The sequence below is a fragment of the Herpetosiphon giganteus genome, from assembly GCF_016907925.1.
GTDB classification, from domain to species: domain Bacteria; phylum Chloroflexota; class Chloroflexia; order Chloroflexales; family Herpetosiphonaceae; genus Herpetosiphon; species Herpetosiphon giganteus.
Genome location: NZ_JAFBCZ010000001.1, coordinates 1 through 57,671, shown reverse-complemented (window position 1 = coordinate 57,671; position 57,671 = coordinate 1). Strand labels below are relative to the sequence as shown.

The 57,671-nt window shown below is 51.2% G+C and carries 46 protein-coding genes (1 of these 46 running past the window's edge); 21 read left to right on the top strand and 25 right to left on the bottom strand.

Annotated elements, in window-relative coordinates; genetic code table 11:
• Window positions 1-462, bottom strand: the start of a protein-coding gene (gene abc-f / locus JOD20_RS00230) for a ribosomal protection-like ABC-F family protein (protein ID WP_204753379.1). Its footprint begins 1,224 nt before the window's first position; 462 of the gene's 1,686 nt are visible here — the first part of the coding sequence; the start codon lies at window positions 460-462; its stop codon lies beyond the left edge, outside the window.
• A gap of 327 nt (window positions 463-789) precedes the next feature.
• Here abc-f and JOD20_RS00225 point away from each other — a divergent pair, with 327 nt between their 5' ends.
• From JOD20_RS00225 to JOD20_RS00210, 4 genes are all read left to right on the top strand, one after another.
• Window positions 790-1,608, top strand: coding sequence for a sugar phosphate isomerase/epimerase family protein (locus tag JOD20_RS00225; protein ID WP_204753378.1), 819 nt, complete (start codon window positions 790-792; stop codon window positions 1,606-1,608).
• A 592-nt stretch (window positions 1,609-2,200) separates the two neighbouring features.
• On the top strand, window positions 2,201-3,733 hold the full coding sequence (locus JOD20_RS00220; RefSeq protein ID WP_204753377.1) for an aldehyde dehydrogenase family protein: 1,533 nt from the start codon (window positions 2,201-2,203) through the stop codon (window positions 3,731-3,733).
• A gap of 425 nt (window positions 3,734-4,158) precedes the next feature.
• A complete protein-coding gene (locus JOD20_RS00215; protein WP_204753376.1) occupies window positions 4,159-5,160 on the top strand; it encodes a hypothetical protein in 1,002 nt (333 codons plus the stop codon).
• Between the two features lie 9 nt (window positions 5,161-5,169).
• Window positions 5,170-5,733 (top strand): cob(I)yrinic acid a,c-diamide adenosyltransferase, encoded by a 564-nt coding sequence (locus JOD20_RS00210; protein ID WP_054535880.1) that lies wholly within the window; start codon window positions 5,170-5,172, stop codon window positions 5,731-5,733.
• A 35-nt stretch (window positions 5,734-5,768) separates the two neighbouring features.
• On the opposite strand, the gene JOD20_RS00205 is transcribed toward JOD20_RS00210, so the two are convergent.
• The 4 genes from JOD20_RS00205 to JOD20_RS00190 form a co-directional block, all read right to left on the bottom strand.
• Window positions 5,769-6,380 carry a hypothetical protein gene (locus JOD20_RS00205; RefSeq protein ID WP_204753375.1) on the bottom strand — a complete coding sequence of 204 codons (612 nt, stop codon included), beginning with the start codon at window positions 6,378-6,380 and terminating at the stop codon, window positions 5,769-5,771.
• A gap of 297 nt (window positions 6,381-6,677) precedes the next feature.
• Window positions 6,678-7,820, bottom strand: a complete 1,143-nt coding sequence (locus tag JOD20_RS00200; protein ID WP_239583663.1) for a cytochrome P450 — start codon at window positions 7,818-7,820, stop codon at window positions 6,678-6,680.
• Window positions 7,821-7,882: 62 nt separating this feature from the next.
• The gene (locus tag JOD20_RS00195) at window positions 7,883-9,004 is read right to left on the bottom strand and encodes a hypothetical protein (RefSeq protein ID WP_204753373.1); all 1,122 of its coding nucleotides are present in this window, start codon (window positions 9,002-9,004) and stop codon (window positions 7,883-7,885) included.
• A gap of 432 nt (window positions 9,005-9,436) precedes the next feature.
• Entirely contained in the window at window positions 9,437-10,996 is a 1,560-nt protein-coding gene (locus JOD20_RS00190) for a Gmad2 immunoglobulin-like domain-containing protein (RefSeq protein ID WP_204753372.1), read from the bottom strand.
• Between the two features lie 498 nt (window positions 10,997-11,494).
• Between JOD20_RS00190 and JOD20_RS00185 the strand changes: the two genes are divergently transcribed.
• Entirely contained in the window at window positions 11,495-11,989 is a 495-nt protein-coding gene (locus tag JOD20_RS00185; RefSeq protein WP_204753371.1) for a ferritin, read from the top strand.
• A gap of 54 nt (window positions 11,990-12,043) precedes the next feature.
• On the opposite strand, the gene JOD20_RS00180 is transcribed toward JOD20_RS00185, so the two are convergent.
• The 11 genes from JOD20_RS00180 to JOD20_RS00130 all read right to left on the bottom strand — a co-directional run bounded on the left by JOD20_RS00180 (window position 12,044) and on the right by JOD20_RS00130 (window position 24,071).
• Window positions 12,044-12,595: a hypothetical protein gene (locus JOD20_RS00180; protein WP_204753370.1), complete on the bottom strand. Its 552-nt coding sequence runs from the start codon at window positions 12,593-12,595 to the stop codon at window positions 12,044-12,046.
• A 123-nt stretch (window positions 12,596-12,718) separates the two neighbouring features.
• A complete protein-coding gene (locus JOD20_RS00175; RefSeq protein WP_204753369.1) occupies window positions 12,719-13,117 on the bottom strand; it encodes a MaoC family dehydratase in 399 nt (132 codons plus the stop codon).
• A 232-nt stretch (window positions 13,118-13,349) separates the two neighbouring features.
• Complete coding sequence (locus JOD20_RS00170; RefSeq protein ID WP_204753368.1) at window positions 13,350-14,849, bottom strand: acyl-CoA synthetase; 1,500 nt, start codon at window positions 14,847-14,849, stop codon at window positions 13,350-13,352.
• A gap of 194 nt (window positions 14,850-15,043) precedes the next feature.
• Window positions 15,044-16,063 (bottom strand): 3-oxoacyl-ACP synthase, encoded by a 1,020-nt coding sequence (locus JOD20_RS00165; RefSeq protein WP_204753367.1) that lies wholly within the window; start codon window positions 16,061-16,063, stop codon window positions 15,044-15,046.
• The gene (locus JOD20_RS00160; protein WP_204753366.1) at window positions 16,060-17,091 is read right to left on the bottom strand and encodes a branched-chain amino acid ABC transporter permease; all 1,032 of its coding nucleotides are present in this window, start codon (window positions 17,089-17,091) and stop codon (window positions 16,060-16,062) included. Before JOD20_RS00160 ends, JOD20_RS00165 begins: the two co-directional genes overlap by 4 nt.
• Before the next feature lie 12 nt (window positions 17,092-17,103).
• Window positions 17,104-18,159 (bottom strand): alpha/beta fold hydrolase, encoded by a 1,056-nt coding sequence (locus JOD20_RS00155; RefSeq protein ID WP_204753365.1) that lies wholly within the window; start codon window positions 18,157-18,159, stop codon window positions 17,104-17,106.
• Window positions 18,160-18,550: 391 nt separating this feature from the next.
• Entirely contained in the window at window positions 18,551-19,603 is a 1,053-nt protein-coding gene (locus JOD20_RS00150) for a branched-chain amino acid ABC transporter permease (RefSeq protein ID WP_204753364.1), read from the bottom strand.
• 11 nt (window positions 19,604-19,614) lie between these two features.
• Window positions 19,615-20,319: an ABC transporter ATP-binding protein gene (locus tag JOD20_RS00145; RefSeq protein WP_204753363.1), complete on the bottom strand. Its 705-nt coding sequence runs from the start codon at window positions 20,317-20,319 to the stop codon at window positions 19,615-19,617.
• Window positions 20,303-21,106, bottom strand: coding sequence for an ABC transporter ATP-binding protein (locus tag JOD20_RS00140; RefSeq protein ID WP_204753362.1), 804 nt, complete (start codon window positions 21,104-21,106; stop codon window positions 20,303-20,305). The genes JOD20_RS00145 and JOD20_RS00140 overlap by 17 nt, the downstream gene beginning before the upstream one ends.
• Before the next feature lie 268 nt (window positions 21,107-21,374).
• The gene (locus JOD20_RS00135; RefSeq protein WP_204753361.1) at window positions 21,375-22,724 is read right to left on the bottom strand and encodes a substrate-binding domain-containing protein; all 1,350 of its coding nucleotides are present in this window, start codon (window positions 22,722-22,724) and stop codon (window positions 21,375-21,377) included.
• 75 nt (window positions 22,725-22,799) lie between these two features.
• Window positions 22,800-24,071 carry an AfsR/SARP family transcriptional regulator gene (locus tag JOD20_RS00130; protein ID WP_204753360.1) on the bottom strand — a complete coding sequence of 424 codons (1,272 nt, stop codon included), beginning with the start codon at window positions 24,069-24,071 and terminating at the stop codon, window positions 22,800-22,802.
• 500 nt (window positions 24,072-24,571) lie between these two features.
• On the opposite strand from JOD20_RS00130, the gene JOD20_RS00125 reads away from it, so the two are divergent.
• Both JOD20_RS00125 and msrA read left to right on the top strand, forming a co-directional pair.
• The gene (locus JOD20_RS00125; protein WP_204753359.1) at window positions 24,572-25,117 is read left to right on the top strand and encodes a DUF1697 domain-containing protein; all 546 of its coding nucleotides are present in this window, start codon (window positions 24,572-24,574) and stop codon (window positions 25,115-25,117) included.
• Between the two features lie 22 nt (window positions 25,118-25,139).
• Window positions 25,140-25,595 carry a peptide-methionine (S)-S-oxide reductase MsrA gene (gene msrA / locus JOD20_RS00120; protein ID WP_204753358.1) on the top strand — a complete coding sequence of 152 codons (456 nt, stop codon included), beginning with the start codon at window positions 25,140-25,142 and terminating at the stop codon, window positions 25,593-25,595.
• On the opposite strand, the gene JOD20_RS00115 is transcribed toward msrA, so the two are convergent.
• Together JOD20_RS00115 and JOD20_RS00110 are read right to left on the bottom strand one after the other, a co-directional pair.
• Window positions 25,582-26,499: an NAD(P)/FAD-dependent oxidoreductase gene (locus tag JOD20_RS00115; RefSeq protein WP_204753357.1), complete on the bottom strand. Its 918-nt coding sequence runs from the start codon at window positions 26,497-26,499 to the stop codon at window positions 25,582-25,584. The two genes, msrA and JOD20_RS00115, sit on opposite strands and share 14 nt — an antisense overlap.
• Before the next feature lie 149 nt (window positions 26,500-26,648).
• Window positions 26,649-27,224: a 2'-5' RNA ligase family protein gene (locus tag JOD20_RS00110; protein WP_204753356.1), complete on the bottom strand. Its 576-nt coding sequence runs from the start codon at window positions 27,222-27,224 to the stop codon at window positions 26,649-26,651.
• Between the two features lie 164 nt (window positions 27,225-27,388).
• Between JOD20_RS00110 and JOD20_RS00105 the strand changes: the two genes are divergently transcribed.
• Complete coding sequence (locus JOD20_RS00105; RefSeq protein WP_204753355.1) at window positions 27,389-27,814, top strand: hypothetical protein; 426 nt, start codon at window positions 27,389-27,391, stop codon at window positions 27,812-27,814.
• A 56-nt stretch (window positions 27,815-27,870) separates the two neighbouring features.
• Here JOD20_RS00105 and JOD20_RS00100 read toward each other — a convergent pair whose 3' ends face one another.
• The 5 genes from JOD20_RS00100 to JOD20_RS00080 all read right to left on the bottom strand — a co-directional run bounded on the left by JOD20_RS00100 (window position 27,871) and on the right by JOD20_RS00080 (window position 34,925).
• Window positions 27,871-30,252, bottom strand: a complete 2,382-nt coding sequence (locus JOD20_RS00100; RefSeq protein WP_239583657.1) for an aldehyde dehydrogenase family protein — start codon at window positions 30,250-30,252, stop codon at window positions 27,871-27,873.
• Window positions 30,253-30,672: 420 nt separating this feature from the next.
• Window positions 30,673-31,623, bottom strand: a complete 951-nt coding sequence (gene trxB / locus JOD20_RS00095) for a thioredoxin-disulfide reductase (protein WP_204753354.1) — start codon at window positions 31,621-31,623, stop codon at window positions 30,673-30,675.
• 115 nt (window positions 31,624-31,738) lie between these two features.
• The gene (locus tag JOD20_RS00090; RefSeq protein ID WP_204753353.1) at window positions 31,739-32,647 is read right to left on the bottom strand and encodes a DMT family transporter; all 909 of its coding nucleotides are present in this window, start codon (window positions 32,645-32,647) and stop codon (window positions 31,739-31,741) included.
• Between the two features lie 743 nt (window positions 32,648-33,390).
• On the bottom strand, window positions 33,391-33,813 hold the full coding sequence (locus JOD20_RS00085; RefSeq protein WP_204753352.1) for a hypothetical protein: 423 nt from the start codon (window positions 33,811-33,813) through the stop codon (window positions 33,391-33,393).
• A gap of 59 nt (window positions 33,814-33,872) precedes the next feature.
• Window positions 33,873-34,925 carry a WXG100 family type VII secretion target gene (locus tag JOD20_RS00080; protein ID WP_204753351.1) on the bottom strand — a complete coding sequence of 351 codons (1,053 nt, stop codon included), beginning with the start codon at window positions 34,923-34,925 and terminating at the stop codon, window positions 33,873-33,875.
• A gap of 546 nt (window positions 34,926-35,471) precedes the next feature.
• On the opposite strand from JOD20_RS00080, the gene JOD20_RS00075 reads away from it, so the two are divergent.
• The 3 genes from JOD20_RS00075 (at window position 35,472) to JOD20_RS00065 (ending at window position 39,653) form a co-directional block, all read left to right on the top strand.
• Complete coding sequence (locus JOD20_RS00075) at window positions 35,472-36,863, top strand: cystathionine beta-synthase (protein WP_204753596.1); 1,392 nt, start codon at window positions 35,472-35,474, stop codon at window positions 36,861-36,863.
• Window positions 36,864-37,056: 193 nt separating this feature from the next.
• Window positions 37,057-38,187 (top strand): galactokinase, encoded by a 1,131-nt coding sequence (gene galK / locus JOD20_RS00070; RefSeq protein ID WP_204753350.1) that lies wholly within the window; start codon window positions 37,057-37,059, stop codon window positions 38,185-38,187.
• Between the two features lie 338 nt (window positions 38,188-38,525).
• A complete protein-coding gene (locus tag JOD20_RS00065; protein WP_204753349.1) occupies window positions 38,526-39,653 on the top strand; it encodes a hypothetical protein in 1,128 nt (375 codons plus the stop codon).
• Window positions 39,654-39,758: 105 nt separating this feature from the next.
• Here the strand turns inward: JOD20_RS00065 and JOD20_RS00060 are convergent, their stop codons facing one another.
• Window positions 39,759-41,300: an FG-GAP repeat domain-containing protein gene (locus tag JOD20_RS00060; RefSeq protein WP_338034161.1), complete on the bottom strand. Its 1,542-nt coding sequence runs from the start codon at window positions 41,298-41,300 to the stop codon at window positions 39,759-39,761.
• Between the two features lie 212 nt (window positions 41,301-41,512).
• Between JOD20_RS00060 and JOD20_RS00055 the strand changes: the two genes are divergently transcribed.
• The 7 genes from JOD20_RS00055 to JOD20_RS00025 all read left to right on the top strand — a co-directional run bounded on the left by JOD20_RS00055 (window position 41,513) and on the right by JOD20_RS00025 (window position 51,144).
• The gene (locus JOD20_RS00055) at window positions 41,513-41,758 is read left to right on the top strand and encodes a hypothetical protein (protein ID WP_152976684.1); all 246 of its coding nucleotides are present in this window, start codon (window positions 41,513-41,515) and stop codon (window positions 41,756-41,758) included.
• A gap of 496 nt (window positions 41,759-42,254) precedes the next feature.
• Window positions 42,255-43,466 (top strand): 30S ribosomal protein S1, encoded by a 1,212-nt coding sequence (locus tag JOD20_RS00050; RefSeq protein ID WP_204753348.1) that lies wholly within the window; start codon window positions 42,255-42,257, stop codon window positions 43,464-43,466.
• A gap of 259 nt (window positions 43,467-43,725) precedes the next feature.
• Window positions 43,726-44,940 (top strand): glycosyltransferase, encoded by a 1,215-nt coding sequence (locus JOD20_RS00045; protein WP_204753347.1) that lies wholly within the window; start codon window positions 43,726-43,728, stop codon window positions 44,938-44,940.
• 5 nt (window positions 44,941-44,945) lie between these two features.
• Entirely contained in the window at window positions 44,946-46,052 is a 1,107-nt protein-coding gene (locus JOD20_RS26810) for a glycosyltransferase (RefSeq protein ID WP_204753346.1), read from the top strand.
• The gene (asnB, locus tag JOD20_RS00035) at window positions 46,016-47,905 is read left to right on the top strand and encodes an asparagine synthase (glutamine-hydrolyzing) (protein WP_204753345.1); all 1,890 of its coding nucleotides are present in this window, start codon (window positions 46,016-46,018) and stop codon (window positions 47,903-47,905) included. Before JOD20_RS26810 ends, asnB begins: the two co-directional genes overlap by 37 nt.
• Window positions 47,883-49,256, top strand: coding sequence for a glycosyltransferase family 39 protein (locus JOD20_RS00030; protein ID WP_204753344.1), 1,374 nt, complete (start codon window positions 47,883-47,885; stop codon window positions 49,254-49,256). The genes asnB and JOD20_RS00030 overlap by 23 nt, the downstream gene beginning before the upstream one ends.
• Window positions 49,257-49,812: 556 nt before the next feature.
• Window positions 49,813-51,144 carry a heme o synthase gene (locus JOD20_RS00025; protein ID WP_204753343.1) on the top strand — a complete coding sequence of 444 codons (1,332 nt, stop codon included), beginning with the start codon at window positions 49,813-49,815 and terminating at the stop codon, window positions 51,142-51,144.
• Between the two features lie 54 nt (window positions 51,145-51,198).
• On the opposite strand, the gene JOD20_RS00020 is transcribed toward JOD20_RS00025, so the two are convergent.
• Complete coding sequence (locus JOD20_RS00020; protein WP_204753342.1) at window positions 51,199-52,755, bottom strand: choice-of-anchor Q domain-containing protein; 1,557 nt, start codon at window positions 52,753-52,755, stop codon at window positions 51,199-51,201.
• A gap of 126 nt (window positions 52,756-52,881) precedes the next feature.
• On the opposite strand from JOD20_RS00020, the gene JOD20_RS00015 reads away from it, so the two are divergent.
• The 3 genes from JOD20_RS00015 (at window position 52,882) to JOD20_RS00005 (ending at window position 57,528) form a co-directional block, all read left to right on the top strand.
• Window positions 52,882-53,490, top strand: coding sequence for an MBL fold metallo-hydrolase (locus tag JOD20_RS00015; RefSeq protein WP_239583655.1), 609 nt, complete (start codon window positions 52,882-52,884; stop codon window positions 53,488-53,490).
• Window positions 53,491-53,653: 163 nt separating this feature from the next.
• On the top strand, window positions 53,654-55,507 hold the full coding sequence (gene malZ, locus JOD20_RS00010; protein WP_204753341.1) for a maltodextrin glucosidase: 1,854 nt from the start codon (window positions 53,654-53,656) through the stop codon (window positions 55,505-55,507).
• A 635-nt stretch (window positions 55,508-56,142) separates the two neighbouring features.
• A complete protein-coding gene (locus JOD20_RS00005) occupies window positions 56,143-57,528 on the top strand; it encodes an MATE family efflux transporter (protein WP_204753340.1) in 1,386 nt (461 codons plus the stop codon).
• Window positions 57,529-57,671: the final 143 nt, after the last annotated feature.

Below are 57,671 nucleotides of genomic sequence, written 5' to 3'. Positions count from 1 at the left end.
AAAGCCAAATTGCTGTAAATAGCCACGCGCATCGTTGGCCAGCATCGAGCCGCCAAGCTCCTCGAATTGGTTCAATAAGCGGCTGTGTTGCTCTAAAACCTGATTCATACGTTTGAGATCGTTGGCGATGGCTGGCTCGCCAAGCTGGGTTTCGCAGGCTGCAATCTGGGCTTCTAGCTCAGCAAGATCAGGCCGCGCGGCCATGACAGTTTGCATTGGAGTGCGTTGATCGCCAACAATATGTTGCGAAAGATAGGCGATGCGCAAGCCTCGGCGGGTGGTAATTAAACCTGCGGTTGGCGTTTCGAAGCCCGCCAATAAGCGCAGTAAGGTCGATTTGCCAGCGCCATTCGCGCCGACCAAGCCAATTCGCGCGCGTTCGTGAATTTCCCAATTCAAGCCGTTCAAGATGCTGCGACCGCCAACGCTGTAGTGTAGATTTTGGGCACTTGCAATAATCATTTGGGCAACCTCCACAGTAGGGGGCAGCACTATGCACAGCGATCAAAAAAAGACTAGGGGCGCATAATGCTGCCCCTAGTCTTGATTAGTTGGTTTCAATTACCAATTGGTTCAGATTTTAGGCGCAGCTATCCTGTCTGCGCCTTTGTTGAACCCTTTCCGTGCGTGAATCACGCCCATAAATGAATTGAAAACCATGATCTGTTTTCCAATCTATAATCCAATATGTTGGTTAGGATAGCATACGCAACCAAATGGCGAAATCGGTCTTTAGGCCGAGTCGATCATTAAACCCAATCTATGTGATTAAACGTAGCGAGGAAGCATATGAGTTTATTAATTGGCCTGAATGGCCGTTTTTTCGAGCAGAATTGGCGACCAGCGCTTGCTGAAATCGAGTTTGCTGCTGCCAATGGCTTTACCAGTATGCAGTTTCAGGGTAAGCCAGCAGGCTTGCACGCAACCGCCTTGGGAGCCGATTTTGCCAGCATTCGCCAGCAACTGCAAGCCAAGCAGATTATGGCGGTGATGGAAATTAATTTGCAAATTGATGCGGCTGGGCGTGCTGCGACTGGGCAAACGCCGCTGGAAGTGCTCGAAGCCAATTTGCCTGCGATCAACGGATTGGGCTGTGAGTATGTGCATTGGCATCTCAACAATCAGCCTGTGCTGGAATTTGCCCAGGTTGCCGAGCTAGAAATTGCGCTACAACCACAGTTTGCAGCTGGCGTGGCCTTGGCTCAGCAGCATGGCTTTCAATTTGGCTTTGAGCATAACGACCCAATTTTGCGTTTATTTACCACGCCGCAGGCATGCAACCAACTTTTAGCAGCAGTGTCAGGTTTGGGCTTTGTGTGGGATTTTAATCATACACTGACTGAGGATTTGGCTGGATTTTTGCAATTAATTCCGCGTATGAGCATGTTGCACATTTCTGATACGCCCTTGCCTGAGGTGAATTATCATCTGCCTTTGGGGATGGGCACAATAGATTTTGCTGCTTATTGCCAAGCCTTGGCTGCGGCGAATTTCCATGGCCCAGCGATTTTAGAAATTGGTGGCTTGCCTAAATCTGGCGGCTATGGGCGGGATACAGATGCTGCATTAATTGATTCGTTACAACGATTGCAGGCAGCTTTGGCATAGGCTGTTGTTGGTAGTTTATCGAATTAATTCTTAACGCATAGGGGAGACACGGGGCGAGGGTTCAGGGAAGTTTAGCTCTCGGCGATGGTTATTTTCGATCAATCATAGCCAATAGCCCAAAGCCTATAGCCATTTCATTCTTCGCGTTCTTGGCGGTTTCGTGCCCTAACCCCTGAACCCCGATTCCCAATCGTTTCGCCACCCTTCCGTCCCTCCGCCGGAGGGAGACGCAGGGGTTTTCAGCCCCTGCACCCCAAATATTTGTGTGGTGGAATGTTGTGCTTTTTCTATCTCCCCAATGGTTGTTCTTCAAAAGATTTTATCCACGAAGGACACGGAGAATAAAACCGCGAAGAACGCGAAGATCACGAAGGTTAAGTTTTCTTGCCACAGATTCACCCAGATTTTTAGGATTAGGCTTTATGTTCTATGTTCTATGCTCTTTGTTCTATATTCTGCTTTTGGCTTCATCCCTCATAATTCATCCTTCATCCTTTACTCCCCCAATCGCCACGTGACACCTTGCGTCATAAACCTGCTTAGGGTATGATCAAGGCATAACGACTGTGCGCCTTCAACGGAGAACGCCAAGATGACTCAATCAGATAGCCTGCGCGCTTTTGGCCTGTATATTGACGGAGCTTGGGTCGCAGCCAGCGATGCTGCTAGTGAAACCCTGTATAACCCTGCGACGGGCGAGCCAATCGCTCAGGTGGCGCGGGCAACCATCCACGATATTGATCGAGCGGTTGATGCTGCGCGAAAGAGTTTTGATATTGGCTCGTGGTCGCAAATGCGGCCTGTCGAACGCGCCAAAGTTCTCGAAGCGATCGCCGATGTGCTCGAAGAAAACACCGACGAACTGGCCGAACTTGAAACCCTCAACGGTGGCGCGACGCTACGCAAAAGTTCATGGCTCGATATTCCGGTTGGCATCGAGCATTTGCGCTATTTTGCCGATTTGGCGCGCCAACACCCAATGCAAACCTTGCCCTACATCGATTTTCCTTCGCCAAGTGCCAACGCTGTTTGGCGCGAACCAATCGGGGTTTGTGGCCAAATTATCCCGTGGAATTATCCATTTTTGATGGCGATTTGGAAGATTGGTCCAGCCTTGGCTGCTGGCAATAGCCTCATCCTCAAGCCTGCTTCGTTAACCCCAGTGAGCGCCTTGCGCATGGCCGAATTGATCCACGAGGCCGATTTGTTGCCGCATGGGGTTTTTAATGTGGTGACTGGGCCGGGCAGCTTGGTTGGCGAACGCCTAACCAGCCATCCAAAGGTCGATAAAATTGCTTTTACCGGCTCGACCGAGGTTGGCCGCCAGATCGCCGAAGTTGCAGGCCGCAATCTCAAACGAGTAACCTTGGAGCTTGGCGGTAAATCGCCAGTAGTTGTGTTGCCCAATGCCGACCTTGATTTGGCAGTTGATGGGGCGATTTGGGCCGCGTTTATGCACTCTGGCCAAAGCTGCGAAGCTGGCACGCGCTTGCTCTTGCCCGATTCGCTACACGATGAGTTTGTTGAGCGCTTGGTTGCGCGGGTTGAACAATTGGTGCTTGGCGATCCGCTTGATCTGACGACTGATTTAGGCCCGTTAGTTTCTGCGGCCCAAAAACGCGCCGTCGAAGCCTACATTGAGCTGGGGATTCAAGAGGGTGCGACCTTGCGCTGTGGCGGCGTTGGCAGCGACGATCCTGCGTTGGCCAATGGTCATTTTGTGCGGCCAACGATTTTTACCGATGTGAACAATCGCATGCGCATCGCCCAAGAAGAAATTTTCGGGCCTGTGCTCTCAGTTATTCGTTATCAAACGGTTGGCGAGGCGATTACAATTGCCAACGATACCAATTATGGCTTGGCCGCCAGCGTTTGGAGCCGCGATTTGCAAGATGCCCAAGAAGTAGCACGCGCAATTCGGGCTGGCACCGTTTGGATCAACGATCATCATTTGATCAATGCCAAAGCGCCATTTGGCGGCTACAAAGATAGTGGGATTGGCCGCGAGTTAGGGCCGAATGCACTTGATGCCTATAGCGAAGTTAAGCATATTCATACCGATTTGACCCAAGAACGCACCCGCCGCATTTGGGTCGATATTGTCACGCCTCGCCTCGACGACTAAGTTAAGAAGGATGAAATATGAGGGATGAAGGATGAAGGAGCAACGTTTTTACCCACGAAGAACACGAAGCGCACGAAGGCCAATTCAGTGCTATCCTCGGGTTCTTCGTGGCGAGAATGATGTATGCCATAGCTTCTCGGCTACGAACCATGACATGTGAGTTTCATCGATCAAAGATTGCTTTCCAAATCATGTCCTTTAGGGGGTGCAGGGGGATGAAAACCCCCTGCGTCTCCCGCCTTGAGGCGGGACGGAAGGGTGGTAATAAGCACTCGATGAAGCGCTTCCATATTTAGTTAGTAATTGGCCTTTGGTGGGGAATGGGGAAATACCCAATGGCATAGAGTTCTAAGATTCTATAGCCATACAACATGCTTAACCAAGCCTAAACTTGCAGATTGGTTGGCCATGATATGATGGCAGCCATGATGATACAGTCGTTGAGCGAGCTTTACCCCGATTTGCGGCGCTTGCGCTTTGGCAGCATTGTGTATGCCTTGCTAACTGATAGCACGCCCGAAAATCAACAACATCGATTGATTCTTGATGCAGCGTTGCAGGAAGCAGGCAGCCGTGGTTGGCTTACGCCTGATGTTTTTGGCCGCCTGCGAGCTGGCGATGATGCAGTGGTGCTGTCGATTCTCGATGAATTGTTGATTGCTCAAGCCTTGGATCGGGCTAACTATAGTTTGCAGTTTAACCCGCCTGGCGAAGGTCGGCACGTCGGCGAGTTGCTGATCGAACGGGGCGATCTGCGCTCGTTTGTTGAAGTTAAGTCGTTGTTGCCAGCAGAAGCGGTGGTTTTGGCCCAAACAACCTTGGCTCGTTTGCGCGATTTGGCCAGCACCATTCCGTTGGCGGCCCGCTTAACGCTAGAAATTACCCACCATCCAAGTAGCGGCATTAGCCATCGCGAGGTGCGCCGCTATTTGCATGTCTCAGCTGAGCAAATGTTGAGCGGCTGGACGCATCCTGCTGCCTATACTCATAGCTCGGGCATTTATCTGCGGCCTGTTGCTTGCCAGCCCTTGCCAGAAGCCGAGCATTTACAAATTGTGCTGCATCAAGATGATTACCCTGGTTTGGCGCGGCGCGCACATCGCGCTTGGTGCGACCGTTTGTGGCGCGCGATTCGCGGTGGCTATACCCAATTGCCTGCTGGCGAGCCTGCGGTGATTATTGTGGTTGATCATGCGCAGCCTGCGCCACCGCTTGAGGCTTGGCTTACGCCGTTAAGCGATATGCTGCGTATGGGCGCACATCATCGCTTGAGTGCGGTAATTCGAATCGAGCTAGCAAGTTTGCGCAGCGGCCATCCAGCGCTTACAATTTTTCACAATCCTCGGGCCAGTAGCCCGTTGCTGAGCCAACCTATTCTTGGCCAACCAGAAATACATCTTTCAATCTTGAATCCTGAAACATGGTGAGGACGAATCATGCCCCGAATAACCAAAGTTTATACACGAACTGGCGATAGTGGCACGACGGCGCTTGGCGGCGGCCAACGTGTACCCAAGGAATCGTTGCGGGTAACTGCTTTTGGCACGGTCGATGAGCTTAATTCGCATCTCGGCGTAGCCTTGGCGGTTGGCGTGAGCGAACGGCTCCAAGCACCGTTGCAAGCCATCCAGAATGAATTGTTTCACCTTGGCTCCGACCTGTGTATGCTCGAAGAAGACAAACAGAAATGGCCGATTCCGCAAATTGAGGCGCGGCATATCGATGCGCTTGAGCATTTGATGGATGAATTGATGGACAAAGTTGGCCCATTGGAGAATTTTATTTTGCCTGGTGGCTCGCAAACCTCGGCCCATTTGCATGTTGCGCGCACAGTATGCCGCCGCGCCGAACGCGATGTGGTGGCGCTAAGCCGCGAGGAAACCATCGGCAGCTTTGTGATTAAATATCTCAATCGACTTTCCGATGCGTTGTTTGTAATGGCTCGCTATGAGAATTTTGCCCGCAATATTCCCGATGTGATTTGGGATAGCCGCGCCTGAGGCATAAGCCGATCATGGCTAAAACCATGATCGGCTTAGTTATAGCCAATCTGTTGGCGAATCGCGGCGTTGAGCCAGGCGCTAAATTGGCACATACGCCAATCGTTACATGGCTCGCAGATCAGATTAAATGCGTTAGCCCCAGTTTTGGCCTCGTAAATGTGAAGTTTGTTGACGGCGTAGCGCACTAAATCGGGGGTTGCGGTTAGCGCTGCGACCATGCGCCGGACTGCATGCTGTTCAATCAGGCGTGGTTCCAATTCGTGCAGCGAATGATCAAGCAGCTCTAAAACGGCGGTTAGGGCCACCGCCAGCAAACAATGGCGCTCACGATCATACAAAAGGGCATGGGTTGGTTGCTCACCAAAGACATTGCCAAAAGCCAATTGTGGGTTCAACAAACAAGCATCGCGTAAATCTTGGATGAAGTTCATGTGCCATAACCCAGCCTCAGCCACCAGCCAGCCATCGTTGGCAATCGCAATCAGATGATTGTAGGCTGTATGCCACCACCAACATAAAAACCGCGCATCGCCATGATAATCAAGCAGCGCCGTAAAGCTCCAAGCAGCCTGCGGTGATGGCAATGGCACTTCAAGCACAATTCCACCATCGACCAACAAGGCGAGTTCTAAGTTGATAATCATAGATCACCTGCGATCGTTTGCAGGTCAGCGAGCCAGCAGTAGTCCATTAACTGAGCACGCAAAACGAGAATGTTTCGACTACACACAGCCATAGCCTCATCCTTGCAAAAGAACGAATCCCAAATCGTCTATTCACTGATCTAGAGCTTTAGGATATTGCTAATTATAGGATGAGCCAGCAAAAAAACATAGGTGAATTTTGGTATGAATCCCAATCCGTTTAAATCATTTGGGCTATGATTTAAACGGATTGGTTAATATTTTTAATTATCTGCCATGAATTGGTATATTATGGCTTTATTCGTTGGTGGTGATTACCACTGGCAGATTTTTGACTCCAAAGGTAATAGGGGTTGGAATTGGCTCTAATTGGGCATCTGGTTTAATCGCAATCGTTTCGACCCGTTTGATCAAGGCTTCCAAGGCCAATTTGCCTTCGAGCCGAGCCAGCGGCGCGCCTAAACAATAGTGAATGCCATGGCCAAAGGCAATATGTTGGTTGCCTTTGCGATGCAAATCGAAGTTGTCGGCGTTGGGGAATTGGCTTTCGTCGCGGTTGGCCGAACCAATTACCGCCATAATCCGTTGGCCCGCCGGAATCGTTACATCGCCAATTTGTTGATCGGCATGGGTGTGGCGGGGCATAGCTTTAACTGGCGAATAATAGCGCAGCGTTTCATCCAAAACATTTGGAATCAGGCTTGGGTTGGCACGTAATTCGGCATAAATTGCTGGCTGCTCGCTAAATACCCGCACTGCATTGCCTAACAAGTTGGTGGTCGTTTCATTGCCTGCAACCAACAACAAGGCGCAAAAACCAATCAAATCCATATCTGAGAGCGATTCGCCATCGATTTGAGCTTTGAGCAAATCGCTAATCAAATCTGCTTGTGGTTCGGCGCGGCGCTGCTCGATCATGCTGTACAAATAGGCCCCAAATTCTTGGTAGATTGGCACAATTTCGGCCATGTTGGGGTTGTTCGACGAGGTGATGATTTGTTCAGTCCAATATTTGAACTTATCTTGATCTTCGGTGGGTACGCCTAGCATTTCGGCGATCACGGTCATGGGCAAGGGCGTGGCAAAATCGCGAATAAAATCTGGCTCGCTTTGGGCCAACATGTCGTCGAGCAAGCCATTGACCAAGCCATCGATCCGCTCGTGGAGTTGCTCGATCATGCGGGGGGTAAAGGCCAAGTTGACCAACGAACGCAACTGGCGATGGCGTGGTGGGTCGGTCATCAACATACTATTAGCAAACATATTCATTCCATCGCCACGATCTGGTGGAGCCGAGGAGAAATGTTCGTAATCGGTCATCACCTGCTTGACATCGGCATAGCGAAAGACCACCCACGAGCCAAGCGTTTGATCAAAATAGACCGGATTTTGCTCGCGCATGGTTTTGAACCATGGATACGGATTTAACAGTGATTGCATGAAACTCACGAGAGTTCTCCTTCCGACTGAAACAACACAATCTTTAGTATTCTACTGCTAGATTATGAATCTGGCTTGTTTGCTGGTTTGCCAAGCCGCAAGAGGGTTGTGGTTTGCCATGCATTGCTTGGGCCTAAGCGAGTAATCAGCTTTTGGCCTAGCAAATCGTTACATGCTTTTTGGAATTGGGTTTCGGTGATTTTGCCGAGCCAGCCTTGGCGCAACAGCGTATCGAACAAATCGCCATAGCTCCAGAGCCGTGGTTGTTGCAGCGCCAAATTGCGCAAAGCAGCGACGATCTGCTCGTGTTGCTGGCGGCGTAGTTGGCTTTTGCTGGGTAGGGCTGGGTCGAATAAGCCAATTTGCTGCGGATTGCCAGCATTATTGAGTAAGGCTTGGGCTTCGGGGTTTTCAAACAATGCGCCTTCAAATTGATACAAGGTTTGGTTGAGCGGTAAAACCAACGCACGATCGCTGGTTGCAATCAGCAGATCGTACAATTTTTGGCCCCATGTGGTATGGATTGCGCAAGCAGCAGCCCAACGCCAGCGCGAGCCTTTGAGTTCGCTAAGCTGCTGAAGATAGAAGCTTTGCAAGGCTGCGAGCACAGTTTCGCTTGGCGATTCGTTCACAATTGTTCGCCAATTACGGCTGGCAAACAGCTGATCAAGCTGACGCTCAGTTTGAGTTGGTTGCTGTTCACGCTGGGCAAGTAGGTCGGCAAGGGCTGCTTGATCAAAACGCAGCAGCAGATCAGTGCGGGCCAAGCGCCGTGCTAATTGATCGAGGCCATTGCTGATGGGTATCAGGCCAACATCGCCATCGAGCAGAATCAGGGCTGGGTTGGCGGCCAAATGGCTGGTTAGTTGGTTGAGATTAAGCTGAGCGTGGGGCCAACATGTAAACTGTTGCTCGCTGGCTTGCTGCCATTCCACCTGTTGTTGGGGGCTGGTGGTGCGCACGATGATTTGGACTGCGGCGTTGAGTTTGCTAGCAAGCTGTTGATAGTGAATAGCTGCGCCAGCAGTTGCCAAACGTCCGTTGCCATATTGCACCGCTCCCGCTTCGCCATCGAAAATCACCAATTGTTGGTGCGGCGAGAGGCTCGGCACAACGTGCGGCAAATAGCTTTGGACAAGGCTGGCTTTGCGTTCAGACCAACGTTGGGCTTGCGATTGCAACATAGGGTTACTCGTAGCAACAAAACCACTTCTCTGTATGCTACCACGAGCAACCCTACTTTGCCTATCGATTTTTTATGGATTTATGGATTCCCTCACCCCAACCCCTTTCCCGTAGCGCGGGCGAGGGGCTTAACACGGTGGTTTTGCGTAATACGTCGGTGTACTATGGCTCCCCTCACCCCCCAGCCCCCTCTCCCACTGGACGCGGGCGAGGGGGAGCAGTCATTCCATAGAATCAACAGGAAATTATCGACCTGCCCTCGAAAACTCGGGCGAGGGAGAGCACCCGTTTTCACCGCAGAATGCTGAAAGAACCGTCGTGTTAAAGCCCCTCGCCCATCGAATGGGAAAGGGGTTGGGGTGAGTGGGTCTTCACAACCTACCCCTGTAAGGCTGGGGGGAGAGGGGACGACCATTGTAAGGTGTGGATTTTTATGGTTGCAAGACGTTTTCATCGCCTTCGACGGTCATTACCACATTTTTAACTTGGGGAAATTGCTTTAAGGTAAAGTCGACTTGGGCTTGCAATCCTTCAAGCTGCATCGCGCCACTGCCCCAAGCGCGCATTTCGCGGCTCCAATCGACATAGGCGGTATCGCCTTCGATGCGCACCGAGCGCAGATAGACGCGTCCGGTCCAGCCAGTTTTATCGCCAGTATAATCGGCAACTGCTTTGGGGCTAGGAATGGCGGTGCTGTAGGCTGCATCTTCGCCGACTGGACCCCAAACCAATTCGCGCAGGGCGGCGCTGGCAACGCTTGCGGTTTTGGGCAGCGTCCGAACACCGTTGATTGAGCCTTCGCCTGCTAACCACGAAACTTCGACCTCAGTGGTTGCTTGACTGGTCAGATCAAGCATGCGCAAATTTTGGGTTAATTCAACCGAACCATCAGCTTTGACCAATTCGAGGATTGCGCCTTGGGTTGGCAAAACTGGCGCATTTGCATCGTTCCACATCAAGCTAAGGGCCAAATAGCCGTTATAGGCTTGGGTATTTTGCTCCAACAAGGTGCCATCGGCATAACGCAAGCGCACAGTGTAATTATCGCTGCTCAAGCCAACGGCCTCAACGTGCAATGGCAAGAAGGCGCTGGTTTCGGGCGCTGGCTGCGCCATATACGCGCCAGTGCCTTCCCATTGTGGCAAGGTAACGGTCGATTCGGCCTGGCCAACGACCGCACCATCTTTGGGCGAGGTTGTATAGGCAATTACGCGACCGATGCGTTTGGTTAATGGGGCTTGGAAATTAATGCTGCCGCTAAATGTTCCTGCTGAGCCATATTCGCCATCGGCGGTGACGCTGGTTTGGCCCAGCAAATGCAATTCGCTATCGTACACTTCAACGACCACATTTTTTTCAAACGGCATGGCCGAGAGCGTGCCTTTGAAATTCAAGGGATTGCCAACGACCGAGTGCATCGCTGGCTCAGTCAATTCGATCAAAATGGATTGCTCAGGGGCTTGGGTTGCTTCCGCCCCAACCGGCGCAAATTGCACTGCTTGCTCAGCAACCGTGCGATAGGGCAATTCGCCGCTCATATCGTCTTCGATGACCTTAATCACGCCTTTGCCTGCTGCTGGCGGCGTGAAATCGACCGTCACATCGAAGGTTGCGCTGCTGCCATATTCGCCAACCGTGCTAATTGGGCCTTCGTAGACGGTGCTGCCATCTTCTGCTTGAATCAGCAAGCGCAAGGTTTTTTCGAATGGCGTGAGCACAATCGTGCCTGCAACGCGTACCGATGTGAGTAATAATGCATCTGCTGGCGGGGCACTTAAGTTAATTTGGTTGGCCGTGGCAACAGTTGCTTGGGGGTTGGTGGTTGCTTGCGGCGCGGTGGTTGGAATGCTGGTTGCCGCCGAGCCACTTGCAATCGTGGCTGTGGCTTGGGCTGGTAAATTGCTGGTTGCTGCTGGCGTGTTGGTTGCTGGAGTTTGGCTGCTACAGGCTGCCAGCAACAAGGCCAAGCTCATATATTTCAATGAACGCATTGATTGAATTCCTCCTACAAATACACACTTACTTTAGCAATTAATCACAATTTGGGCCATGGCTGGCAACTGAAGTGCATCTGATAAAAGGATGAAGGCTGAAACGGAAGGATGAAGGATGAGGGATGAGGGATGAAGGCAAAAAAGAGCATAGAGCATAGAACATAGAACATAAAAGGCAGAAATCAAAAATCAAAAGTCAGAAGTCAAAAGCTAAAAGGCAGAAAGAAGAGGTAAAAGGAATCAGGATTCAGGGGGAGTTTTAATGCAGCGGCGCAGAGGAAAAATAAAGGATGAAGGATGAGGGATGAAAATTAACCATTTATGCAATTCGTGGCAAAAAACTTAACCTTCGCGATCTTCGCGACCTTCGCGGTTTCAATCCTTCGTGCCCTTCGTGGATCAAAATAGAGCTGGCTAGGCCCTTGTTTTTCAGCGTTAGATGGCCTAAACTAGCTAGAGTCGCAAGAATCTTGCTAGCGAAGGAGTTCGCAACCTATGATTAATCCAACTATTGAAGCCGCAATTAACGATCAAATCAAGCATGAATTTGAGTCGGCCTACTTATACCTCTCGATGTCGGCCTACTTCGAATCGGTTAATTTGGGTGGCTTCGCGCATTGGATGCGTTTGCAATACGAAGAAGAAACCGAACACGCCATGAAGTTGTTCGATTATCTGCACGATCGCGGCGGGCGTGCTGTTTTGCAAGGCTTTGAACAACCACAATCAAGCTTCAATTCATCGCTTGAAGTGTTTGAGTTGGCCTTGCACCACGAAGAAAAAGTCACGGCATTAATCAATTCGCTCTACGATTTGGCGATTAAAGAGAACGATCATGCGACCCAAATTCACTTGCAATGGTTTATTACCGAGCAAGTTGAGGAAGAAAAGAGCGCCTCGGATGTGGTCGAAAAGCTCAAAATGGCTGGTGATCACCCAGGTGCCTTGTTCTTATTGAACGAACAATTGGGCAGCCGCGCTGGCGAGTAACATTCAGCGCTCGCATCCTAAGGCACGCATTCGTTTGCGTGCCTTTTTTGCTGCTTAGTTTTGCTTCGCTTGCCGCCAACGCCACCCTAGCAGCAGCACAATTGCAATGCTATTCAAGCCAATTGAGATATTTTTGAGCATAAAGCTCGCCGTCCAGAGGCTGGCCACATTTGGCAATTGGCTTGGATATTGACTCAACATCAGCGCTTCGCAGATATTCTCGCTATAATCGCCAAGCAAATAGAGGCTGGCTAAGCATGGCAGCCAGCGTTGCCAACCAGCCTGTTCACGAGTAAGCCAGAGCAGCGTCAGACCGAAAAAGAGCCAAACCCCAATCGGCAGCAGCATATCGGGCAAAATGAGCCATAAATGATTGCTGCGCTGCGTGCCATAGTTGCCGATCAATTCATAGGCCAAGGCTGGGGTAACGCTGGTTTTGGCCGAAAAAGCATTCGCGCCACCGCCCAAATCCAATAAGCCATAACCGCCAGTCCACGAATGAAACATGGTTGCCAGCAGATTGCTAAATATCAATAAGACCATCGCTAGGCCAAAGGCCCACCAAATCAGGCGTGGTTGGGCAAATTTGTGCAGAGATTTGGGCATTGCTCGTTCCTCGCTACTCACAGAATTATTGCAATTCAGAGCATAGCGATCTGAGTAACCGCCTGTCAAGCATGAAAAAACCGCTCGAATTGAGCGGCCTTGGGGCTGAGCTGCAATCGGCAATTAACTTGGTAGCAGCACGATAGCTTCGCCCTCAATCAAGGTTTTGCCTTCTTCGTTGAGCAATTGGGTGATTAATGTGGCGATTGGTTTGTCGTCGCGCAGGCTTTTGATTTCGGCATAGGCCGTGACCGTATCGCCAATGTAAATCGGGCTGCGAAAGGCCAAGTTTTGGTTGAGGTAAATCGTGCCTGGGCCGGGTAAATGCATGCCAATCACTGCTGAAATCAGGCCAGCGCCAAGCATGCCGTGGGCGATCCTCCTCCCAAAGCGTGATTCGCGGGCAGCAACTTCGTCGATGTGGACAGGGTTGGCATCGCCGGAAATGCCAGCGAACAAAATAATATCGGCTTCGGTGATGGTTTTGCGCAACTTTGCGCTTTGGCCAATTGTATAGCTCATGGTTGAAATCCTTTAATTTAGAAGTGGCTAGGATTCAGGGATCAGGAAAATTGATCCAAGAAGCGTGAAACCACGAAGTGCGCGAAGATCGCGAAGATTTCTTATTCCCGCGTCCGTGCATTTCCTCCTTCATAATTCATATTTTTGAAGCTCTGCGCCTCTGCGTTGAACCTGACCCCTAGCCCCTGAATCCTGATCCCTATGTTCTATGTTCTATGCTCTTTGTTCTAATCTAATAGCCAAACAGCTTGCGTAACTCTGGCTTAACCACCTTGCCACTGGCGTTATGCGGTAGCTCAGGCAGAAAATAAATTGATTTGGGGGTTTTGTAGCTGGCGAGGCGTTCGCGACAGAAGGCAATCAACGTGGCCTCATCAAGCTGCATGCTTGGCCGTAGCACCACCAAGGCCCGCCCAACTTCGCCCCAACGACCATCGGGAATGCCAATTACCGCACATTCTTGCACGGCTGGGTGCTGATAAAGCACATTTTCAATTTCGGCAGGGTAGACATTCTCGCCGCCAGAAATATACATATCCTTTTTGCGATCGACGATGTAGAAATAGCCTTCGGCATCAACTCGCGCCAGATCGCCGGTGTAGAACCAGCCTTTTTGCAAGGCTTGGGCGGTCGCGACCGGATTGCGCCAGTAGCCATTGCAGACTGTCGGCCCGCATAAAATCAATTCGCCAATGCTGTTGGTTGGCACATCGCGGCCAGCCTCATCGACGATTCGTGCATCGAGGTGGAAAATGGGCTTGCCAACCGAGCCAGCCTTGCGAATCGCATCCTCGGGGTTGAGTGTGAAGCAATTAACCGATACTTCGGTGAGGCCATAGCCTTGGCGAAACGGAATATTGCGTTGTTGATAGGCTTCAATCAATGGAATTGGGCAGGGCGCGCCGCCAGCGATGCAAAAGCGCAAGCTGCTGAGGTTGGTTTGGGCAAAATTCGGCGCTTGCAGCAGCATTTCAAACATGGTTGGCACGGCAAAAAAGATCGTGACATGCTCGCGCTCAATCAACTCCAAGCAGCGGGCTGGCTGCCAATCGTGCATCAACACCATCGTGCCGCCAGCATGCAAAATTGGCAATGTCAGCACATTCAAGCCGCCAGTGTGAAATAATGGGGTGTGGATAATGCTCACATCATCGGCGTGCAAATCCCAGCCAACATTCGTATTCAGCGAATTCCACACCAACACCCGATGCGAAAGCACAGCGCCTTTGGGTGCGCCAGTCGTACCCGAAGTATACAAAATCAAGTGCGGATCATCGAGATCAACCGCTTCGCTGATTGGCAGATCGCTGGCTTGGGCCACAAGTTGATCGTACTCAGCACCCAGTTCGATCCAATGCTTGAGCGGGCTTTGGCGGCACAAGGTTGGCAGGATTGAGCCAAATTGGCTATCGTAGAGCAACACGCTGGAAGCGCTATCTTTGAGCATATAAATTAATTCGTGCTCAGTTAAGCGCCAATTTAAGGGCACTAAAATCGCCCCAAGCTTGCCGGTGGCGAATAAGGCATCGAGGTAGCCAACTTGATTTTTGGCTAAAATCGCCACTCGATCTCCTTTGCCAACGCCAAAACGCTGGCGCAAACTGGCGGCCAAGCGATTGGCGCGACTATTCAATTGGCGGTAGCTATAGCGCTCGCCATCGCGGTCGTCAACCAGCGCTATTCGCTCTGGCGTAAGCAACTCGCGCTTGCCAAGCCAGTCACCAATGTACATTGCAATGCTCCTTTAATCAGAGGTCAGGGGCTAGGGTGCAGGGGTCAGTCTTTAGCCACGAAGCGCACGAATGGCTTCATCCTTCATCCCTCATTATTCATATTTTTGAAGCTCTGCGCCTCTGCGTTAAAAACCTTCGCTGACCCTATATTTATAACTTTTCATCCCTCATAATTCATCCTTCATCCTTCGGTTTAGCCCCAACGCACAGCACTTGCGGCCCAGGTATAGCCAGTGCCAGCGCCCGCCAACACTACCAAATCGCCTGCTTTGAGCAGGCCGCGCTGTTGAGCCAAATCGAGCGCCAATTGCTGATCGACCGATTGAATATGGCCATAATCATCAAGGTAAATCGCTTGCTCAGGGCGTAAGCCCAAATCGTGCAATAACCCGTTATGAAATGATGGCTTCATATGCGTAAGCGCCAGAAACGCAATATCTGAGCGCTGATAGCCAGAACGTGTGACCGCTTGATCAATCACTTTGACAAAATTAGGCTGAGACACCAAGCCCAAGCGATCGCGCATATCTTCAAGTTGCAAGACATCAAGTTGGTGGTAGCCCGCTTCGACCGTGGCTTGGCTGGTGGGGAAGCGTGCGCCACCGCCGCGCATCACCACGTTTTCGCTAAATGAGCCATCGACTAATACCGCTGACTCCAGCACTTGGTTGGTTGCATAATCGCGGCGCAAGAGCATGGCCGAAGCGCCAGCCCCAAAGTTGAACATAAACCGCGCTTGTTGGTTGTCGTAGCGCACAAGCTCATTTTCGCGGGCCGCCGAAACTAGCAACACATTGCGCAACATCGGGTCGGCGCGCATTTGATCGCGGGCGGTTTTGATGGCGACTGGCGCGCCTGCGCACAAGGCATAAATCTCGTAGGCATAGGCATTTTTGGCCCCAATCAGATGTTGAATTTTGGCCGCCGCCGACCACACGACATAATCTTTGTACTCGCTGCCGTGATAGATAATCAAATCAACATCCAACGGATCAAGCTCGGCGCTTGTCAAGGCTTTGCGCGCTGCCTCAGCCGCCATTGCCGATGGTGTTTCGTGGGCTTCGGCGATATGTTTTTGGCGAATGCCTAACTTTTCGATCACCACGGCTTCGGGAATGTTGGCTGCTAGGCCGATTTGGCTGGCAGTTTCAATCGCCGCTGGCAGGTAGGTTGCAATCGCAGCAATGCCAATTGGCGGAAATTCGTAACTCATGATTCTGCCTTTGGTTTCATGGCTTGGCGCAGGCGTTCGACTGAGCTGCGGCTGGTTTTGCCGCGTAGCTTGCGAATCGCCCCCATCAAGCCAGCAGGGAAGAACAACACCAGCACCACATACACGATGCCAAACACAAGGTCGGGGCGCAACCAAGCTGGTAAGAGCGCTTGCATAAATTCGCCTTTGAGGCCGTGATCAAGCAAGCGGATGGTCGCAGCACCGAGCATTGGCCCAATCAGCGTGCCAATCCCCCCGATGATCGTCATCAACAAGGCTTGGATGGTCAGATTGACGCTGAGCATTTCGAAACTGGCGCTTTTTTCGTAGAGCACCATCAACATGCCAGCCAAAGCGGCAATCGTTGATGAAATTGCAGTTGCGAGCAGTTTGAAATGCAGCGTGTTATAGCCCAAGGCCGTGGCGCGTGGCTCGTTCTCGCGAATCGCCACAAAAACGCGGCCAGTTGGCGAGTTGATGAAGCGCCGCGCCGCGTAATACAGCCCAACCATACAAGCCAAGGTCAAAAAGTAGAAGCGCAGCCGATAGGTCGTGGCATCGATTGCCGCTGGCACGACAATTCCTTGCAAGCCAATTTCGCCGCCAGTAATCGGCTTGAGCTTGGGATCATCGGCTTTGAACAAAATGAAGAAAATCTCGGCCAGCGCAAGGGTAATCATCGAAAAATAGACCCCGCTAACCCGTAGCGATAAAGCCCCGACTGCTGCCCCAAGGGTTGCGCCAACGACGATCACCGCTGCTAAAACGATCAGCATCGAGGGCGGCTCTGTTTGGCGCAGCAAAATCGCGGCGGTATAGCCGCCAGCGCCAAAAAACAGCGCATGGCCAAACGAAATCATGCCGGTGTAGCCCATCAATAAATCGTAGCTCAGGGCATAAATCGCCAGAATGAAAATCTGAATAAAGACCCCTTGCCAAAAGCGGGTCGTATCGGCTGCAAAGGCAAATGGCAAACTTGCCAAGCCGCCAATCGCCACAAGTGGCAGCAGTGGGCGCAAACGCTGCATAGCAAACCTCGCCTAAACCTGAGTGAGAAAATCAAGCAATGCTGTGTTGAACAAGCTGGGCTGTTCGATGTGCGGCGAGTGGCCGCAATTGGCCAACACCGTCTCTTGGTATTCGCCGCCGTGAGCTGCGTAGTTTTCAAGCACTGCCCGCATTTGGCCAACCATGGGCTGGGCTGGATGAGTTTCCGCGCCAGGCCAGCCTGGTACAAGCCCCAATTGTCCAAGCATGCACAAATCAAACATCGAGGCATCGGAGACAATTTGATCAGCATCGCCGCGAATCCAAAGCACTGGCGGTTGCGGCTGAATGCTGGCAAAATCGCTTTGGTTCAGATATTTGGGCGAGAGTGCATTGTTAACGCCGCCTGTGCCTGGCGCAACCAGCGGCCAGTTTGCTGAGGCCACCAAATCGCCTGGGTAATTTTGCGGCGAGCAATACATTTGGAGCATTTCATCTACAAACACATCCTCGCGGCTGGAGCGGAATGGTGGCTTGAAATAAAAGGTATTCATAATTGTGCGGGGTGAAACTGGGCCATCGCCGCGATCTTGGTTTTTGAGCGCTTCGACAAAGGCTGCATTGGCAGTGCCACCGCCGCTGCCAGCGTAATCAGGGCTGTTGGGTTGACCATCGTGGCCGTGAGTGCCGCCGTAGCCATAGGGCGAGCCAGGCGCGACCAAGGTCAGCGAACGCACATTCGCGGCGTGATCAAGCGCATATTGCAAAATGATGTTGCCACCCAGCGACCAGCCAACCAAGTGTGGTTGGTTAATGGTGAGGGTTTGGAGTAAGCTAGCGAGATCGTCGCTGAAGTCGCGCACGCCACGAGTTGCATCAAGCGGCAAGCGCTCCGAGCGGCCATAGCTGCGCAAATCGGGAGCAATGACATAATAATCGTCGGGCAAGGCCAGCATTAATTCTTCCCAAAAACGGGCAGCTGAAACATTGCCATGCACCAGCACAATTGGCTGATTCTTGGGATCGCCACGCTCAATCACATGCATCGCCAAGCGCGGCGTTTGAACTACACGGGCGGTTAATCCGGCTAACAATGGTGGATTGAGCATGATCATTCTCCGTTATTGATAGGGGTCGGGGATCAGGGGCTGGGGATCGGTATTCCTTCCTGTGCCAACCGCCTGTTGCCAACTCCAATGATTTTTCCGATAGCCGATAGCCCAAAGACTATAGCCATAGTATGTTTCTCCACCCTTCCGTCCCTCCGCTGGAGGGAGACGCAGGGGTTTTCATCCCCCTGCACCCCCTAATGTTTCTCTGTGGATTATTTTTAAGTTTTCTTCACCCTACCATTTGTGATATTCGTGGAATTCGTGGCTAAAAATCATCTTCGCGGTTCCGCTAGCCAAAAGCCTAGAGCCTCATCTCCTTCTCCCCTTCGTGGAATTCGTGGCTAAGAACTTAACTTAGCGTTCTTCGTGCTCTTCGCGGTTTCCACCCCTATTGTTTATTGAAAATTCCGCCTGGCTTGAGCAATAGCACAACTGCCATGACCAGCACGGTTGAGGCCGAGGCGATGGCGGTGGGCAAGCCTGTTTCGAGCACCAAATGGTCGCTGAAGGTACGCGCCAGCCCAATTAACAAAGCTCCTGCTGCCGCGCCGCTATAGCTGCCCAAGCCACCAATCACCACCACGATAAAGGCGAAAAGCTGGTATTCCAAGCCCATTTCGGGATAAACCCCAATAAACGAGGCTGCAACCGCGCCGCCCAAGGCCGCTAAGCCACTGCCAAAGCCAAATACGCCCGTAAAGACCCGCCGCACATTGATGCCCATAGCTTCGACCATGGCGCTATCCTGCACACCAGCCCGAATCGTGAGGCCAATCCGCGAGCGGCGCAGCACCAAGGCGATAATCACTGCCAGCGAAACGCTGAGGCAGATCAAAAACAGGCTATAGCTGGGGAAGCGCCGACCCAACAGGCTGAGGCTTTCGGTGAGCATCGGTGGCTTGATTGGCGCGCGGCTAAGCGAACCCCACGCCGGAATCGTGCGCACCAAGGCATCAAACACAAATACCAAGCCCAAGGTCAGCAGCACTTGGTAAATTGGCCGTTTATAGAGCGGGCGAATCAGGCTGATTTCGATCAGGCTGCCAACCGCTGCACCCACCAAGGCTCCCACAATCAAGCCGATAATAAAGCGCAGATTGCCGCTGGCGATGGTGAGCGGCCATTGGCCTGGGTAAGCGGGATCAAGCCATTGGTTGCAGGTCCAGGCGCTGTAGCCACCGAGCATAAACAGCGAACCATGGGCAAAATTCAGCACATCCATCAGGCCGAAAATCAGCGATAAGCCAGCAGAGAGCATAAAGTAAATTGCCGCCAAGGTCAGGCCAGGCAACAAAATGCCAGTGATTAATTTGGGCCAACTTGCAGGCGCAACCACCAACACTGTGGCGAAAATCAGCACAAACACTGCCGGAATAACCAACGGTGCTAAACGCTCGCGCAACGGCTTGGCTTGAATTGTGGGAGGAGCAGCAACTGCCATACAATCACCTTTTAGGCAGCGCCAAGATAGCGCTGAATCAATTGCGGATTGGCCCGCAGCGCCGTCATCGTGCCATGATCGACGGTTCGGCCATCATCGAGCATAAAGTAGGCTTGGCTGATGGCGCTGGCCATGCGAAAGTTTTGTTCAACCAATACCACCGTGGTATGTTCGCTCAGCGCGGTAATTGCCCGCATCATCTGTTCGATAATGACTGGTGCAAGGCCCTCGCTTGGCTCATCGATCAATAGCAATTGGGTTTCGGGAACCAAGGCCCGCGCAATCGCCAACATCTGTTGCTGACCACCAGAAAGTTGGCTGCCGAGCAAGCGTTCGAGCCGCTGCAAATCGGGAAACAAGCTGAAGATCAAATCGCCACGTCGGCGCAAATCGCCGCGCTTGCGCTCAGCCAATATTAAATGTTCAGTTACCGTGAGATCGCGGAAAATCGCCCGATGCTCTGGCACATAGCCAATGCCTAATTGGGCAATTTTGAAGGTGCGCAAGCCATTGATGCGTTGGCCAGCAAAGCGAATTACGCCAGTTTGAGGCGGCGTAAGACCCATAATCGATTTGAGGGTGGTGGTTTTGCCAGCGCCGTTGCGCCCAAGCAGCGCGGTGATGCTGCCTTGCTCGGCATGCAACGAAACATCGTGCAAAATATGATATTGCCCGATGAAGGTCTGGATTTGCTCAACTTCAAGAATTGGTGTCATGGGCGACCTCGTGAGGCTGGCTTAGCACATCGTCATACAATTCGCCAAGGTAGGCTTGCTGCACGCGGGTATCTGCTGCAATCGCTTGGGGTGTGCCTTCGGCCAAGACACTGCCACCATGCATCACCGTAATCTGATCCGAAATGCTCATCACCACATCCATGCGATGCTCAACCAAGATAATCGTATGTTGGCCGCTTTGACGCAGCTGCTGAATAATCTCAATCAATTCGGGCACTTGGTTGGCGGCCATGCCAGCAGTTGGCTCATCGAGCAAGAGCAAGCGGGGTTCACTGGCAAGCAGCAGCGCCAATTCGAGCTTACGTTTATCGCCATGCGGCAAGGCACTGGCCAGCATATGCTCAATTCCGCGCAACCCAACCAACTTGAGCGCGGTTTGTGCTCGTTCGTGGTAGCGCTGGAAGTGATCGCTGTGCTGCCAAAATTTGAAGGTATCGCGGCCTCGCGCTTGAGCTGCCAAACGGACATTTTCGGCCACAGTCAGCGAGGGAAACAAACTGGTAATTTGGTAGGCGCGGCCAATGCCAAGGTGAATCATGCGGTGCAAGGGCTGGCCGGTAATCTCGTTGCCAGCAAAAAACACCTTGCCACTGCTAGGCTTAATCGCGCCACTAATCATGTTGAAGAAGGTCGTTTTTCCGGCCCCATTTGGCCCAATAACCGAATGAAACGAGCCTTCTTCAACTGCGATGCTTACATCACGCACCGCTTGTAAACCACCAAACGAACGTGAAAGATGGTCAGTTTTCAGCAAAACGTTTGGCATTGAAAATTCCTTTGATTTGCTAGTTGAGGGATGGGGATTCTTTCAAGGATAGGTTTTTAATCAAGCATTGGATCAATGAATTGATTGGTGATCACCACCCTTCCGTCCCGCCTCAAGGCGGGAGACGCAGGGGGCTTTAATCCTCCTGCACCCCCTCAAGGACAATCAGTGGCTATCATCCATTCACTGATGAACCAAAGAATTGCTGTTCGAATTGTAAAATCCAGATCCTAACCGATCCCCGACCTCTAACTACTGAACCTTCGACTTACTTCGTCACCATCACTGGCGGGGCGGTTTGTTCAGCAGTGCGTTCTTGCAGCAACTCAAAAAACTTTGCATCAGGATCGCTGGTGCTGATCAATTTGACCATGTACATCGGCTGGAGTGCTTGGTGATCGTCTTTGCGGAAGGTGTAGATGCCTTTTGGCCCTTCAAAGCTCATGCCTTCGAGCGCTGCAATCAAGGCATCGGCGTTGGTATCGCCCTTGGTTGCTTCCAAACCGCGTACAGTTGCAATGCCCGAGGCCATGCCGCCAGCGGTAAAGAGATCGGGGTAGGAGCCATATTTGGCTTTGTGCTGCTCAACCAACCAATCATTGACCTCGTTCTTGGGCAAGGTGTAGTGGTAGGCGATCATGCCAACCGAGCCAACCGCATCGGCATAAACCATTGGCATGGTCACGTTATCGCCAAAGCCGGTTGCCAAGGTCAATTTATCGAGCACGCCTTGCTCTTGCATTTGCTGGAACAAGCGTGGGAAGTTCGAGCCAGCCCAAGTAACCATTAAGACTTTGGCCTGTTTTTCGTCGGCGGCATCGAGCAATTTTTGCAAGTAGGGCGTAAAGTCGGTCGTATCGGCGGGAATAAACACATCATCGGCGACAAACGTGCCACCGTTGGTCTCGATGATCGAGCGCCACGAGGCGGCTGAGCCTTTGCCAAAATCGGTGTCAGGAGCCAATTGCACAAACTCTTTGCCAACGTTCTCGACCATATACGGGCCTGCGGTCAAGGCATCTTGCAAGGTGTTGCGGCCAGTGCGGAAGACAAAACGATTGAAATTCGAGCCAGTAATTTGTGGCCCAGCCGCAGGATCAATCATCGCAATGATGTTGTTTTCTTTGGCAATTTCAATCACGGTTAATGCGCTTGAGGTCGAGGCGCAGCATTGCAATAATTCAACGCCATCTTTTTCGATCAGCTCGCGAGCCAGTTGGCGAGCGCGTTCTGGGTTGTTTTCATCATCTTTGACAATCACTTCAATGGGGCGGCCAGCAACTTGCATCGTGCCGTTGGTGGCATATTCCAAACCCAACATAAAACCATTAATTTCTTGGCTGCCATACAACGATAAGGCCTTGGATTGATCGGTGATCAGGCCGATTTTGATTGGCTTGCCATTCGCAGCAGCGCTAGCGCTGGTTGGCGCGGCGGTTGGGTCGGTGCTTGCTGTGGTTGCGGCAGGTGCGGTCGTCGCGGGAGGAGCTTGGGTGGTTTGGGCCGATTCGCTGGTCGGATTGGTGGTCGTTGGCTCAACTCCGGTGCCACTGCTACAAGCAGCCAACAGCTGAATTGCAGTAACCAGAATGATCAACATCGAAATCAAACGCTTCATTACGTGCGTCCTCCTTTGGACTATGCAATTGAAGTAGCTCTCACTTCAGCATAGCAAAGGCCAGTTACACTTGAGTTACACTCGTTGCAGCGTTTGTTCTGCTTGCTGATAGGCTGCTTTGGTCGCAGCCAACGGCGCTAAGCCCAAATCGTGTTCCAAGGTTTGTTGGCAGCGCTGGTAGCTGCGTTGCAATTGTTGGCGATTGCCAAGCTGGGCATAGGCCATAAAGCTGGCTTGATAGGCGGTTTCTTGATAGGGATCAGCGTGCAGCGCCGCCTCTGCCCATTCCAAAGCCTCGTTTGGCTGCCGTTCGGCCAGCAATAAGTGGGCCAGATCGCAGGCAGCTTGCACATAATTTGCCCGCAATTGCTCGCGCAGCCCATTCGCCCAATCGCTATACAGACAATCGCCCAAAAAATCGCCAGCATACAGATTGAGCGCTTGGCGATAGCAATTAATCGCCTCTGGTTGATTGCTGGCGTGAGTTGCCCGTTGCAGCAATTGCTCAAAACGCAGCAGATCAAGCTGAATTGGCGCGGTATCGAGGGCCAAGCGATAGGCAGTATGGCGGCGTTGAATATAGCTTGAGGCTTGACGCGTCGGGCGCTCTGGCTCCAATACAGCGGTCAGCGCATTCAGCGCCACTTTAAATTGGGCTTCTGCTTGGCTCGGCGCTAAATCGGGCCAAAACAGCTCGCAAATTTGCTCACGCTGTATCCATTGGCCACGCTGGGTAATTAAAACACCGAGCAAGGCAATTGCCGATTTGCGGCCCCAATTGATGATCTCACTTGAGCCACGCCATACTCGCAGTTGGCCAAAGGCCTGCACATGCAACACATGCGGGGCTTGCCAATGGCTTGGTGGCAAAATCAAGTTTGGCTGTTCCTGAATAATAATCCCGCTGCTAGCTGGCTCGCTGCCCACTTGGCCAAGCTGTTGCAGCGCATTAATCCGCGCTTCGGTCATCACCAACATACCAAGCGAGATGATGGTGTGGGTGCGTTCGAGCCACCAAGCCAAGGCCTCTGGCTCACGCTGCAAGGCTTGTTTCAAAAATTGGGTCATGACATTGGTCGAAAGGTGCGTCACCAGCATGCTATGAACTGGCGAAATGCCTTGTTGCGCCCGTTGCACTGCCACATTGCGCCAATAATCTGCATAGACCGAGGTTGTGCCTTGGGCCAAATCAATCTCGATAGAATGAATCGCGTTGTAGAGCGCCATTTTGACATGCTGCTGCGGCAAACTGGCATAGACAGGCACATGGTTCGCAACAATTTGCGCAGAAACATGGTCAACAAAATCGGGCAAGAGTTGGTGAAAAACACGTACTACCTGTTGCATACGCTACTCCTCAGCAGTGAGGTGATGGTTGGTCGAAGCAGTTGGGGTTATTTAAGCATTGAAACAATATTATAGCAGAGCTGTGAAAAGGATGAATTATGAAGGATGAGGGATGAAGAACAGAGAGCATAGAACATTGCGAAAGGATGAAGGATGAGGGATGAGGTGCTGGGGATCAGGGGCTAGAGGTCGGGGATCGGATTTTTAACGCAGAGGCGCAGAGGGATGAGGGTATCGGCTGTAGGCTATGGGCTATGGGAAGCATAATCAGAGATGAGGCTATCGGCTGGAGGCTATGGGCTATGGGTTAGTGGAAAAAGAATCAAAAAAATCTGTGCCAATCTGTGGCGAAAAACTTAACCTTCGCGGCCTTCGCGTTCTTCGTGGTTTCCGTCCTTTGTGTTCTTCGTGCACTTCGTGGTTAAAAAAACTCTGCGCCGCTGCGTTAAAATCGCGCTCTCTGGTATACTCGTACATATTTGCTAAAAAGCGAGGCGATAATGACGACAATTGCATTTTTACGCGCGATCAACATTACCAACCATTTTGTGAAGATGGAAGATTTGCGCGCGGTGTTGGTTGCGCAAGGTTTTGAGAATGTCCAGACCTACATTCAATCGGGCAATGTGGTTTTCGATGATCCAACGATCAGCTATCCAGAGGCCGAAACCTTGATTAATCGCCAGCTTGAGGCTCGCTTTGGCTTTGCGGTCGAAACATTTTTGCGCTCAGCCAGCGAGTTGGTCGAGCTTGAACAGGCTTGCCCATTCGAACCAAGCGAAATCGACCCCAAAGCCGCGTTATATGTGACCTTTGTGCGCCACGAGCCTGATGCAGAGGCCCAAGCCCGTTTAGCCAAACACCAAAACGAATTGGATACATTTCGCATTACTGGGCGGCATGTCTGGTGGCTGCGCCATAAACAAGTCGGCGAGAGTAAATTTAGCGGCGCAAAATTAGAGCGGGCGCTCAAACAAGCAGGAACCGCCCGCAATATCACCACAATTCGTGCTATGATCACCAAATATGGCTTTACAAAAGCCTAAACATCAAGCCAAAGGTGGGCATATGCACGAGCGAATAATTGTGGGGGCTGGCTGTTTTTGGGGTGTCGAAGAAGCGTTTCGTGCGATCAATGGCATCATCCAAACTCAAGCGGGCTATGCTGGCGGCTGGACTGAGCATCCAAGCTATGAGGATGTTTGCGCTGGCACGACCGGCCATGCCGAGGTCGTCGAATTACAATTTGATCCAACGATCATCAGTTTGGCACCGCTATTGAACCACTTCTGGGCAATGCTGGAGCCGCCGCTCGATTCCGATCCGCAATATCGCCCGCTGATTATTTGCAGTACCGCTGCGCAGTTGGAGCTAGCTCTGGCCAGTAAGCTAGCGCAACTGCGGCTGGCTGATCTCAGCATTGAAATCTTAATTGATCTGCCGTTTTACCCCGCCGAGGAGTATCATCAACAATGCTACAGCAAATGGCGCACGCGCTTCGAGCGCAGGGCTAAAGCTGTTTAATCAAATCTTGAATCAATTCGTGATTGATGCCAGCGCCTGCCATCGCTCCCCCAGCGGCGGCATTGATGGCTTGTTGCATGCCTGCGGTGGCATCGCCAGCAGCATACACGCCCGGTACGCTGGTTTGGCCAAGCATTTGCACTTTGATTAAGTTTGGCATTTGCGGATTATCGGAAACTTCGCAGCCTAATTGGGCTGGCAATTGGCTGCGTTGGCGTTGGGGCACGCCAATCAACAAGCCGCTGCGGGCTAATGGCTCGCCTTGGTCGAAAATCAAATGTGTCAGTTGGCCATTGGCTTGCTCAATGCCCACCAAGCGATCTTCGCGAATTGGCAAGTTGAGTTTGGCCAAGATTTGGCGTTGTTCAGGGCTAAGTTGGGCCTCGCCATTGGTACAAACCACCAAATCGCTGCTCCAGTTTTGCAGCAAGGTTGCGACGTGAAACAAGCGATCAGCATCGGATACTAAGACCGCCAACGGTTGATCGCGCACTTCCCATCCGTGGCAGTAGGGGCAGTGAAACACGCTTGATCCCCATAATTCGGCCATGCCTTCGATTAGCGGCAATTCATCGATTACACCTGAGGCAATTAATAATTTGCGGCTGCGTAATTCGCTGCCATCATCAAGCGTCACCACAAACCCACCATCGATCGCTTGAGCATGCTCGGCAGTGGCAAACCGCACTTCCACGCTTGGATAAGGCTTAAGCTGATCACGGCCAATTTGGCGTAACTCAGCGGGCAAAATCCCATCCCGCGAAAGAAAATTATGCACGCCAGGCGATTGGGCATTGCGCGGCTGCTGACTATCGAGCATCACTACCGTGCGTCGCGCCCGACCCAACACCAAGGCTGCACTCAAGCCAGCGACGCTGCCCCCAACAATAATTACATCAAGCATTGCGAAAACTCCTTATTGATACTTAATATCAATATATAAGGATTTTGTTGAAATGTCAAATCTGTAATGATCGTTATATTTAATAGGCGTTGAGCTACTATTCTAGAAATAGAAGCGCAAGGATGCTTAGGAGCTGGATCAATGTCAGCCTAGCTGTTGTCGTGGCTTGATGGAGCAGCCGTAAATGGGTACTGGGCAACATCGATCACCGCAGGCGGAATGAGGATTCCGATACCTTCAATCATGCCATCAATCGCTTGCCAGTGTTGAGCGCACGTCTCGACGATCGATAGAACCTGGGTTGGTGTTTGCCCTCGTGCAAGGGTACAATGCGGCATCCAAGCGTTCTCGCCCAAATGATGTGCATATTTGAGTGGCGCACTGCCGAGCGCTGCGCATGCCGTGAGGAGCGCGCTATGGAGTGTGAGCAGTGGTGTAGTTACTCGTGGCACAAGGAAGACAACTCCCGTCTCTGGAAAGATACCCAAAGCATGCAACCGGATAGGAAACGCCTGCTGTGATTGGGTGAATTTCCCTAGCAATTGCTGATAGGTTGTCCAATCAGTGGTGTCATAGGCCGCTAGCGTGATATGCGGGCGATGGCCATGAATCCCTGGTAGCGAAATTCCAGCATCTGCAAGCCCATGCCACAGGCGATTAATGGCTTGCTCAGTTGCTGGATTAAAATAAAGGGTAAGAAAAACTGTTGTTGGAGAATTGGTCATGGCTTTACCTAGTTTGCTGCCTATACTATACGGATTCTCTCAGACTAGATGAGTATATCATTGTGAACAGAATGAATAGAGCGCTACTATGGTGCTGAAGTATACGTCATGTTCAGTAGTTTATGCCCAAGTTTAGATGCTTAGCTTAGGAGGAGGGCTTAAAAATGTTGCTGCGCTTAAGAAGTATTGTTATCCAAATAATCTTGTTATTTCTGATCATTAGTGGTTGCGCTGCCTCAAACCCGACCAGCCAACCAACCGTTGGGCTGGTATTCCCCCAAGTACGGCCTAAAAGTATTGGACAAGTACCGCAAGCCATTGCCAGCGGCGAACTGATTATTCGTGGTAATTGCCTGCGCCTCGAACCTGCTAATAGTCAAACAAGCTATTTAATTATTTGGAATGATCAATTTCTGCTTGAAAAAACGACGATCAGCGACCTCCAAACCGCTCAGCAGGTGGTTGTTGGTTCAGAGGTACGGCTTGGCGGTGGCGAAGTTCAGCCAGAATTTTTCACGCATTTAGCGGCTCCACTCAATAATGCGTGTAGCGGCCCATATTGGTTTGCCAGCGAGATTATTCCAAACTAAAACGAACAAGCCCGATTCCTTGATTGGAGTCGGGCTTGCTTGGTTCAATTCGGCGATTATGCGCCGTAGGGAACCCAGATATTTTTGATTTGGCTAGCGTGGCGCAAAAATTCTTCGCCCTCGCCAACTCGGCGATCGAGCCAATCGCGGCTTTCGCCGTAGTTGACCCACGTTTGTTTGAGGTTGCCAATTGAACTGCGCTCAACCAAGGCGCTGCCCTCAGCACTGCCCCAATACCACAATCCATCAACGTCGTTGTGCTCGGCCAGCACTTTGGCCAAGCTATCGCGGTCGCCAGTGATGATGTTGACCACGCCAGCAGGCAGATCGCTGGTATCCAGCACTTGATACAAATCGGTGGCTGAAAGCGGGTGTTCGGCAGATGGAATGATGATCGCGCTATTGCCCAAGGCGATGGCTGGCGCAAGCAGCGAAATCAGGCCCAACAATGGGTAGTCGCTTGGACAAACCAAGCCAAGCACGCCGATTGGCTCGACCATGGCGAGAGTTGCGTTGCGCACTGGCGTGGCATGCACCGCGCCATCATATTTATCGGCCCACGCAGCGTAGGTAAATAAGCGCTCGATTGATGTTTCAACTTCGAGATCGGTATCGTTGCGGCCTGTTTGCTGGCGAATGCGTTGGGCAAATTCGCTGGCACGTGCGCCAAGGTTTTCAGCCAAGAAATAGAGCACTTGCGCGCGATTGTAGGCGGTTGCTGCCGACCATGTGTTGGCGGCGCTACGGGCCACTTCGACCGCATTGCGAATATCTTTGCGGCTGCCATCGCCAACTTCGCCCAGCGTTTCGCCGTTGCTGCCAACCACGATGCGGCTATAGCCTGAATCGGGGCGGGCTTGCTTGCCACCAATATAGATTTTTGGCGTGCGATCAAGCGCTGGCATGCCATTGCTGACTGGAGTTGCAACTGATGCTGTGGCAGGGCTGGCCTTAGTTTTGAGCTTTTTGACCTCGGATTTTTTGAGGTATTCGTATAAGCCTTCTTTGCCACCTTCGCGACCATAGCCACTTTCGCGATAGCCGCCGAAGCCTGCTGCTGCATCAAATAAGTTGGTGCTGTTGATCCAGACTACGCCTGCTTTGACCCGCGCTGCGGCGTGGAGCGCGACGTTAATATCTTCGCTCCAAATGCTGGCGGCCAAGCCAAAACGGGTGTTGTTGGCGATGGCAATGGCTTCATCTGGTGTGCGAAAGGTCATCATAACCAAGACTGGCCCGAAAATTTCGACTTGGGCCAAGGTTGAGGCAGGCGCAACGTTGGTGAACAAGGTTGGCGGGTAGAAATAGCCATCAGTTGGGCAGGCCCACGATGGTTGCCATTTGACCGAGCCTTCTTGCTCGCCTTCGGCCACCAGTTGCTCAATTTTTTGCAATTGGGCTGGCGCAACAATCGCCCCAATATCAATCGCTTTATCCAAGGGATCGCCGATGCGCAATTGCTCCATGCGAGTGCGCAACTTGCCAATCAGCTTATCGGCGATGTTTTCTTGCACCAACAAGCGTGAGCCAGCGCAACAGACTTGGCCTTGATTGAACCAAATCGCATCGACCACGCCTTCGACCACGCTATCGAGGTCGGCGGTGTCATACACGATAAACGGCGATTTGCCGCCCAGTTCCAACGAAAGCTTTTTGCCAGTGCCAGCGGTGGCGCTGCGGATAATTTTGCCAACCTCGGTTGAGCCAGTAAAGGCAATTTTGGCAATATCAGGATGCTTGACGATTTGCTCGCCAACTTTGCCATCGCCAGTGACGATGTTGACCACGCCCTTGGGCAAGCCAATTTCATGGCAAATTTCGGCAAACGCCAAGGCGGTTAATGATGTCCATTCGGCGGGCTTCAAGACCACCGTGTTGCCCATAGCCAAGGCTGGAGCAATCTTCCAAGCCAACATCAACAATGGGAAGTTCCACGGAATAATTTGGCCAACCACGCCCAGCGGCTCGTAGCCTGCCAAATCGCTCTCTTGCAACTGCGCCCAGCCAGCGTGATAATAGAAATGGCGGGCAACCAGCGGAATATCAATGTCGCGGGTTTCGCGAATTGGCTTGCCATTATCGAGGGTTTCGAGCACCGCAAAACGTCGCGAATGCTTTTGAATTTGGCGTGCCAAGGCATACAAATAGCGTGCGCGCACATGGCCGCTGGTTTGCGACCATGCAGGAAAAGCCGCCTTGGCAGCAGCCACAGCAGCATTAACTTCATCGCTGCTGGCTTGGGTCACTTGCGCCAATACACTGCGATTAGCAGGATTGATCGAATCAAACAAGCGCTCGTTGGCTGCTTCAGTCCATGTACCATTAATATATAGCCCGAAACGACGGCTATGGGCATCTAGCCACTCGTGGGCAGGAGCAGCTGCTTCTGGGGCGGGGCCATAGCTCATTGTTTCGTAAATCTCCAGCAATGTGCTCATCGTCGAGTCCTCGTGTGTGTTATTCAGTCGTTTTGTGCCATCCTAACAGGCTTAAGCGATTCACGCAAAGGTATGTTCCCTCACCCCAACCCCTCTCCCGTGGCGCGGGCGAGGGGCTTTAACAGCGTGGTTCTCTCCCAATTCCTTGGTTAACAACGGCTGCTCCCCCTCGCCAGTGGCGTGGGAAAGGAACTTTAACTCTGTGATTCTTGCACAATTCGTTAGTAAAAACAGGTGCTCCCCCTCGCCCGCGTTCAGTGGGAGAGGGGGCTGGGGGTGAGGGAACGCTCCACCGCCGACCAATCGCTCAAAACCGACCCTTGAAAGGAGGGGCTGGGGGGTGAGGGAACTAAAAACAAAACGAGGGCCGAGGAATAGTTAATTCCCCGACCCCCAACAACCGATCCCCAGCCCCCAGTTTTACCACTGCGCCAAGCTGGTTTGTTCGTGCTCGATTTGATCCAAGAACCACGAAGCTTCCATGGCGGCCATACAGCCACTGCCAGCGGCGGTGATTGCTTGGCGATAGACATGATCTTCGACATCGCCAGCCACGAATACCCCAGGAATGTTGGTGCGAGCACGGCCTGGGCTAACTATGTAGCCGTTTTCATCCAAATCGATTTGATCTTTGAACAACCAAGTGTTGGGAATATGCCCAATGTATGGGAACACGCCATCGGCGGCAAAGGTTGATTCCTCGCCAGTTTTGACATTTTGCAGGCCTACGCCTTCAACCTTAACTGTGCCTTCAATCTTGGTTACCACGGTATCCCAAATAAACTTGATCTTTGGGTTATTTTGGGCGCGTTCGATCAGCACTGGGTCGGCGCGCAATTGGTCGCGGCGATGGATCACGTGCACTTCTTTGGCATAGCGGGTCAAGAACAAACTTTCATCCAAGGCGCTATTGCCGCCGCCAACCACGACCAAGGTTTTATCGCGGAAGAAGAAGCCATCGCACACAGCACAATAGGAAACGCCGCGATTGGCCAATTCTAATTCGCCTGGCACGCCCAATTTGCGTGGCGAAGCGCCAGTTGAAATAATCAAGGTTTCGGTTTCGACAATCGTGCCGTTATCAATATGCAGCTTGAAAGGCCGTTCGCCCAACTCAACTTTTTCGACAATTCCATCTAAAAAGTGGGTGCCAAAACGGGCTGCTTGTTTTTCCATTTTATCGGCTAAATCAAAACCATTAATCGCATCGGGGAAGCCAGGATAATTTTCAACTTCGCTGGTGGTGGCAATCAAGCCGCCAGGCTGAATCCCGCGAATAACCAACGGGGTTAAATTGGCCCGCGCAGCATACAGCGCCGCCGTCAACCCTGCTGGCCCCGAACCAATCACGGTTACTTTTTGCTTTTCCATCTGAATAAGGCTCCTTTGTTGGCAGCATCCCCGCATTTCCAGTTGGCATGGTCGCTGCATGTCGCATCAGTATAGCACGACTTATTGCTAGTATACATCAATTCTGTAATAAACGCTACACTTTATTATCTGCTGCTTCTTTTTGAGTATTAACCAGCCAAATGCCGCCAATTACCAAGCTACCGCCAATAATTTGGAAGATCTGCAAAGGCTCGTTTAAAAGCGGAATTGAGATCAGCGCGGTCAAAACAGGCTGGCCCAACAAGCTGACTGAAGCAGTAGCTGCTTTAATGTGGCCAAGCGCATAATTAATTGCCAGCCAGCCGCCAAGGTGCGAAACCAAGCCCAAGCCAAGCAACGACCACCATGTTTTGGCGCTAAAGCCGATAATGCTAAACCCGCCGATTAAGCACAACAAGCCCAAAATCACAACACTGACCACGATTCCCAAGGTCATAAAGGTCAGCGTATCAAGCTCGGCGCGGGCGCGTTGGGTTGTCAGCAAATAAGCAGCATAAAAACCACCAGCCGAGATCGCCAGCAAATCGCCACGGCTGATCGTGAGCTGCTGCAAATTCTCGCCCATAATCACCACCACGCCAATGAGGGCAATTGCCATGCCCCACCAAAAGCGTTGCGGCAAGCGTTCGCGAAAAATCAGCCACGCCCCCAAGCCAACCCACAACGGCGCGTTATTGGCAAACAAGGTTGAGTTGGCTGCCGAAGTCAGCAAAATTGCCGTGTTCCACAAAGCCAAATCGAAGGCAAAAAAAACGCCGCCCAGTAGTGAAAGCCGCGTGGCCTGCTTGGGTAGATGTTTGGGCCGTTTGGCAAACCACCATGGCACTAAAATAACCGCTGGAATCAGCATGCGATAAAACGCCGAAACCGGCCCGGGCACGGCGGCCCATTTGACCCAAATCGCCGATAGCGCGATACAAACAATCCCAATTGCCAGCGCCACATAGGCTCGCCACGGAATTTCAGCTCGATTTTGATTGGTTGAAACTTGCACTGCCTGCATCGAAGTACCCGCTATCTGCACGCTCTAGGTCGTGCACTTATTCGCATATGTCAATATGGCCAGTGTACCATGAAGAGCGGAGCGCAAGGAAGAAGTCAAAAGTCAGAAGTCAGAAGTCAAAAATCAAAAGGGGTCAGGATTAAGGGATGAGGCTCTTGGCTTTGGGCTATATGTAATGGCTCATTAGATTGGCACCCTAATCCAACCTCATCAAACGGATGGGTTCTGCTGAGCACCACCCATCCGTAGGTTCATCAATGAATGGCGTTTGGCCGCGGATTGTCCTTTGAGGGGGTGCAGGGGGATTAAAGCCCCCTGCGTTTCCCGCTGGCGGGACGGAAGGGTGGAAAAGAAATATGGTGGTTAATGTGATGAACCAGTACAGCTATAGGCTGGGGCTGTTGGAAAATCAATCTGTGGCTAAAAACCCATCATGACTTAGGTTTTAACGCAGCGGCGCAGAGAACGATGGCTATTGGGCTATTGGCTATTGGGCAATTGGAACAATAATCTGAGTCAATCTGTGCCAATCTGTGGCTAAAAACTTAGCCTTTGCGCTCTTCGCGTGCTTCGTCGATTTCCATCCTTCGTGTGTCTTCGTGGATCAATTAATGTAGCGTCGCAAAGCAAGGAATAAAGAATAAAACATAATCGAATAAAATAACCCCCTATGATCAGACAATTAATAATGCCTACCAAGTAAATTTGTTGGTAGGCATTGGCAAACATCTTTCTGCTAAAAATTAGCGGATTCTGCTGAGCACTCGTCGTGTTGAAACACCTTCAATTGCTGAAGGAATTTCGGCAACCTCAAAGATAGCCTCATTACGCTGAATACAAGGCTTATCACTTGCGGGATTAATAATTAATGTTGGGCTAGCGAAATTGAGATGAGTTGCAACCGATGTACCATCAACAAAAACGACAAATTCTTTATCGTATAAATAACCATCTTCGTTGATCCAATCAAATCCCAGTGTCTGATTGATATAATTAAATGAATCACCTTCGGTAAATGTGCAAAGAGTATCCCATTGTAGATTTACAAGGGTCGCAATATCAACCTTACTGCCTACTGCTTGTTGGTTTAATTCAGTAGTAATACTATTCTCAAAATCTTTTTGTTGATCTGTGCGATCAACAAACCCAACTGCTTGATTATTCATTGAACAAGCTCCTAATAAACATAACAGTAGAATTGCTATGATATGTTGACGTTGTATCATTAACTTTCAGAGTCCTTTGCTGGTGCATTAGCAGGCAGGTTATCATTTGGGCTGAGATCTTCATTGGTTGGAGCCAGGCGACCATTTTCGATCAGATTTTGGCGTTCAATCGACTGACTATGATGATCGTTTGCTCCAACAATATACACGCCCTCGCCATTTTGAATTGCCGTAAAAATCTTATCAGCTAATTCCTCAGGCGAGGCATTGGGGTTTTCTTGAGCAATTCGAATACCTAAGGCGTTATTAGTTCGATCCATAAATTCACGTGCAGATGGGTTTCCATTAATTTCCTCATGCGCATTGGTATAATCAGTCGCCCAATCGGCCCCATATTCTTGCGCCAAACGTGCCGACCAGAGTGCATGGCGAAAGGCATCAGCAGGCCCGTCGTTATTATTTTTGCCAGGCGTATTAAAGTATTTAGCTTCTTGACTAAATGCTTCATCTTTAATACCTTCAAAGGTAGCTTTTTCCCAAGGTTGCAATGCATCAAGTAAATCAGCTTCGCGTTGGGTTATTTTTACTGATTTTTTGCCTAAAATCCAAGCTCCAAGCCCAGATAACCCTGAAGGAAAATAATCAATTGTGGGTGATCGTTCTGGCCGATTCCGCTTGAATTCTTCGAATTGGCGATTGATTTCTTCTGCTCGATTGGGCGGTGGCGGTGGTGGCGTTTCTTCAGCAGTTGGGCTAGAGCTAGAAGTTTGCTTGACTGGCTGACTTTTATCGCTGGAAGCTCCTGATCCTGAACCATTGAAAAGTCTGGCGGCTTCTTCTTCAGCATCACGAAACGTTTTTCCAATTTGGCTACTTACGCTACTCGAGGTATTCAATAACTGGCTTAACCGCTCAAATGTAGGGAAGATTTCAGTTTCCATCTCTTTGAAAAATGTTACAGCGGCGGCCCCTTCCCATGTTGATTGTAATTGTTGGGATTGACGTTGCAGCGAAGATTTTAGTTGCGCTATTGTATCACGCAATTTTCCGAACCGACTGCTAACATTTGTTATGGATTCATAATCAATACTAACGATTTCTGCATTCCCCATAAGCTTCACCCTCCTTAAATTATGATTAATAAAATACCTATATACCATGATATGGGCGTAACTATAACGAATTTCTTGAGAGCTGTCAATCCTTTTTTGCCCAGTAAATCGCTACTTTTGCCAATCTTGGTAGCGTTATTAATAGTATTTTAAGCAGACCAAAAAAGTGGCAAACGTGTTTATTTGTATAACAAAATTATGATTAAATACCAGTGCCAGATCGTCAATTCATAGAGCATAGACCATTAAGCTCGCTAGCGATCGGTATTTCAGCCCTTATACTTTATCCTTCATTTTTCGCTCTGCGCCTCTGCGTTAAGCGATCAACGCTAAACTTCAGTCCTCATAATTCGTCCCTCATCCTTGCTCTTTGCGCCTCTGCGTTAAAAACACAATTTTTTCCATTCCATAAACTTAAATTTCATCCTTCATAATTCTTCCTTCATACTTGGTTTGTGCTACCATGAGGCGAAGCTTTGGCTTGCAGCAATGAATTTTTACGATTAGGATAGAAGTATGACTGATCAATCACCGCAGGAGCACCCAATGACAGAGACGGCAACAATGGCGATGCCGCAAATTCACGACTCCATTTTGGACGCAATCGGCAACACACCGTTGGTTCGGTTAAATCGCGTCAATCGTGGCGTTCGCGCCCAAGTCTTGGCCAAAGTCGAATACATGAATCCAGGTGGTTCGGTTAAAGACCGAATTGGGATTGCCATGATCGAAGATGCCGAGCGCTCAGGCCGCCTCAAACCAGGTGGCACGATTGTCGAACCAACCAGTGGTAACACCGGTGCGGGCTTGGCAATCGCTGCGGCAATTCGTGGCTACAAAACCATTTTTGTTATGCCCGACAAAATGAGTGACGAAAAAATTCGTTATTTGCGTGCTCTCGGCGCGAAGGTTGTCATTACGCCAACCGCCGTCGAGCCAGATGATCCACGCTCGTATTATTCGGTTTCCAAGCGCTTGGCCGAAGAAACGCCCAACGCGATTTTGGCTGGTCAATATTGGAACCAAGCCAACCCCGATGCTCACTATCGCTCAACCGGCCCCGAAATTTGGCGGCAGACCGCTGGCAAAATCGATGCCTTTATTGCTGGCATGGGCACGGGCGGCACGATTAGCGGCACAGCCAAATTCTTGAAAGAGCAAAATCCCAATATTCAAGTTGTTGGCATCGATCCAGTTGGATCGTTGTATACCGACTATTTCCGCACTGGCCAGCTTGGCCCAGCCTTTGGCTATAAAGTCGAAGGTGTTGGCGAAGATTTCTTGCCAACCACGATGCACTTCCAATATGTTGATGATGTGGTGCAAGTTGGCGATAAAGAATCATTCGTGATGACCCGCCGCATGGTGCGCGAAGAAGGCCTGTTTGTTGGTGGCTCGTGTGGCATGGCTGTGGCTGGCGCAATGCGCTGGTTGCGGGCGCAAAATTGGGATGAAAGCAAAACTGCTGTGATTTTGCTGCCCGATTCTGGCGTGCGCTACATTAGCAAAATCTTCTCCGACGACTGGATGCGCGAAAACGGCTTCTTGGAAAGCGAACCAATTAGCCAATTGCTCGATATTCGGCCTCGCTCGGTCATTTCATCCAAGGCAACCCACACGGTGGCTCAAGTTATCCAAGATATGAAGGCTAACGATATTTCGCAAATGCCAGTCGTTCGTGATGATGGCACGTTGGTCGGCTTGATCACCGAAGTCGATTTGTTGGATTACCTGCTTTCGGGCGCTGGCCAAATGGATCACCAAATTAGCGATATTGTCAGCAGCGCTGTGGCAACCGTCGGTCCTGACACCAGCATCGATGCCTTGACCGAAGTATTTAGCCGTGGTCAAGTGGCGGTAGTGGTCGATGAATCCGAGGTTGTGCGCGGGATCATCACCAAAATTGACATGATTGATTATTTAGCCAATAAGGCATAAGATCTAGCCGATCGCTTTCGTGCGTTGGCTTGCAAGATCAGCTTTGGCTCAAATCATCAGACATTCGCGATCAGCACCCAAGCTTAAATTTGGGTGCTGATTCTCGATTAATCCTCTGCTGTATTCCCCCTAAATAGACATTGCTCCTTGGCCAGCTAACGTACTCATCAATAGACATTTGGAGCATTTGGTTATGACCAAGGTTAACGCTGGCTTTTTTGTTCGTTCGCCTGGGCGAGTTAATTTAATTGGCGAACACACCGATTACAACGCAGGCTTTGTGATGCCGTTGGCGCTTGAGCGCGGCACGACCTTTCAAGTGCAACCGCGCGCCGATCAACAATTAATTGTTCATGCTTTGCGTTTCAATGCCCATGATCAGGCCGATTTGGCCAATTTGGCTGCCGGAACTCATGGCGATTGGCGCGATTATGTGCGCGGCACGGCCCAAGCGTTGCTTGATGCTGGCTATCAATTACAAGGCGCTGAGATTAGCATCGATGGCGATTTGCCCTTGAGTGGCGGTTTAAGCTCATCGGCTTCGCTCGAAGTTGGCTTGGGATTTAGCCTTTTGCACGCCCAAGGCATCACGATTGCCCCAACTGAATTGGCCAAAATTGCCCAACGCGCCGAAATTGAATATGCTCATGTTAATTGTGGGATTATGGATCAACTCTCGATTGCCGCAGGAGTTGTTGGCCACGCCACCTTGATCGATTGCCGTTCGTTGGCGATCGAGGCTGTGCCGATTCCTGCTGAAGTGGCGGTTTTGGTGATTGATAGCAACGTGCCACGCACTTTGGCTGGCTCGGCCTACAATCAACGCCGCGCAGAATGCGAGCAAGCAGTGGCAATGTTGCAACAGCTTGATCCAAGCATTCAAGATTTGCGCGATGTGAGCAGCGATTTGCTGGCCCAAGCTGCCGACCAAAATCTGTTTAATGATGTGATTTATCGACGTGCCCGCCATGTTGTGAGCGAAAACGAGCGTGTGCATAAGGCCGCCGCTGCGTTTCGGGCTGGCGATTTTGGCTCTGTTGGCGCGTTGATGAACGAATCGCACTGGAGTTTGCGTGATGATTATGAGGTCAGCGGCCCAGAGCTTGATCAGCTGACCGAATTGTTGCGCGCAATGCCCGGTGTTTGGGGTGCGCGGCTCACGGGCGCTGGGTTTGGTGGTTGCTGCGTGGCCTTAGTCGAAGCGCCGCAGGTCGATGCGGTGATTGCCGCCTTAGGGCCGGCGTATCAAGCAGCAACTGGCCGCACATGCGAAGCATTTAGCACTAAAGCCTCAGCATTAACCGTTGAAGAACATAGAGCATAGAACATAGAACATAGAACATAGGGTTTGAAAATTTAAATTTTAATCCAGAGGCACAGAGAAGGAGAGGCTATGGGCTATGGGCTATCGGACATTAGGTGGAATAGCAACAGCATGGTTTTTTAGCCACAGATTGCACAGATTCGTTGCATGCTGTTCCCTATACCCCATAGCCTAACCCCTCTGCTCTATGTTCTATGTTCTGCTTCCAGTTAGTTGGATGCTGTTCACCATCGCCTTCAACCTATAGCCCATAGCCTAACCCCTATGTTCTATGCTCTTTGTTCTATGTTCTTCAAGGTATACAATATCCCCAAGTATCGGCAAGCGTCGAGGGTGCTATGACAATGATCGAGGGATTAATCAATCTTGGGGTGTTTTTGATCGGGTTGGTAATTGTGGCCTTCACGCTATTTAGCGCAATTCGCATGGTTGTGTTGCCACGCGGCGATAATGTTTGGCTGACGCGCAGTACATTTCGGCTGGTCTATGGCTGCTTTTTGTTGCGTTTGCGCCGCATCCACCACTACGAACAAGCTGATCGGGTGTTGGCGTTTTATGCGCCAGTCGCCTTGTTAATTATTCCCGTCGTTTGGATGGTGTTGGCGATTACGGGCTTTACCTGTATGTTTTGGGCGGTTGGCGAACATCCATGGAGCAAGGCTTTTTTGCTTAGCGGCTCTTCGATGTTGACCTTGGGCTTTGCGCCGGTCGATTCGACGATTGAAACGATTTTGGCCTTTTTGGCGGCGACGGTGGGCTTGGGCATTGTGGCCTTGCTAATTGCCTATTTGCCAACAATGTATGGCGCGTTTTCCAAGCGAGAAGAAGCTGTAACCTTGCTCGAAGTGCGGGCTGGCACGCCACCATCGGCAATTACCATGATTCAGCGCTATCAACGGATTCATAATTTGGAGCGCATGCCCGAGCAGTGGGCAGCTTGGGAACTTTGGTTTGCTGAGCTAGAGGAGAGCCATACGACTTTTGCTGCTTTGGCGTTTTTTCGTTCGCCTCAGCCCTATCGCTCGTGGATTACGGCTTCGGCAGCGGTCTTGGATGCTGCTGCTTTGGCAGTTTCGACGCTCGATATTCCACGTCAGCCTGATGCAGATTTGTGCATTCGGGCCGGTTATTTGGCGCTGCGCCGCATCGCCGATTTGTATATGATTTCTTACAATGCCACGCCCCACGCCGACGACCCAATTAGCATCACGCGGGCTGAGTTTGATGCGGCGTGTGCTGAATTGGCTGAGATTGGCGTGCCGCTCAAAGCCGACCGCGATCAAGCCTGGCGCGATTTTGCTGGCTGGCGGGTTAATTATGATCAGGTGTTGATCGAATTGGCCAAATTGGTGACTGCTCCGCCTGCGCCGTGGACTGGCGAACGTCCGTTGCCACTCTGTTTCAACATGCCTCGCTTTGGCAACAAACGCCGCCAATTAGCTAAAGAACCAACTGCCTCGATTTGAGGAATTTCCTCACTGGAATGTGGGCGATAAAAATGATCCAAATTAAGCAAAAAGCCCCTCGCCCGCGCCACGGGAGAGGGGTTGGGGTGAGGGAACAATAATAAGTTAACGGGTATATTTGCCATTGCGATAATTATTTTGGCGTGCGGTTGGCCATGGCATCCGATCCAGCCGATAGGTTGCAGGCGTAGCCCAAACGTATAGCACGCCGCCCTTGCTATGAGCCAAAATCTCCGTCTTGCCATCGCGATCCAAATCGGCCAAGGTTGGGCCAGCAGAAATACCTTTAAAATTGGTGCTATTTGGTTCGTAGGTAAATTTCAGCGGGTATGGCGCTTGGTTTACGCCGCTGGTATTGAGCGCATACAAGCGCACATAGGTATTGGCGGTCGTATCAAAGCTATAGGTGCCAAAGACAATATCGACCTTACCATCGCCAGTCACATCGCCAATCGCCACCTCGCTGGCATAGAGTTTTTTGCCGCTGGTGTAATTAAACGACCATAATTGCGTCCCATCGTGCTTGTAGGCGCGAATGGTGCCGTCGTCGTAGGTCACGACGATCTCCAATTTGCCATCGTTTTCAAAATCGGCCAAGGCCACAGGATTGTTGGGTGTAAAATAATTGGCTTTGAGCGGTCTACCAACCGTTTTGCCAACCGACCAGCCGGTTTTGCGTTTGCCATCAGCGCCAACGACCAACAAGGCGCTTGAAGTTTGTTCGTGGTTGCTCAGTGGGTCGCGCACCTTGCCTGCAAAAACGATCTCTTGCTTGCCATCGTTATCTAAATCGCCGATTGCTGGCGCAACCCGGGTATATTCGATGTATTTATCTTTGCCCCAAGTGCGTTTATTTTCGTCGAGGTAGGTTTGCAAGGGCCAGCCAGGCAGCAATTGGCCTTTGCCATTGTAGGCATAAAAATACAGCTCATCGCGGCCCATCAAAATTTCGGCATAGCCATCGTTATTAATATCGGCAGCGCTCACTTGGCCAAACGCACCCGAGCCTTTGTGCGATGAAGTGGGAAAGCCAGTTACAGTTGCGCCATTGTGCGACCAAGCATACAAATTAGGCGCATAATTGGTATCGCTCCCAGCTTCGTTGGTCGTAATGCCAATCACTTCCATACGCGAATCGCCCACAATATTGGCAATTGTCACGCTCATAAACTCTGGCTCGTTGCCATTGGTGATATTAGCCCAAGCCATTTCACGCGGCCAGCCGCTGCGAATTTTGCCCTGATAATCAAAGACAAAGACTTTGCCGCGTTTGCCAGCGGTTGCGGCACTGCCACGGGTTCCGGCCACCACTTCGAGCTTGCCATCGTTATCAATATCGCCAATTGCCAGCGAACTATTGATGCGCGGATCGTTATCGCAGACCGTGCCAGTTTTCCATGGAAAGCCTGCTAACTCCTTGCCCAAATGATCCCAGCCCCAAATACAACCGGTGCTATCGGCGGTCAAGACCTCTAAATTACCATCATTATTTAAATCGACAACACTGGGTGCGGCAAAAAAACTGCCATATGGCTCGGAATCGGGAAAGCCTGCTTGATAGGGGATTGTAGATTGAGCGTGGACTGGCTGAATTAATAAACCGATTAACAACACACAGAACAACATCCCTAAGCGTCGATACAACACTCCTTACCTCCTATTGATGAGATGATGGGGAACAATGGAAACAACATTGTCTCTTCTAAATTGGGTTGTTGGATGTACTAGGGAGTGTAGCATGGATTATGCTGAAACTTATGAACTTTGATTAACATAAGCTGCGAATTTTTAATAATTAAGCCCAAAAATCACGGCATTGCTTCTGCTATAGCCAACCCTAGAATAAGCAAGGAGGCTTTATGCACTGCCCAAAATGCACAAATGCAATGACCACCTCGGCTTTGGTGACCCCAGATGGGGTTGAAATTATGGTCCTAGGCACCTTGGCGAGCGGCCATCGCCCGCTTTCGGCCCAAGTCTGTAGCGCCTGTGGCTATACCGAGCTGTATGCGGCTCAATGGACGGAAGAAATTCAACAAGCGCGCGAAACTGCTGTCTTAGAAGCCGAACCAATCGCTGTTGCCAGCGCCGAACCGGCTTTGTAGTGCCTCAACGTCCAGCAACCGTTGCTGGACGTGTCTTTTTGGTTAGAACTAGGCCAGCTTAGGATTAAAAGGCTAGCCCCAAGGATTAATTGAGATTTGACATTCGCTGCTAACCTACGTATAATTGCAGGCGCGTAAAAACCATTAAATTTCGTTGATCGTAGCCTTACGTCTCTGTGAGTCGTGGTTGTGCTGATAACCAGCGAAGGAGAACACAGCGTTTCGTGTTTCCCCAAAATCACCGTCAAACAAAGATGCATTTCGCGCAAAGCACGATCACGTGATGCGCTTTTTTAACGCCATTTTTTCAGCTGAACAGTCAGCGGGCGACCTCGCTGTTTGGCGTTGACTATAGATGCAACTTTGGTGTGGCAGCACGTAAATCCTCATTTCTACGCAACGCCCCCCGAATGAAGCTCTCCGAATATTAACTTGGTCGCATTGGCCTAACCCTGTGAGCTTGCTCGCAGACCCATCAAAACTAATTGGAGACCCGATGACAGTGGACACCGAAAGCATGGATGCCGTTCAAGATTGGACGACACTGCTTGCTGAGTACGATTATCAACGCCCAGAACGCGGCCAACTGCGTGAAGGTATCGTTATGCGCGTCGAAGACAGCCAAATCTTGGTTGACATTGGCGCAAAGCACGAGGGCGTTATCCCTAACCAAGATCTGCGGCGCTTGCCACCAGAAATGGTTAGTGGCATCAAGAACGGTGACACACTGCAAGTGTACGTGATGGAACCAGAATCAAAAGAAGGCGAACTGGTTCTTTCACTCAACATGGTGCAGGTTGAGCGCGATTGGCAAGAAGCCCAAACGATGCTCGAAAATGGTCAAATCATCGAAGCTGGCGTTGTTGGTTTCAACAAGGGCGGTTTGTTGGTTCAAGTTGGCCGTGTGCGCGGTTTCGTACCAGCCTCACAAGTTGTCAACTTGCACAGCCGCACTGGTACCGAAGGCCAACAAAGCGCTATGACCAAGATGGTCGGCCAAAATATTCCTTTGAAAGTTATCGAAGTTGATCGCGATCGCAATCGCTTGGTACTTTCAGAGCGGGCCGCTATGCAACGCTGGCGACAATCGCAAAAGGAACGCTTGCTCGAAACTCTCGAACCAGGCGCAGTGGTCACTGGTCGGGTCAACCAACTCACCCCATTCGGTGCTTTCATCGATTTGGGCGGCGCTGATGGTTTGGCTCACATTTCAGAGCTTTCATGGCAACGGGTTAACCACCCACGCGAAGTCTTGCAACCAGGCCAAGAAGTCCAAGTCTACGTCTTGGAAGTCGATCGCGACCGCGAACGGATTGGCTTGAGCTTGCGCCGTTTGCAGCCAGATCCATGGGCAACCATCGATCAACGCTACGACCTCGGCCAATTGATCGTTGGTGAAGTAACCAACATCGCTCCTTTCGGCGTGTTTGTACGCGTTGAAGAAGGCGTTGAAGGTTTGATCCACGCTTCAGAATTGACCGAAAACGGCCAATCGCCAGACTCATTGCAACAAGGTCAACAAGTGCAAGTGAAGGTGATCAGCCTTGATCGCCAACGCCAACGCCTTGGCTTGAGCTTGCGCCGCGTTGATGGCGATGGTGAAGCCGCTGAAGCAACTGCAGCTCCTGTAGCTGACGTTGTTGAAGCTAGCACCGAAGCCGCTAGCGATGCTGCTGAAGCAACCAGCGAAGAAGAAGTCGGCGCATAAGATCGTCTGACGATTTTGGGCAACGGGCTGTGTCGTTTTGGCACGGCTCGTTGTTTTTTTTAGGGTTCAGGGTTCAGGGGCTAGGGGTCAGGAAATAGGCTATGGACTTTTGGCTTTTGGTTACAGACTATAGAAACAATCATCTGGGCTAATCTGTGACAATCTGTGGCTAAACATGCTCTATGCTCTATGTTCTATGCTCTATGCTCTCATAACTTCCTGGCCCCTGAACCCTGAATCCTAGCTCCTCAATAAACGTATGCTCAAAACACTCTACATAACCTACGATGGCTTGCTCGACCCGCTGGGCCAAACGCAGATTTTGCCTTATTTAGAGGGCTTGGCTGCACAACACGGCCATCGATTTGTGATTCTCTCGTTTGAAAAAGCTACACGTTGGGCGGATGTGACGCGTCGCCAGACGCTGATTGAGCATTTGCAACGCCATAATGTTGTGTGGCTCCCGTTGCGCTATCATCAACGCCCAACTCTGCCCGCAACTTTGTATGATTTGATGTTGGGGCTGTGGACGGCCACCGTCGCTGTGCAACGTTATCGGATTCAAGCCTTGCACATTCGTTCAACGGTGCCGCTGACGCTTGGATTATTGCTCAAACGCTGGTTTAAGCTGCCTTTGCTCTTCGATTTGCGCGGCTTTTGGGCCGATGAACGGGCCGATTTGGGTATGCCACGCACTGGCTTGCTCTATCACTTGCTCAAAAAACTTGAGCAAACTGGCCTCAACCAAGCTGAGCAAATTGTGACCTTGACCAAGCAAAGCTTGCGCTATTTAGCCGAGCATAGCCACAATTCACAAATTGCCAATAAAACCTCAGTTATTCCATGCGCCGCCAATTTGCAACGCTGGCAACGCGACGAACAAGCACGAACGCGGATTCGCCACGAATTGGGCTGGCAAACACAACAGGTTGTGGTCTATAGTGGCTCGCTTGGCGGCGGCTATCGGAGCGCTGATCTGGCCGAATGCTTCGCTGCATGGCTACAAAACGAGCCAAATTTGCGCTGGCTGGTGCTTTCCAACCAAGATCCACAGCCGCTGATCAAGGCCTTGCAGCATTTGAATGTCCCCGCCGAATCTTATACAATCCGCAGTGTGGCGAGCAATGACGTGGCGCAATGGCTGAGCAGCGCCGATGTTGCGATCTCGTTAATTACGCCGAGCTATGCCAAAATTGCCTCGTCGCCAACCAAATTTGGCGAATATCTGGCCTGTGGCTTGCCGATTTTTAGCAACGCCGGTATTGGCGATAGCGAAGAATTATTTGCCCAAGGCGTGGCGATTGAAATTGCTGATTTTAGCGTAGCTGCGTATCAAACAGCCTGGCAAAGCTACCAAGCCTTGCGCCAACAGCCCGATCTTGGCCAACGCTGCCGAGATTTTGCCGAACGTGAGTTTGATTTGGCGAGCGCAATCGAACGCTATGCAGCCTGTTATCGTGAGTTAGAACGATGAACCAAGTGCACTCTGTGCTTTGCCTGACAGCCTATCAACCAATGCTGACAGCCAGTGTGCGCTATCGAATTATGCCCTATGCGCCTGCTTTGGCCGCCGCAGGCATTGAATTGCGCTATGTGCCATTTGCCACGCCACGGCTTCAGCGCTTGCTTTATCAACCCAAGCGTTATCCCCAGAAAATGGCAGCGCTGCTTGGCTCGCTGGTTCAATGGCTGGCCAAATTGCCGCGCCAACCAGCAGCAGTGATTGTGCAACGCGAAGCAGCATTAATCGGCGCGCCAGTGATTGAGCGTTGGTTTGGTCGGCGCGTGCCAGTTATTTTCGATTTTGATGATGCGATTTTTCTGCCGACCGATCCCAAACGTAGTATTAATGGTTGGCTGAGCCGCTTGGCCCGACCAACTAGCAAAACCGATCAACTATTGAGCTTGAGTAGCATGGTTTGGGCGGGCAATGCTTATTTGGCCGATTATGCGCGGCGTTTCAACCAACATGTGCATGTCATTCCCACTGTGGTTGATTGCCACCAGTGTCAGCCACGGCCTGCGCCAAATTCCCAAATTTGTACGCTTGGCTGGATTGGCAGTCATTCGACCGCCCGCTATTTGGATCAACTGCGACCAGTATTGAGCCAGCTCGCCGAGCGCTATCGCTTTCGTTTGCTCGTGGTTGGCGCGGCGCAAGCAATCGAAATTGCAGGCGTTGAATGTTTGAATCTCGATTGGCAACAAGCCCGCGAATGGCACGATTTTCAGCAAATTGACATCGGTCTGTACCCGATTGAAGCCGATTTGTGGGCTGAGGGCAAATGTGGCCTCAAAGCAATTCAATATGGCGCGGCGGCAATTCCTAGCGTGTGCAGCGCAGTTGGGGTTAATCAACAAATTATCGAGCATGGCCAGACCGGATTTTTGGCCAATAACACCGCCGAATGGGCCGAATATTTGGGGCGTTTGCTCGAAGATGGGCAATTGCGTCAGCAAATGGGCCAAGCAGCGCGCCAAAAAATCGAGGCCGAATACAGTGTGCAACGCTATCAAACCAAGATTGTGGCAGCACTCAAGGAATGTTTATGTGTGGAATCTGCGGCATCGTCAGCACAAGCCTAATCGAGCCAAACACCGTTCAGGCAATGAACCAGCAATTGAGCCATCGTGGGCCGGATGGCGCAGGAATTTGGCAATCGAGTACCTGTCAATTAGGCCATCGGCGCTTGGCAATTATCGATTTGGCGACTGGCGATCAGCCATTGAGCAGCCCCGATGGCGCTTGGCAGTTGGTGTTTAACGGCGAAATTTATAATTTTCGGGCTTTACGCCAGCAATTGCATGGGCTTGGCCATCAATTTCGCACCAACAGCGATACTGAAGTGTTGCTTGCGGCCTTGATCGAATGGGGCGAACAGGCCTTGCTGCGGCTTGAAGGCATGTTTGCCTTTGCTGCCTGGCATGCGCCAAGTCAGCGTTTGTGGCTGGCCCGCGATCGCTTGGGCAAAAAACCGCTCTACTACAGCCAAACCAGCAATGGCTTGGTTTTTGGCTCAGAAATCAAAGCCTTGTTGGCGTATCCTGAGCTTGAACGTAGCTTGAATCCTCAAGCACTTTCGGCCTATTTAACCTATGGCTATGTGCCGAATCCAGCGACGTGGTATGCCAAGCTTCAGCAACTTGCGCCTGGTCATGGCTTGGTTTGGCACGCTGGCAGCATTCGCGAATGGCCTTGGTGGCAGGCTCGCCAGTTTGCCCAGCAACCACGGCTCAGCATTTCGGCCAAAGCTGCGATTGAACAAACGCGCCAGTTGGTGAGAGCTGCGGTTGAGAAACGCCTCATTAGCGATGTGCCGTTGGGCGCGTTTCTCAGCGGTGGCTTAGATTCGAGTATCGTTGTGGCCGAAGCGCAAGCATTGCTCGGCCAGCAATTGCAAACCTTCAGCATTGGCTTTGCTGGCGGCGGTTGGTATGACGAAAGCGCTTATGCTGAATTGGTTGCTAAACAGCTTGGCACCAAACATCATTGCTTTATGGTCGAGCCAAATGCAATTGTTGAATTGCCGCATGTGCTGGCGCACTACGATGAGCCATTTCTCGATTCTTCGGCCTTGCCCATGGCCTTGCTCAGTCAAATGACCCGCGAACATTGCACCGTGGCGTTATCGGGCGATGGTGGCGACGAGGTGTTTGCTGGCTACGAGCGCTTTGGCGCTGGCCTCTGGACGCAGCGCTACCACCAATTGCCAAGTTTGCTGCGCCGCAGCCTTGAACAAACAATCGCAGTGCTGCCCGAAACGAAGGCCAATCAGCGCTTGGCTCGGCTCAAACGGGTGGTAGCAAAAATCAAATTGCCGTTAGCGCAGGGCTTTCCGCGCTGGCTCATGGCGTTTACGCCAGAAGAATTAGCTGCTTTGGGTGTAGCTGAGCTTCAGCCAAGCGCCGCCGAACGCTATCGCCAAGCAACGGCAGGCGTTGCTGATCCGCTGGCGCAACTGTTGTGTTATAACCTTACTAGCTATTTGCCCGATGATCTATTGGTAAAGGCGGATCGCATGAGTATGGCCTATGGCTTGGAAGTGCGCTCGCCATTTTTGGATCAGCATTTGGTTGAGTGGGCTTTGCAATTGCCCGCTAATTTGCTGTGGCGCGGTGGGCGTGGCAAGTGGTTGTTGCGCCAAGCCTACGCTGAACGCTTGCCCAAAAGCATTCTTGAGCGGCCAAAACATGGCTTTGGCGTGCCGCTTGATGCTTGGTTTCGCCAGCAACTCAAGCCTATGCTGCACGATTATTTGCTGGCTGATACGAGTAGCATTCAGCAATGGCTGGCCAAACCTAAGCTTGAACAACTTTGCAAAGCCCATTGGGCTGGTACAATCAACGCAGGACATCAACTCTGGACATTGCTCAGTTTAGAACTATGGCTGCAAACTCATCACCAAATGAGGCCAGATGCGCACAATTATGTGGATTAAGAATCATCGTTGGCTTAGCTCGTTGTTGGTTGCCTGCCTTTGCTTTGGCGTAGGCGGTGTGGCTGGTTTAATGCCGCTGCGGTATTTGGCTGGGATGGCATTTTGCCTTGGCCTAACGGCACTGGCCTATGGCTGGGTTTGGCTGATTAGCAAGCCAGACGAGTTGCGTAGCATGCTTGTGTTGTGTTTTGCAGCGATGGGCTTGCGTTGGGGAGCCAGCTTTGCGCTGGAGTTTTTGTGGCCTAGTTTTGAATCGCTGAGCGATGGCGCAGCCTATGGCCCGCATGCCATGGCGATTGCCCAAGCGTGGCGGCTTAATTATTTTGCCAGCTACGAAGCGGTGGTGGCCACGCCTGTTGGCGCGCCTGGCTATGTTTATTTTTCGGCAGTGCTTTTTTGGCTGTTCGAGCCAAATACTTTGCTGGTGAAATTGTCCAATGGCTTGTTTGCAGGTATGGCGGCGGTCTACACAGCCAAATTAGGCAATCACTTTTTCGACCAGCGAGTTGGGCGTTTTGCCGCAATTTGGATGTTGTTTATGCCCTCGCTGGTGCTCTGGACTTCGCAAAATCTCAAAGATAGCGCGGTGGTGCTGCTCTCGGTTTGGATTTTATATGTTGCCAGCCAAGGTTTGCGCTCGTCGCTCTGGCAAATTCCCTTGTTGGTAGTGCTGATTGGGGCTTTGATGAGCGTGCGCCGCGAAACCTCGATTGGCATTGGTTTGATGATCGCCTTGACGATTGGTTTTCAGCAAACTCGCCATTGGCTGACCCGCTTGAGCCTCAGCGCCGTGACGATTGTGGCCCTCGGTTTGGTGCTTTCGAGCAGTGGCTATGGCTTTTTGGGCAGTAACTATCTGCAAGAGCGGCTTTCGCTGAGTGCAATTGCTGAAAAGCGCGAGGCCAATTCGACTGGCACAGGCACAATTGAAAATACGATTGATACGACTACGCCGCTTGGCTTTGCCCGTTATTTGCCAATTGCCTTGATTAATTTTTGGCTGCGGCCTTGGCCTTGGGAAGCAACCAAAAGCACCGCCCAGTTGCTGACGATTCCCGAGGCGGCCTTGCTGTGGTATCCGCTGTGGATTTTGGCGATGCTTGGCATGCTGTTGGCGTGGCGTAGTCGTTGGCGAGAAACGATGTTGCTGTGGTTATATTTGTTGGCTGGCAGTGCTGCTGCCGCGCCGCAATATGGCAATTTTGGCACGGCCTATCGTCATCGGGTGCAATTGTGGCCAATCTTCTTTTTGTTTGCTGGCTATTGTTGGTATCGTTGGCGCGATGCTCAAGTGGCGCAACGCCAAGCAAGAACCGTGCAGTATGGGCCGAGTATAGAGCAAAGAACATAGAACATAGGGGCTGGGGATTGGGGGTCGGAGATCGGGGCTAGAATAACCGGAACCGCGAAGGACGCGAAGAACGATTATTTTTTCGCCACGAATTGCACGAATGATGCGTATTTTTTAGCCACGAATTGCACGAATTGCACGAAGTGATCGTCCGATAGCCCATAGCCAAAAGCCCATAGCCATGCATCCTCTGCGCCTCTGCGTTAAAAACCACGCTAATTGCATTTTTAGCCACAGAATTTCCTATAGCCAAAAGCCCATAGCCAAAAGCCTGAACCTTTCAATTATGTTCTATGCTCTATGCTCTATGCTCTTACTCCTTTTCTCTGCGCCTCTGCGTTAAAAACACGATAATTGACGTTTTAGCCACAGAATTCTCAATAGCCAAAAGCCGATAGCCTGATCCCTGATCCCTAGCCCCTAAAATCTCCTGAGCGTTTGACACTCCGAATTGGCTATGCTATATCTTTGAGAGAACATAATCAATGGTATCATAGCGAGCAGCCGTTCAAGCGGAACGGTCTGTTTGTTAGCGCGTACAAAGGAACCGAGGCCTATGCCGGCTCTTGCCACCCCTGAACAAAAAAATGAGGTCAGTGCAGCAATCAGTGAACGCTTGCCTGCAAAGCCTCGCGATTCGTTTCGTCCGACCGCAGCCTTGACGGCGGTTTTTAGTGCATTAACAACCGTCAATAGCCTATGGTGGGTTTTGAGTCCACAGCATACGCTGGCTCCGGTCGTATTTGGTTGGTTGTTGGTCTGTGGCTTGTTGGGCTTGATCTCGGTGGTCGGCTCAGCGCGAGCTGAACATCGGCCAATTCAATGGCTCACTTGGCTGGCTCAGCCCTTGGGCATTGCCGTGATTGCCTTGGTCAATACGACCTACGCCGATTGGGTTGGTTGGGCCAATTTGGCTTGTGCCGTGGCAACCACAATCGTCACGGGCTTAATTACGTATTTGGCCTATCACAGCGAAATTAGCACGCCTAAAAATCAAACCAACAGCAAATTGGCCGATTTTCGGGTGTTGATGAAGTTTCGGATTATTTCGCTGCTCTTGCTGACCACCCTCATTCCCATGTATTTGGCGAACGGCGGCGAGTGGCCTAAATTTTATGTTGTGGTTTTGACCTTGCTTGGTGGCACCTTGGCCGCAGGCGGGGCCAACGCCATCAATATGTTCTACGATCGCGATATTGATGCAGTGATGAGCCGCACCAAAAAACGCCCCTTGCCAAATAATCGCTTGACCCAATGGGAAGTGTTGGGCTTTGGCCTGACGCTCAGCGTGTTATCGTTTTTGGTGCTCTTGCCAGTTAATTTGTTAACTGCAATTTTGGCGGTGAGCGGCATTTTCTACTATGTGGTGATTTACACCATGTGGCTGAAGCGCACGACGGTGCAAAATATTGTGATTGGCGGCGCTGCTGGCGCAATTCCACCAATGGTTGGTTGGGCTGCTGGCACTGATATTAACTTGTTTGTGGATAGCCCAATTAAGTGGCTGCCCGCAGTATTTCTGTTTGCAATCGTCTTCTACTGGACCCCACCGCACTTCTGGGCCTTGGCAATTATTCGGCGCGAAGATTATGCCAAAGCTGGCGTGCCAATGTTGCCAGTCGTCAAAGGCGAGGCCGAAACCCGCCGCCAAATTGTGCTCTATTCGTTCATTATGATTGCGCTTTCGTTTATGTTGGTTTCGTTGCAAGTGGTTGGCTTGTTGTACCTTGGCTTGGCCATGGTGCTGGGCGCAATTTTCTTATATTACGCCGCCAACATGATGCGTGACCATTCGCATGCGGCCGCTTGGAAGCTCTATCGCTATTCGTTGCTCTATCTGGCGCTTTTATTTGTGGCCATGGGCATCGACCGCGCGTTGCTTGGCTAAATTGGCAGCAATCAAACCCGCTTGGCTTTTAGCGAGTCAAGCGGGTTTTGCATTTTAGTTGGGTTTGCGCGCCAGCGGCAGATAAATAGTATGGCTTGGGCTAAATGGAGCGCCATTATATTCAAATGCGCCAATATCGCAGGTTCCCGCCCGTGTATACCCACGCTGATCAAGCCCAATACAGGTTGCCGGATTGCCTGCATTGATCGCTGGACTGCCAGCAGGCAAGGCTGCTGTTTTGGTCGCACCACCATTATTAGCAAGTCCTACTAGGCTCAACTCAGGTGTGCGAATCCCTCTTGTGCAGTTGGTTTCGTTCCAGAAATTGGGGTTGGGATTCTTGGGCGGATATTGCATATTATTGCTGCCATCAATCAATGCGTTGGTACAATGTTGCATAATTTTGATGTCCCAATCGGTTGAGTTGTGCGCAAATAGCGTATTGCGAATTGTGATCGTTTGGCCTGCGATTGCGCCGCCATTGAAACCAGCATGGTTCTGGGCAAATGTTGCGTTAGTAATATCCACCGCTGCGTTATTGTTCACTGCCAAGGCTCCACCATTGCCTTTTTTCCATTCTTCAGCATCAGGATAACTGCGCGGATCGGTTGCATCATTGGCATAAAAGGTTGTATTGCGGATGGTTGCTGGGGCATCGACCCACAATCCACCGCCTTGACCAATGGCTTTGTTGCCTTCGAGCGTCGAATTGTTGATAATGAGGCGTTCGTTGCTTACGCCAGTTGCGGCAAAGCCATACCAAATTGCGCCGCCAGTGCCTGACCAATCGGCTGATGGAGCGTAGGTTACGCTATTATTGGTAAAACTCGAACGCTCAATTGTGGCGGTTTCGTTGCTATACAAGCCAATAAAAATCGCGCCGCCATGATTGTTGCTTGTATTGCTCGTATAGCTATTGTTCTGTAGCATAATGCCATCGGGGCCGCCATCGGCGGGCAATCGTGTTCCATCGATGTAGATTGCGCCACCGCCGCCGCAATCGCCATACTGATTAATCGCCGTGGTATGCATGGCGCTATTTTGCTCAAAATTGCTATTACTAACAACTAAATTTGTGCGCAAACTATTAATTGCGCCACCATTATTAGCCCGATTGTTGATAAACACGCTCTGATCAATTGTTGCCCGACTGCCGCCACCAATGAAGATTGCCCCGCCACCATCGCAGGCCTCACTATCTTTCGTTGCTTGATTATTTTCAAATCGCAGATTGCTGATCGTAAGCGTGTTCCAAAAGCCAATTTTGAGGCCTGCGCCTTGATCACTCGTGTGGCCATTACGAATCGTTAAGTTGCGCAGGGTAATGTTGAGGTGATTGGCACTGCGCAGCAAGCGCCGCGTATTCTGGCCATCAAAAATTGCGTTGTTATTGCCATTGATTTCGGTATGTTGGTTAAGCACAAGTTCGTTGCTAAATATAAGCACGGTTGGGCTGCTACAATTGATATTGATGATGCCGCCTGTGTTGATTGCTGCGCTAACCGCCGCCGAATTACAATCGACAAGCGGGCTGCTGGCTTGAGAATTGCTCGGCCATACTCCAGCCAGTAACCCAAGTAGCAAGAGAATTCGCCCAAATAATAAAACCATCGAACACTCCTAAATAATGAATTAATTCAATGGCTTATGATACTGCACCATACCAAAACAATGCTTTTTGGTGCAACCATGACCATTGGGCCAATTTGAATCTATAATGAAGCAAGGAGGAAATTTATGATGGAATTACGCCACCGTGCTGTTGGGCCATGGCCAATGAACAGCTATGCCTTGGTTTGCCCCCACACCAACGAAAGTGTGTTGATCGATCCGGGTGCTGACCCCGCGCGCTTGCAGGCGATGCTCAACAACACCATGCCGATTGCAATTTGGCTAACCCACACCCACAACGACCATATTGGCGAAGTTGCTAGCATGCGCCAACGCCTGAATGTGCCAGTGCTTGGCCATCCAGGGCCGCAAACTCGGCCTGTGCCGCTTGATGCTGGCATTAGCGATGGCCAGCTTTTGACGGTTGGTCAGCATACGATCAAGGCGGTCTACACGCCTGGGCATACTAGCGATATGGTCAGTTTTTTGGTCGCTGATAGCCCAATTGCAATTGTTGGTGATACGATTTTCGCTGGCGGGCCAGGTCGTACGTGGTCGGCTGCCGATTTTCAAACGACCTTACAAACTTTGCGCAATATCATCCTCAACTGGGATGATCAGCTGATTTGTTATGCTGGCCATGGCCCAGAATTTAGCCTAGGCTCAATTCGGCCCAAAATCGAAGCCTTCCTCGCCCGCGATCACGGCGATTTCTACGGCGACGCTGAGTGGTAAACGAGGGGTCAGGGGTCAGGGGTTAGGGGGTAAGCAGAGCATAGAACATAGAGCATAGAACATAATAACTAGTCAAAGTTATGCTAATCAATCATTTCAAAAACAGCGTATCTGTCCCCTAATCCCTGATCTCTGACCCCTCTAGTAACAACGAGAAACACCAATGCACTATCCAACTTGGACGCGCGCTGTCTACCACGATGGTTCGGCGCTCTATCTTCAACCAAGCCAGCCTTATACGCTTGGACAAACGCTGACGGTGCGGTTGCGCAGCTCGCTCGATGCGCCCATTAGCCAAGCCTTTATTCGGCTCTGCCCCGATGGCGAGCAAACTTTTGTACTGATGCAACCTGCCGAACGCACGGCAACAGAGCAATGGTGGCAGGGCCAGATTACGCTCTCGATGCCGCGCACTGGCTATCGCTTTTGGCTGATGACCGAGCATGGCGGTTGGTGGCTTTCGGCAGCGGGCATGCAACGCTCAACGCCAACCGATGCGACAGATTTTAAGCTGTTGGCCGACTATCACGCCCCAACTTGGGTGCATTCGGCAGTGTTCTACCAAATTTTTCCCGATCGTTTTTGTGATGGCGAGCCGAGCAATAATGTGATTGCTGGCGAGTACAACGTGTATGGCGTGCCAGCCATCGCCCGGCAATGGGGCGAAACGCCGCAGAAAGCAACTGGTGGCGTGGAGTTTTTTGGTGGCGATTTACAGGGCATTAGCCAAAAGCTCGATTATCTTGATCAGCTGGGAATTAATGCGCTGTATCTTACGCCGATTTTCACTGCGCCATCGAACCACAAATACGATACCGCCGATTATTTGCAGATCGATGCTCATTTTGGTGGCGAAGCAGCTTTGGTTGAATTGCGCCAAGCCAGCCAGCGTTACCAGATGAAATTAATGCTCGATATTGTGCTCAATCACTGTGGCTATACCCATCATTGGTTTACGGCAGCCCAAGCCGATGCCAACGCGCCAAGTGCCGATTATTTTTCGTGGATTGAGCATCCCAACGAGTATGAATCGTGGCTTGGTCATCGTTCGTTGCCCAAACTCAATTATGCGAGCCAAGGTTTGCGTCACGCAATTTATGGCGACGAGCAATCGATTGTGCGCCATTGGTTGCGCCAACCATATGCGATTGATGGCTGGCGCATCGACGTGGCGAATATGTTGGCGCGCCAAGGCCCAAGCCAATTGGGGCACAAAATTGGCCGCGCCTTGCGCCGTGCGGTTAAAGCCGAAGCCCCTGAGGCCTACTTGCTGGGCGAACATTTCTACGATGGCAGCAACCATTTGCAGGGCGATGAACTTGATGCCAGCATGAATTATCGTGGTTTTACCTTTCCAACCTTGCAATGGCTGGTTGGCTTCGATATGGCCTCGGTCTGGAATTTGGCGTGGGAAGATCGGGCCTTATTGCCAAGCGAAGCTTTGGGCGAGCAATGGCTGGCGTTTTTGGCGGTTATTCCATGGCAAATCGCCTTGCAACAATTTAATCTGCTCGATTCGCACGATACGCCACGTTTGCTGACGATTGTTGGCGGCAACCGAGCCTTGCACCAAGTTGCGGTAACCTTGCAAATGAGCTTTCCTGGCGTGCCGTGTATTTATTATGGCGATGAAATTGGGCTGCAAGGTGGCGGCGATCCCTATTGTCGTGGCTGTATGCCGTGGGATGCTCAAGCTTGGGATCATGAATTGCTCGGATTTTATCGCCGCTTGATTGCATTGCGCCGCAATTCGAGTGCGCTAAGCGTTGGCGGGTTTCAATTATTGCTGGCCGAGGGCGATACGGTGGCGTTTGTGAGGCGTAGCGCCGATGAATGTTTGTTGATTGTTGCGCAGCGAGCCGCCACCAACATTCCATCAATTCCCATGCTGGCAACCGGCCTCGCCGATGGAACTGTTTTTGCGCAGGTTGACGAGGCAAGCGAAATTACCATTGAGGCTGGCGGGTTGCAACTGCCGCAAACTGGCATTGGCGCAAGCATTTGGCGCATGAAGTAAGAACAGAGAGCAAAGAGCATAGAACATAGGGATTTGGGTCTAGGGGCTTTTGACGAAAGAGATTTTTTTTCGCCACGAATTGCACGAATTCCACGAAGCACGATTTTTTTGCCACAGATTCACACAGATTTTTGGGATTATGTTCCTGCTCCCCGATAGCCAATAGCTGTACTGATTCATTGCGTTAACAACGATTCCCCCTCACCCCCTAGCCCCCGCTCCCGCCAGCGAGGCGAGGGGGAACCACGAATCCAGTGCTCCCCTCGCCCGCGTTCAGTGGGAGAGGGGCTGGGGGTGAGGGCATACACCTGGTTGCCAACCCAATGAACCAATACAAATAGCCAATAGCCATGCATCCTCTGCGCCTCTGCGTTAGTAATTGATCCACGAACGACACGAAGGGCACGAAGCACGATTTTTTTGCCACAGATTCACACAGATTTTTGGGATTATGTTCCTGCTCCCCGATAGCCAATAGCCAATAGCCATGCATCCTCTGCGCCTCTGCGTTAAAATCCTGACCCCTGAATCCTGATCCCTCATCCTGTTTTGATTTTTGCCTTCTGCCTTTTGACTTTACGTGACTTCTGCTATTATGCATATATCGACATATTGCATGAGGTAATGGATAAATCATGGCAATTCCAGTAGGCGCGACTCGGGGGAGCAGCAGCCAACGCAGCGCTGTATTAAAGTTGGGCTTGCCAGCAGTTGGCGAGCAATTATTGAGCTTGATGGTGGGCTTGGTTGATACCTATGTGGTAGGTCACTTAAGCCTTGAAGTTGCTACTGCGAATGGCTACGACCGCCAAGTTGCGTTGGCGGCAACTGGCATTTCGAGCCAAGTGACATGGACATTAATTACCTTTTTTATGGCAGTTGCGCTTGGCAGCACGGTGGTAATTGCGCGCTTTATTGGGGCTGGCGAGCGTGAACAAGCCAACCAAACCTTGCGCCAAGGCTTGATTATTGGGCTGGCAATGGGCTTGCTCGGCCTATTTTTAGCCTACGCCTTTGCGCCGCAACTGATGGATTTGCTTGGCGCTAACGAGCAAGTACGACGGTATGGCGCTGGCTATTTGCGCATTTCATCCTTATCAATGCCGCTGATGGCGATGCTCTATGTTGGCAACGCCGCATTGCGTGGCTCGGGCGATACCCGCACGCCGCTCAAAGTGATGCTGGTGGTCAATGGTATCAATGCAGTGTTATCGTTGCTCTTGGTCAATGGCTACCTTGGGTTTCCGGCGCTCGGCATCAATGGCGCAGCCTTTGCAGCAATGAGCGGGCAAGGTGTCGGCGGCTTAATCGTGCTTGCAACCTTGATTCGTGGGCGCTCAGGTTTGCAGTTCAATCAAATTCCGCGACCTAATCGCAATTTGATGTGGCGGATTTTACGCCAAGGCCTGCCGTATGGCGCTGAACAATTTATTTTTCAAGCAGCGTTGTTGATTTTCATCCATTTGATCAACGATATTGGCACGGCGGCCTACGCTGCTCACAACACGATCATCACAATTGAGAGCATCTCGTTTTTGCCTGGCATGGGCATGGCGGTGGCGGCAACGACCTTGGTTGGCCAGCATATGGGCGCAAATCAGCCCCAAGCAGCCAGCGAGAGCGGCTTCGAGGCTTTTCGTTTAGGCGCAATTTTTATGAGCGCAATTGGCTTGCTGTTTGTGATTGCGCCCGAAGTCTTTTTGCGCTTTTTCGTGGCCGATGAAGAAGTTGTGCGTTTGGCAGCCTTGCCATTGCGCATGGTTGGTTTTGCCCAGCCAGCCTTGGCGGCTAATTTCATCTTCAGCGGCAGTTTGCGCGGCGGCGGCGAGCCAAAATGGCCCTTGATTAGCAAAATGCTGAGTGTTTGGTGCGTGCGCTTGCCCTTGGCTTGGCTGTTGGTCAAACACTTCGATCTTGGCCTGAATGGCATTTGGCTGGCGATGTGCACCGATTTTGCGGTGCAGGGAACCTTGGCTTGGTGGCGCTTCCGCCAAGGCAAATGGCAAAGTGCCAAAGTCTAATCAAGGATGAGGGATGAGGGATGAAGGATGAGGGATGAAGGATGAAGAATGAAGGATGAAGAATGAAGGATGAAGAATGAAGGATGAAGAATGAAGGATGAAGAATGAAGGATGAAGAATGAAGGATGAAGAATGAAGGATGA

Bases quoted from the DNA above. Each gene is read 5' to 3' on its own strand.
- JOD20_RS00110 (WP_204753356.1), bottom strand. From the start codon at position 27,224: ATGACCAATTCTCCAACAACAGTTTTTCTTACCCTTTATTTTAATCCA.
- JOD20_RS00215 (WP_204753376.1), top strand. From the start codon at position 4,159: ATGATGATACAGTCGTTGAGCGAGCTTTACCCCGATTTGCGGCGCTTG.
- JOD20_RS00105 (WP_204753355.1), top strand. From the start codon at position 27,389: ATGTTGCTGCGCTTAAGAAGTATTGTTATCCAAATAATCTTGTTATTT.
- JOD20_RS00125 (WP_204753359.1), top strand. From the start codon at position 24,572: ATGACGACAATTGCATTTTTACGCGCGATCAACATTACCAACCATTTT.
- JOD20_RS00085 (WP_204753352.1), bottom strand. From the start codon at position 33,813: ATGAATAATCAAGCAGTTGGGTTTGTTGATCGCACAGATCAACAAAAA.
- JOD20_RS00020 (WP_204753342.1), bottom strand. From the start codon at position 52,755: ATGGTTTTATTATTTGGGCGAATTCTCTTGCTACTTGGGTTACTGGCT.
- JOD20_RS00175 (WP_204753369.1), bottom strand. From the start codon at position 13,117: ATGAGCTATACAATTGGCCAAAGCGCAAAGTTGCGCAAAACCATCACC.
- JOD20_RS00050 (WP_204753348.1), top strand. From the start codon at position 42,255: ATGACAGTGGACACCGAAAGCATGGATGCCGTTCAAGATTGGACGACA.
- trxB (WP_204753354.1), bottom strand. From the start codon at position 31,623: ATGGAAAAGCAAAAAGTAACCGTGATTGGTTCGGGGCCAGCAGGGTTG.
- galK (WP_204753350.1), top strand. From the start codon at position 37,057: ATGACCAAGGTTAACGCTGGCTTTTTTGTTCGTTCGCCTGGGCGAGTT.
- JOD20_RS00225 (WP_204753378.1), top strand. From the start codon at position 790: ATGAGTTTATTAATTGGCCTGAATGGCCGTTTTTTCGAGCAGAATTGG.
- JOD20_RS00065 (WP_204753349.1), top strand. From the start codon at position 38,526: ATGACAATGATCGAGGGATTAATCAATCTTGGGGTGTTTTTGATCGGG.
- JOD20_RS00190 (WP_204753372.1), bottom strand. From the start codon at position 10,996: ATGCGTTCATTGAAATATATGAGCTTGGCCTTGTTGCTGGCAGCCTGT.
- JOD20_RS00090 (WP_204753353.1), bottom strand. From the start codon at position 32,647: ATGCAGGCAGTGCAAGTTTCAACCAATCAAAATCGAGCTGAAATTCCG.
- JOD20_RS00030 (WP_204753344.1), top strand. From the start codon at position 47,883: ATGCGCACAATTATGTGGATTAAGAATCATCGTTGGCTTAGCTCGTTG.
- JOD20_RS00115 (WP_204753357.1), bottom strand. From the start codon at position 26,499: ATGCTTGATGTAATTATTGTTGGGGGCAGCGTCGCTGGCTTGAGTGCA.
- JOD20_RS00155 (WP_204753365.1), bottom strand. From the start codon at position 18,159: ATGCTCAATCCACCATTGTTAGCCGGATTAACCGCCCGTGTAGTTCAA.
- JOD20_RS00045 (WP_204753347.1), top strand. From the start codon at position 43,726: ATGCTCAAAACACTCTACATAACCTACGATGGCTTGCTCGACCCGCTG.
- asnB (WP_204753345.1), top strand. From the start codon at position 46,016: ATGTGTGGAATCTGCGGCATCGTCAGCACAAGCCTAATCGAGCCAAAC.
- JOD20_RS00140 (WP_204753362.1), bottom strand. From the start codon at position 21,106: ATGCCAAACGTTTTGCTGAAAACTGACCATCTTTCACGTTCGTTTGGT.
- JOD20_RS00165 (WP_204753367.1), bottom strand. From the start codon at position 16,063: ATGAGTTACGAATTTCCGCCAATTGGCATTGCTGCGATTGCAACCTAC.
- JOD20_RS00200 (WP_239583663.1), bottom strand. From the start codon at position 7,820: ATGCAATCACTGTTAAATCCGTATCCATGGTTCAAAACCATGCGCGAG.
- JOD20_RS00080 (WP_204753351.1), bottom strand. From the start codon at position 34,925: ATGGGGAATGCAGAAATCGTTAGTATTGATTATGAATCCATAACAAAT.
- JOD20_RS00220 (WP_204753377.1), top strand. From the start codon at position 2,201: ATGACTCAATCAGATAGCCTGCGCGCTTTTGGCCTGTATATTGACGGA.
- JOD20_RS00055 (WP_152976684.1), top strand. From the start codon at position 41,513: ATGCACTGCCCAAAATGCACAAATGCAATGACCACCTCGGCTTTGGTG.
- JOD20_RS00160 (WP_204753366.1), bottom strand. From the start codon at position 17,091: ATGCAGCGTTTGCGCCCACTGCTGCCACTTGTGGCGATTGGCGGCTTG.
- JOD20_RS00195 (WP_204753373.1), bottom strand. From the start codon at position 9,004: ATGTTGCAATCGCAAGCCCAACGTTGGTCTGAACGCAAAGCCAGCCTT.
- JOD20_RS00075 (WP_204753596.1), top strand. From the start codon at position 35,472: ATGACAGAGACGGCAACAATGGCGATGCCGCAAATTCACGACTCCATT.
- JOD20_RS00150 (WP_204753364.1), bottom strand. From the start codon at position 19,603: ATGGCAGTTGCTGCTCCTCCCACAATTCAAGCCAAGCCGTTGCGCGAG.
- JOD20_RS00185 (WP_204753371.1), top strand. From the start codon at position 11,495: ATGATTAATCCAACTATTGAAGCCGCAATTAACGATCAAATCAAGCAT.
- JOD20_RS00005 (WP_204753340.1), top strand. From the start codon at position 56,143: ATGGCAATTCCAGTAGGCGCGACTCGGGGGAGCAGCAGCCAACGCAGC.
- JOD20_RS00145 (WP_204753363.1), bottom strand. From the start codon at position 20,319: ATGACACCAATTCTTGAAGTTGAGCAAATCCAGACCTTCATCGGGCAA.
- JOD20_RS00025 (WP_204753343.1), top strand. From the start codon at position 49,813: ATGCCGGCTCTTGCCACCCCTGAACAAAAAAATGAGGTCAGTGCAGCA.
- JOD20_RS00015 (WP_239583655.1), top strand. From the start codon at position 52,882: ATGATGGAATTACGCCACCGTGCTGTTGGGCCATGGCCAATGAACAGC.
- JOD20_RS00130 (WP_204753360.1), bottom strand. From the start codon at position 24,071: ATGCAACAGGTAGTACGTGTTTTTCACCAACTCTTGCCCGATTTTGTT.
- JOD20_RS00170 (WP_204753368.1), bottom strand. From the start codon at position 14,849: ATGTACATTGGTGACTGGCTTGGCAAGCGCGAGTTGCTTACGCCAGAG.
- JOD20_RS00135 (WP_204753361.1), bottom strand. From the start codon at position 22,724: ATGAAGCGTTTGATTTCGATGTTGATCATTCTGGTTACTGCAATTCAG.
- JOD20_RS00100 (WP_239583657.1), bottom strand. From the start codon at position 30,252: ATGAGCACATTGCTGGAGATTTACGAAACAATGAGCTATGGCCCCGCC.
- JOD20_RS00180 (WP_204753370.1), bottom strand. From the start codon at position 12,595: ATGCCCAAATCTCTGCACAAATTTGCCCAACCACGCCTGATTTGGTGG.
- JOD20_RS00205 (WP_204753375.1), bottom strand. From the start codon at position 6,380: ATGATTATCAACTTAGAACTCGCCTTGTTGGTCGATGGTGGAATTGTG.
- msrA (WP_204753358.1), top strand. From the start codon at position 25,140: ATGCACGAGCGAATAATTGTGGGGGCTGGCTGTTTTTGGGGTGTCGAA.
- malZ (WP_204753341.1), top strand. From the start codon at position 53,654: ATGCACTATCCAACTTGGACGCGCGCTGTCTACCACGATGGTTCGGCG.
- JOD20_RS00210 (WP_054535880.1), top strand. From the start codon at position 5,170: ATGCCCCGAATAACCAAAGTTTATACACGAACTGGCGATAGTGGCACG.